The following is a 57,671-nucleotide window of genomic DNA, read 5'->3' as shown; positions in this document are numbered from 1 at the left end:
ACGATGCCAAAGACATGGCTCGGAACGACAACTAACAAGTCACGGCTTGCTTGAACGGCCTTTTCTAAATCCGATTCAATAATCAAGCTCTCTGGGAAATCGATTCCAGGTAGGAATTCATAGTTAGCACGGTCTGCTTCAAGGCGTGCCATGTGCTCTGGCTCATGGCCCCAAAGGATGATGTTCGCGCCGTTGCGAGCAAGGGAAATTGCTAAAGAAGTACCGTATGATCCCGCACCAATCACCGTCATTGCGATGTCTTTACCGTAAGCATTGTTGGTATTTGCTTGTGTCATGCTACCGCCTAATTATCTTTCTACTAGTAGAATCTAGTTCATAATCGCCAGATTTTACGATCTCTAGGGGCTAGGAACTAGGATCTTTCAGAAATAAAAAATGCACATTGCATCGCTAGTTGGACGCTTTGTGCATTTTCTTCAGGTATAGGACGTGAACTCATTCATTTGGAGTGCACGTCACTTACAAAGCGTGAATTACGCTTCAGCTTTAGCTTCACCTTGTTGAGCTTGCTGTTGTAGGTAGTTCATGAATAGCGCATCGAAGTTTACTGGCGCTAGGTTCAGTTGAGGGAACGTTCCTTTAACCACTAGGCTTGAGATGGTCTCACGAGCGTATGGGAATAGGATGTTAGGGCAGAATGCGCCTAGGCAGTGTGCCAGTTGACCCGCTTCCATTTTCTCAGCAGTGAAGATACCACCTTGTTGAACTTCACATAGGAATGCGGTGTCTTCTTCGTTCTTAACAGTAACCGTTAGACGTAAAATTACTTCGTAAACGCCTTCACCAAGCTCACGGCTTTGAGTGTCTAGGTCTAGTTTAACGTCTGGGTTCCACTCTTTTTGGAAGATTACTGGAGAGTTAGGCGCTTCGAAAGAAACGTCTTTTAGGAAGATGCGTTGAATTGCAAAGTTCTGTTGTGCGTCTTGTGGTGCTGCTTCAGCCATTTTTAAAATCCTTAATAAATATTTGTTGGGCCTAGAGCTATCTAAACCCAGAAAACTGGTTTGTCCTGAGACTAACTGAGCAAATCTTTATTGACTAGATGAAGTGCGTATTACGTGCAAAGCGTCACACCTTGGCGCTTCAACTGCTTTCTATTTGCTCAGTTTATATCAACGAGGCTGGCAAATTGTTTTACCGCAACCTTATTTCTTACCACGTACTAGAGGTAGGTTCGCTTCGTTCCATGCAATCAAACCATTTTTCAGTAGGTTTACGTTTTCGAAGCCTGCTTTCGCTAGTAGGTTTGCACTTTCTTGAGCGGTTTGCCCCGTTTTGCATACCACAATGATTGGGTCTGATTTACGATTTTCAAGGCTACCAACGTTACCTGCTTTGATGTCTGACGGCAAAATGTGAAGTGCGTCGGTGATATGACCTTGTTTGAACTCATCTTTAGAGCGGATATCCACTACAACGCCGTTTTCACGGTTGATAAGGTGGGTCAATTGGTTCACGTTGATTTCTTTGTATGCTGACGTCGCCGATTTCACGATGTTCATGATGAATGCGACAAGAAGACCTACCCATACTAAGGATAGAATCATGTTCTGTTGGAAAAATTCAATGTACTCTTGCATGTCCTGAGCTCTTACACTGTTGGCGGAAAAATAAAGCAGGAGTATAGCGAGGTTAATCGTCTTAGGCGAGAGGGTTAAAATTTTCTAACCTATAATTGAGATCTCATCGCTTGCGTTAAAGCTCTTTTGGAGTGGTTATTCCTGCAATCTTAGTATCGATGTTTCCTATCACTCTAATTGATGTAATTGACTTCACTTCTACGTTCAAAAGCGCAATATAGGTATCAACAAAAAGTTTTTCACCTAAGTATTTCGGTGGTTATACAAAGCATCTTGAAAGTGACTATGCTTGTGGAACACGTTTGCGGACAAAGTCGTATTGCTTGCTAAGTTGTAAGATAGCAACAATAAATCGCAAACATTATTTGATCTTAACCTACAGTTCTGGTTAAAAAGTGTAGTAAAATTACGCTAGTTTTGTTTCAAGGTTAGATGGGCAATGAAGCCCTACGCCGAAAGTTACTTAAATTTGATGAGGTCATCACTATGTCTGCTAAGAAGCCATTGGCTCTAGTTATCCTTGACGGTTACGGTTACCGTGAAGACACAGCAAGTAACGCAATTGCAAATGCTAAAACACCAGTTATGGATGCACTGATTGCGAACAACCCTAACACTCTAATCTCTGCTTCAGGTATGGACGTTGGTCTACCTGATGGTCAAATGGGTAACTCAGAAGTTGGTCACACCAACATCGGTGCAGGTCGCGTTGTATACCAAGATCTAACTCGTATTACTAAATCTATCGCTGACGGTGAATTTGCTGAGACAGCAGCACTAGTAGAAGCTATCGACTCTGCTGTAAAAGCTGAGAAAGCAGTACACATCATGGGTCTTATGTCTCCAGGTGGTGTTCACTCTCACGAAGATCACATCTACGCAGCCGTTGAAATGGCTGCCGCTCGTGGCGCTGAGAAAATCTACCTACACTGCTTCCTAGACGGCCGTGATACGCCACCACGTAGTGCAGAAAACTCACTACAACGTTTCCAAGACCTATTTGCGAAACTAGGTAAAGGTCGCGTTGCTTCTCTAGTGGGTCGTTATTACGCAATGGACCGTGACAACAACTGGGATCGCGTTCAAGTCGCTTACGATCTTCTTACTCAAGCGAAAGCAGAATTCACTGCTGAAACTGCGGTAGCTGGCCTAGAAGCGGCTTACGCTCGTGGTGAAAACGATGAGTTCGTTAAAGCAACGGCAATCAAAGTAGATGGTCAAGAAGACGCAATCATGCAAGATGGCGATGCAGTTATCTTCATGAACTACCGTGCTGACCGTGCACGCCAAATCACTCGTGCATTCGTTCCTGCATTTGATGGCTTTGAGCGTGCAGCATTCCCTGCAATTAACTTTGTGATGTTGACTCAATACGCGGCTGACATCCCTCTAGCTATCGCATTCCCACCAGCGTCTCTAGAAAACACTTACGGTGAGTGGCTATCTAAGCAAGGTCAAACTCAGCTACGTATCTCTGAAACAGAGAAATACGCACACGTTACATTCTTCTTCAACGGTGGTGTTGAGAACGAATTCGAAGGTGAAGAGCGTCAACTTGTTGCTTCTCCAAAAGTAGCAACTTATGACATGCAGCCAGAAATGAGCTCTCCAGAGCTAACAGAGAAGATGGTTGCTGCTATCAAGTCTGGTAAGTTCGATACTATCATCTGTAACTACCCGAACGCAGATATGGTTGGTCACACTGGCGTTTACGAAGCGGCTGAGCAAGCTATCGAAGCGCTAGATGAAAGCGTTGGTAAAGTGGTTGAAGCGATCAAAGAAGTTGGCGGTCAACTATTGATCACGGCAGACCACGGTAACGCAGAAATGATGATCGACCCTGAAACTGGCGGCATCCACACTGCTCACACTAACCTACCAGTACCTCTAATTTACGTAGGTGACAAAGCGGTTGAGTTCAAAGAAGGCGGTAAACTGTCTGACCTTGCACCAACAATGCTTTCTCTCGCGGGTCTAGAAATCCCTGCAGAAATGTCTGGTGAAGTGCTAGTTAAGTAATTAACTGACGATTCAGAATGATAAAAGCCCGAGTTCGACTCGGGCTTTTTTGTATCTGTCATTTTGTGTTTGGCAAGGCGGTGAGTTACCAAGGTCGATAGCCCCTCATTGAACCTGAGCTATTGCACTAGGATACCAGTGCCTATGACCGCCAGTGCAGCGCCAAACCAAGCGAATCGATTCGGACGTTTCTTGGTGTAAACCCACAACAATGGCAGCAACATGATCGGCGTTGTTGAAGAAAGCAGCGCCACCATCCCGACGTTACCCTCACGCAGGGCATATAGAATCAATGTCATACCCACTGCCATGGCCAAAAAGCCGTTTAATGCAGTGATGCCAAAAACCTTCCATGTGATGGTTTGCGTTGCGCGAGCCACTTTCGCGCCAATTAACCACAGTGCACAGTGCGCGACGAAAGCACTGATCATACGAATCGCGGAGGCGGCAACAGGGTCAACATTGGTTTGCATGACAGGTTTAGCGATGATGCCACCCAGAGCCTGGCACATAGCGGCGGTTAAACCGAGCCCGACACCAATCCAAACGTTGCCTTTGATCTCTTCTAGTGCGTTGCTGGCTTGCCCGCGTCGACCATAGAAAATTGCCATCACGACACCGCTGAAGACTAAGGCTGCACCAATCAACTCCGTACCAGTCATGCTTTCGCTAAATAGGAAGTAACCTAAGATAGCAGAGAAGACGGCGTGACAAGAGAATAGTAAGCCAGCTTGGCGTGGTCCCATGCGATTCAAACAGGCGAACAGAGCAGTATCGCCAATAAAAATACCAATCAAACCAGACGCCATCATCGGTGTAATGTGTTCTGTCGAGACACTGAGCCAACCTCCCGTTATCCATGCCATGCTAGAGAGAATAATTGCAGTACAACCCATACGCCAACGGCTATAAGCAAACGCACCGAGATGCTGCGCGGGAACAACAGAAATTAAGCTAGAAACAGCCCATAAGAAAGCGGCGCATAACGCCAGCCATTCATAACCCATGATTGCGAGACATCCTTGTAGAGCAGGGGAGATACTCTAATATGCATGAATTTATAAAGATCGAAAAGTGTCTATCAGTCCCAATAAAAAAGCAGCTCGTTGAGCTGCTTTCAGGATATGGCTTTAGACTTTAAAGCGACTGATGTTCTCACGCATGGTGTTAGCGGTATCGTACATCTGACGTGCGCTTTCGCTGCTCTTGAGTGATTGCTCGGCAATGGCGTCAGCATCGTCTTTGATACCTTGTGTATTGCGGCTAATGTCTTCGCTCACTGCACGTTGCTCTTCCGCTGCACTTGCAATTTGCATCGCCATGTCATTGATTTCCGTGATTGTGTTGGTGATGCTCGTTAGACTATCGTGCGCCTGCTGAGCATAATCAACGCTGGTATCTGCCAAACTGGTGCTGCTTTGCATGCTATGCACCGCCAGTTTAGTGTTGTTTTGCAACGTTTCAATCATGGTGCGAATTTCTTCTGTTGAACCATGCGTGCGTTGGCTAAGTACACGGACTTCATCTGCTACTACGGCAAAACCACGACCTTGCTCACCAGCTCGCGCGGCTTCAATCGCGGCGTTGAGTGCGAGTAAGTTTGTTTGCTCTGCGATACCTTGAATAGTCGACAAGATTTTGTTGATGCTTTGCGTATTGGCTTCGAGTTCAGAAATGACGTTCGCAGCATCACTCACTTGCTCTGCCAGTACCACGATCGCTTCACGGTTCTTCTGAATGACATTCTGTCCTTCAATACATGCCGATGCTGAGTGTTGTGAAGCACTTGCCGTCAGTTCTGCGTGGCTCGCAACTTCTGCCGCTGTAGCTGACATTTCGTGAATTGCTGTCGCAATTTGGTTGACATCATTTTGTTGATGTTCAACGCGCCCAACCGCCGTTGCGGATAACTCGTTTGTTTGGTTTGCTTGCTCTGAAAGCTGCTCGCTGTTTTCTACAATGTCTTTTAGCATGGCTTGCATTTGCGCTAAAAATTGATTCACGTGCGTTGCCAGTTCACCAATTTCATCCATACGTTCAATTTTAATGCGTTGAGTTAAATCCCCCTCACCTTGAGACAGTTCGGAAATAGCTTCAGATAACGTTTGAAGAGGGCTGAGTAAACGCGTGATGGTGTAAGTGCTGATCGTCGCGATAATCAAGTACATCACGATAGAAACCATCGCGGTAAAACTCATTTGTTCGGAAACCGAGGCAAATGCCATTTGTTTGTCTTGCACGATACCTAAAGACCAGTCGGTATTAGGGACTTTTGCAACGTAGATCAACTTATCGCCTTGATTTGGCCATGGAATGGTATCTAGCTTCGCATCATCCGCCAGATCCATCATTGTACTGTGAGTCAATGCAGAGTTGAGGTCTGTCAGTGGTTTTTGGCTCAAATTTTCATCTTTGTACGCAACAAGGTTGTTGTTTCCATCGACGAGAAATGCAAATCCATCGTTATCCATTTTAATATTCAACACTTCATTGATGATATCGGTAACGGTTAGATCGGCAGCCAGTACACCTTGTTTCCCTTGGTTAAAGGCTTTTGCAAAACTCACAACAACACTGCCATCAAAATCTTGATAAGGCTCAGTGATGATCAGGTTAGATTGCGACATCGCATCTTGGTACCAAGGGCGAGTGCGAGGATCATAATTGGATGGCCAAGATTCGCTCTTGTCGCCATAGATGATAGTGCCATCAGAGAACCCCGCATATACCGAGAGGAATTTACCTGCTCGTTTAGTTAATAGCATTTCTCTATCCGCATCGTCAGTGTTTGCGATCCGGTTTTCGCTGGCGAGCATCATGTCGCTGCGAATCGCAAGCCAGTCACTGATGTAATGACCTGTGGAGTAAGAAATGTTTTGGATTTCGCGGTTGAGCGTTGAGGACGTTTCTTCATGCAGTTGACTTATTGACACCCAAGCTTGAACACCACTAACAATGGCGATAATGATCGCAATCGCAATCTGTATTTTTAATTTTATTGTGTTTCTCATTGTCCTACCTTCATAAAACAGACAAGAAGTTTAATGTCACTATCAGTGACTCCAAGTGGTATGAGACGATTCAAGTACGAATACTGACATGAAAGGCTGTAAGTTATATATCGACACTCATTCGATATACTTGAGGTGATTAGTGCAAATAACGCTCAAAAATTTGTTGAATGAATATGGGAGCAGAATCTGGAGAGAATTAGTTTATAGATCAGATGGTAAAGAATTTCGTTGGAGAACCACTGAGGTGCTTGTCCACACCTCAGTGATCCGCCATCTAGAATAGTATGAGAACGGCACCGTAAACAATAAACAAACCAATTAAGCCGATAATTAAGCCGACCTTGGCCATGTCTTTACTTTCGATTAATCCAGTTGAGTAAGCCAGAGAGTTTGGTGGGGTAGAGACTGGTAAGATCATCCCTAGTGATGCGGAGAACGCGACGACAACGAGTAACCCTTGCAAACCTCCAATAGCGACAAGACTAGGCATCGAAGCACCAATGGCTGCTGCGATAGGCATCAATAAGTTCGCGGTTGCGGTATTGGACATAAAGTTCGCCATTAACCAACACACAACCGATAGGGCAACCACGACCGAAAATGGAGAAAGGGACTCGTAATCAATCGCATGAGCAAGGGCTTCCGCTAAACCGGTTTTATCCAGCGCAATACCAATCGCGATACCCCCGGCAACCAGCCATAGCACATCCCAGTTAATGAGCTTGAGTTCTTCTTTGCCCATGATGCCCGTTAGAGTAAAAACCGCGAGCGGAATGATCGCCACCACATACGTGTTCATGCCGTGTACCTTGGTTGTCATCCACAGCAGGATCGTCATCGCGAAGGTGATGTAAACCACAATCGCGCGCCAACTCTTTTCAAATTTACCATTCAAACGAAGTTTCATTTCTGGCTCATTAGAAGGAAAGAACTTTTGCAGCAAGAACCAAGCGATAGTCAACTGTACCATTACGAACGGTAAACCCATCATCATCCAAGATAGGAAGTCGATGCTGTTTTCTTCCGTTAAGTACTGCAGGGCAATTGCGTTAGGCGGCGTACCTATTGGGGTTGCGATCCCCCCCGTATTAGCAGCAATTGGAATACACAATACGAGGGCTTTAATGCCTAAGTCACCTTTTGGTGCTGACGCTACAATAGGGCCAAGGAGCGCCAACATCATGACCGTAGTTGCCGTATTCGACATAAACATGGAGAACACCGCGGTGATCAGCATTAAACCCAACATGATGAACTTTGGCTGAGTACCAAACGGTTTGAGTAGAACGCGGGCGAGATTGTTGTCGAGTTCGTATTTAGAAGCGGCAATCGCAAGAGCAAAGCCGCCCATGAAGAGAATGATGATAGGGGAGGAAAAAGCAGAGAAGATGTCTGTATAAGCAATCAACTCACCTAAATCGTGCCCCGCTGGTGGGTTACGAAATAGGTGTAAACCTTTGTCCGATATCATGATCAATTCAAGTGCGATAATCAGAATCGAAGTAGCGAAAACGGGGACGGGCTCAAGTACCCACAGCAGTGCAGCAAGAAGAAATATAGCCAGAAGACGATGTTGGATTAAGGTGAGATCGTCAATTGGAATCATATCGTTCGGCATCATCAAGACGCCCAGTGGAACTAATAAGCACACCAGTAATTTGCCCAGTGTGCCCGCACTCATCTTCGGCATCGATTGCCCCTTACACAATTCATTCCTGATGTTAGATTAAACGATTGTGTTTTTAGGGACTTAGAGATGGGTATGAGTTTAGATAAGAAAGGCGAAATTTCGAACAGAGTTTTGCTTTTCGTCAATAAAAAAGCCCCCGCGAGTGGAGGCTTTTAAATCAATGTTGGCAGTAAGCTTACTGCTTATGAGCGTAAGGGGTTCCCATCACTGTTGGCTTGCCGTTTTCCATACTCTCATCGAATATGATGGCATCTTTTACGAACAGGTTGATAACCGTTGAGCCAAGCTTGAAGCGGCCCATTTCCTCACCTTTCTTCAAGATAACGGCTTTGTCGCCTTCTGCCGGGTAATCCCATCTGTAGATAGTGTTACCGCGTGGTGGCGTGATAGTACCAGCCCATACTTGCTCTATACTGCCTACGATAGTAGCACCAACCAGTACTTGCGCCATTGGGCCAAATTCGGTATCGAAGATACATACTACGCGCTCGTTACGTGCAAATAAGTTTGGAACGTTTTCTGCCGTTAGCGGGTTAACCGAGAACAGGTCTCCTGGGACGTAAATCATCTGACGTAATGTGCCATCACATGGCATGTGCACGCGGTGGTAATCACGAGGAGATAGGTATAGCGTCGCGAAGGAGCCGTCTTGAAACTCTTCTGCGAGCTTCTTATCACCGCCAAGCAATTCTTGCGCAGAGAAGTGATGACCTTTAGCTTGGATTAGCTGGCCGTCTTCAATTGGGCCAAATTGGCTTACGCAAGCATCTGCAGGGTGAGTGATCACTGCTTCGTCTTCCGAGATTGGACGCACACCGTCTTTTAGTTCACGTACAAAGAACTCATTGAAGGTTCTGAAGTGCTTAGGGTCGGAGTGCTTCGCCTCATCCATGTTCACATTATATTGTTTGATAAACCAGCGAATGATTGCTGTTGTTAGACCGCCAGCCTTGGCTGAAGCTAGTTTGCCCACTAGACGAGTGAGGCCATGCTGTGGGATCCAGTACTGCAGTCCAACTTTAATCTTGTCCATTTTTAATTCCGATACTTCTGTTAGATTCTCGTTTTAGGGCGCGTGATGTTACTTAAATTCTATCTGCTTGTCAGTATTCGGTGACGAATTCTTACACAGTTGCAGCGCTAACACAGTTACAGATCGGCTTTCTTGTTACGAGAGTACTGACGATTTGCTTTATTTTCACTCATGCTTTCTAGAATGCGGTGGTAATTATCAAAGCGTACTTCACTGACTTCACCTTTTTCTACTGCTTCTCGCAATATACAGCCTGGATCATCATTGTGCTTACAGTCTCGGAACTTACAACCTCCCAGATATGGACGGAACTCCACAAAGGCTTTAGTCACTTCTTCCGCTTCTAAGTGCCAAAGACCAAACTCACGAACTCCAGGTGAGTCAATCAAATCGCCACCACTTGGTATATGGTATAGACGTGCCGCAGTGGTCGTGTGCTGACCTAAACCTGAGTTTTCAGAGATTTCACCTTCTTCTACCTCTTGCTCAAGTCCTGGCATGAGTGCGTTTACAAGGCTTGATTTACCGACACCGGACTGACCCACAAAAATGTTGATTCGGCCACGAAGTAGCGCTTCTAGTTCTGCAATACCTTCACCGCTTTGCTTACTAACAAAAAGAACCTTGTAGCCAATGCGTTGGTATTCAGCAAGCCACTCTTCATACATCGCACGATCTTCAGCTTCGAGTAGGTCAATTTTGTTTAGGACCAACAGCGGTGCAATGTTCAGTGTTTCTGATGCGACTAAATAGCGGTCAATGATGTTTAATGACAGCTCAGGTAGAACTGAGGAAACGATGACCATTTGATCTATGTTCGCCGCAACGGGTTTCAAGCCGTCGTAGTAGTCAGGGCGAGTCAGTACAGATGTGCGTGGCTCAACGGCCTCTACCACACCGGAAATACCAGCCATAGATTCAAGACCCTCGCGCCACAGTACGCGGTCTCCCGATACTAGGGACTCGATGCCACGGCGGAGGTTACAGCGTTGAACTTCACCTGTATCAAGGTCTTCAACGTCAGCGTGCTGGCCGAAGCGAGTGATCACTAAGCCCTGCTTGCTCGCGCCTAACATGTTCTCATCCCATTGGATTGAGTCTTCTTGCTTCTTTAAGCGTTTCTGTTGGTTGCTGCGTACGCGTCGCACCTGACCTTTGGTTAACTTTTTCTTTTTTGCCACAATTTTGTACTTAATGTGTGTTAACTCGAACGATTGAGTCCGATCTCGGCTCAAGCTTGTGAGTATCGTGTTTCAAGTATTTTCAGGTATAGTACCTCTTTTATCGATAAACAAATAGGCGGCGTAACCATGTCCTTTAGCGATCAAAACTTAATTTGGGTTGATTTAGAGATGACCGGGCTTGATCCTGAGACGCACAAAATCATCGAAATTGCTTCTATCGTTACTGATAGTGAGCTGAATATTTTGGCTGAAGGTCCAGTACTTGCAATACATCAGCCAGAAGATGAACTGGCAAAAATGGATGAGTGGTGTACGAATACACACACGGCAAGTGGTTTGGTTGAGCGAGTTCGAAATAGTGAAATTTCGGAGCACGATGCGGTAGCACAAACGATCGAATTTCTTGAAAGGTGGGTACCAAAAGGAGTATCCCCAATTTGTGGCAACAGCATCGGCCAAGATCGCCGTTTTTTGTATAAGCATATGCCTGAGTTAGAAGAGTACTTCCACTATCGCTACCTTGATGTAAGTACGCTAAAAGAATTGACTCGTCGTTGGCAACCTGAAGTGCTAAATGGTTTTTCGAAACAAGGCACGCATTTGGCCTTGGATGATATTCGCGAGTCGATTGCGGAACTTAAATACTATCGTGAGACGATTTTTAAGATCTAACTGTTAAGGCTGCGATCCAATTTGTTGTAATACATGGAGCTTTTGCTTGCTTTTTCATCGTTTGATAAAAAAATAAAGATTTTTTGAACGAAGGACTTGCATCACAAAAAAATGCTCTTATAATTCGCAGCCCTGAACAGCGTAAACGTTGTTGATGCGACACTAGCTCAGTTGGTAGAGCGCAACCTTGCCAAGGTTGAGGTCACGAGTTCGAACCTCGTGTGTCGCTCCAGTTTGAAGGTTTTCATCGTACCTAACGATGAATTACGGACGCGGGATGGAGCAGCTTGGTAGCTCGTCGGGCTCATAACCCGAAGGTCGTCGGTTCAAATCCGGCTCCCGCAACCAATTCTCTTATGAGAACATGCGACACTAGCTCAGTTGGTAGAGCGCAACCTTGCCAAGGTTGAGGTCACGAGTTCGAACCTCGTGTGTCGCTCCAAATAAATAGCTTTCATTGTGCTTAACAGTGACATCCGGACGCGGGATGGAGCAGCTTGGTAGCTCGTCGGGCTCATAACCCGAAGGTCGTTGGTTCAAATCCAGCTCCCGCAACCACATTTAGATAAATTGCTGATGCGATTTATCATGCGACACTAGCTCAGTTGGTAGAGCGCAACCTTGCCAAGGTTGAGGTCACGAGTTCGAACCTCGTGTGTCGCTCCAAATAAATAGCTTTCATTGTGCTTAACAGTGACATCCGGACGCGGGATGGAGCAGCTTGGTAGCTCGTCGGGCTCATAACCCGAAGGTCGTTGGTTCAAATCCAGCTCCCGCAACCACATTTAGATAAATTGCTGATGCGATTTATCATGCGACACTAGCTCAGTTGGTAGAGCGCAACCTTGCCAAGGTTGAGGTCACGAGTTCGAACCTCGTGTGTCGCTCCACTTTTTTCAAAGTGGAAAGCGATAGCCCTCATTGTGCTTAACAATGACATTTGCGACACTAGCTCAGTTGGTAGAGCGCAACCTTGCCAAGGTTGAGGTCACGAGTTCGAACCTCGTGTGTCGCTCCAATTTGATAGCCCTCATTGTGCTTAACAGTGACATTGCGACACTAGCTCAGTTGGTAGAGCGCAACCTTGCCAAGGTTGAGGTCACGAGTTCGAACCTCGTGTGTCGCTCCAACTTTATAGCTTTCATTGTGCTTAACAGTGAATTGCGACATTCGCTCATTTATAGAGCACAAAACTTATCAAAGTTGAGGTCATGCCTTTCTGTTATGGATAGGGATCCTCGAGTGTCGCTCCAGTTTCTGTTATCGTATTAATCGATAATACATGGACGCGGGATGGAGCAGCTTGGTAGCTCGTCGGGCTCATAACCCGAAGGTCGTCGGTTCAAATCCGGCTCCCGCAACCAACTTCAAAGAATAGTTTGGGTATTGATAAGTGTTATACCCTAAAACTGTTTATTGATGCGCCGCCTGATGAAGTGAGGCTGTCGCAGCCAATTCTCATTGCTCTTTTCCTAATGCTGAGAAGCATGAATCCCAAAAGTACAATAATAATCCGCATCTTTCGATGTCGGACGATTTCGTTTGTGTGTTGCGCATGATAAAACTCGTCTGATAGTGAATATTTTGATGTTCGGAGCGCTTTAAGCTATTCAATTAACAGAGTTATCCACATATCTTGTTCTGTGGATAAGTCAGTTGATAAAGTGTTCTCAGATTGGATTTTTGAAGTGGTAAAGAAAGATCCTTTCTTTATATTGAAGTTTAGCGTACATTATTTTTTCTCTTAAGTTATTGTTATATAGCAATAATGCTGCCTTTTGTTCGGATCGAATACGTTAAAATAGGATCATTATTTTGTTTTTTCTTGATCCTAGTCATTTCTTGAAGTTGTGTTTAACTTTTTTCTGTAACCCATTTTAACTAGGGTACTTTTCTTTTTTCCACATTGCGGAATTGAGAACAGCATCATGAATTGAATATGCGAAAAGTGTTTTCAATTTCTTGTATATAGGCTAAGTACTACGCGTCTCTCGCTAGACCCTTTTCAACGATTCGGATTAAACGTTTTTTCTTTATTTCGATAGGGTCAGATTGATTAAATGGCACTTGGTTGAGTTGCTGAGCTAGTGCCCATTCAACATGCTCATCAAGTAACTTACTTTCACCGCGCCTACTTTCTAGTGCTTCAATGTTTTTTTGGCTGTACTCTGCGTTCCCTAGTGCGATAGAAATATTACGCAGCCATTGTTCGTGCCCAATTCGACGGATGGCAGAACCTTCCATCTGTTTGAGGAAGGTTGCTTCATCCCAATTGAACATTGTGATTAAGTCTGGGTCTTCAAAACCCTCTCTGCGATGGAAGTCGTTCTGCTTGGTAATCTCAGCATCACGATTCCAAGGGCACACTAGCTGGCAATCGTCACAGCCATAAATGCGGTTACCCATTGGCTTACGGAATTCTTCTGGGATGACACCATCAAATTCAATGGTGAGGTAAGAGATACAACGTCGAGCATCCACGATTTTATCTTCGACGATGGCCTGCGTTGGGCATGAGGTGATGCAGGCTTTACATTTGTCACAGTGATCGACGCTAGGTTGGTCGACAGGCAGCGGTAAATCAATCAGTAGCTCTCCAAGAAAAAACCATGAACCACAGTCTTTATCTAAGATAAGCGAGTGTTTTCCCGTCCAGCCTAATCCTGCTTTTTGAGCTAATGGACGCTCAAGGATTGGAGCCGAATCGACAAATGGACGGTAGCCGTATTGACCGGCCTCTTGCTCAATGAGCTTGCCTAATTTATTGAGCTGTTTTCTTACCAACTTGTGGTAATCGCGGCCCAAGGCATAGCGACTGATGTATGCGTGGTTTTTGTTTGCTAGGTTAGAAGCAAATTTGGCCTCTGGTGGCAGGTAGTCCATTCGCACGCTGATAACACGAACCGTTCCCGGTAATAACTCCGCGGGTCTGGCGCGCATCATACCATGACGAGCCATCCAGTCCATTGAACCGTGGTAACCAGAGTCGAGCCAATTTTGTAGCGCGACCTCATGTTCACTAAGATCAACATCGCAGATGCCGACTTTTTGAAAGCCAAGCTCTTTTCCCCAAATTTTAATTTGTTGTGCGAGTTGTTCGTAGTTCATATTTTATCACCGAGATAAAGGGGGCCGGATCTTAACGGATCTTATTTGCAGGTGCTACCAGAAAGTCTAGTTTTGTTGTTTAGTATGGACTCATCCTAGGTTAGCTTAGGGGCAGTGAGTGACTTCTAAGTTGCTTGATATGGAACAGAGAGGCTGTATTGGGTTACTGGATCGCAAACGAGTCAATTCATTGTTGCTAAACCAAGCGTCTAGACTTGATTTTAGTATTGAGTTAATGAGTTGTGTTTTGGTCTATTTGATTACTTTTTTCGCATATATGACATTTGAGAGCTTGTCTCTCAAAACCAACACAGTTTACTATTCCTGTTCTTTTGATTTTTATATAGTCAACGATCAATAGTTAGAGAAGCAATAATGAGCACGAAACAATTTCACTTAAAAGATGAGCACGAAACGGTCGCATTAGGTACCGCATTGGCTCAGCTTTGTTCTCAACAAACCACGATTTATCTGCATGGCGATTTGGGTGCAGGTAAAACGACGTTTAGCCGTGGTTTTGTCCGTGCTCTTGGTCATCAAGGCAATGTTAAAAGTCCAACCTATACTTTAGTTGAGCCTTATCAGCTAGATAAGTGGCAAGTGTACCATTTTGATCTTTATCGTCTTGCGGATCCTGAAGAACTCGAATTTATGGGTATTCGAGATTACTTTACTGATGATGCAATTTGCTTGGTTGAATGGCCAGAAAAAGGGCATGGCCTGTTGCCACAACCTGATCTTGATGTGGATATTCGCTACCAGGGCGAGCAGCGTATAGCCGAATTAACGGCGAACAATGAATATGGTGTGCAGTTACTCAGTCAATTGGAGTTATGTTGAGTATTTCGAATTTTAGGTCAGTGGTGGCATTCGTCGCCACTTTTCTCCTTATCATCCCCAATTTAGCGTTTGCTAACGTTGTTAAAAACTTCCGAGTCTGGCCTTCACCTGATGAGACTCGTGTCGTTATCGATTTAAGCTCCGAAGCAGACTATTCTTATTTTTCGTTGTCGAGTCCTGATCGTTTGGTTGTGGATCTTAAAGACACATCAATGCAAGCTCAGTTGCCCGTTTCGGTGACCGATAGTCCGGTATTAAAGCGAGTTCGTAAGAGCTCACCACCAAACAAAAATACTTACCGTTTGGTATTTGAACTTAAAAAGGGTGTAAAGGCGGAGCTGTTTAAGCTTAGCCCAACACCAGGCGGCCGATATGGTCACCGTCTTGTGGTGGATTTGTCGCACGGCAATAATGCATCGAGCACCACCAAGCCGACGAAGCCGTCTACAACAAGTAAAGATATGAGCACGGTGCAACGTGGACAGGAAATTTTGATTGTTATCGATCCTGGTCATGGTGGTGAAGATCCTGGTTCAATCGGTCCATCGCGTCGTAAGTATGAAAAAGATGCCGTGTTAAGCATTTCTCGCAAGATCGCAGCGCAGCTTGATTCCGTTCCTGGGATCAAAACCAGAATGACGCGTAAAGGGGATTACTTTGTCAATCTTAACCGCCGAGTGGCGATAGCTCGAGAGAATGACGCCCACTTGTTGATTTCTATCCATGCGGACGCCTTTACCTCGCCACAACCGCGCGGAGGATCGGTGTTTGTGTTAAATACACGTAGGGCAAACACGGAGATTTCTCGTTGGGTAGAGAACCATGAGAAGCAATCGGAGTTGCTGGGTGGTTCAGGTACGGCATTTGTTAGTAATACCAGTGATCGTAACGTAAACCAAACGTTGTTGGATTTGCAGTTTAGCCATTCACAAAAAGAAGGCTACAAACTAGCAACGGAGATTTTAGGAGAGATGGGTAAAGTAGCGCGTTTGCACAACTCAAAACCGATAAACACCAGCCTAGCGGTGTTACGTTCTCCGCAGATCCCATCGGTTCTGGTTGAAACCGGCTTTATTTCAAATCCGACGGAAGAGAAGCTACTGTTCCAGCGTTCGCATCAAGACAAGTTGGCACGTTCGATTACCAAAGCGGTTGTGAAGTACCTGAAAGATAACCCGCCAGAAGGGACGGTATTTTCGTCGTCGGCAAAGCCAATCGTTCATACCGTGAAACGGGGTGAGTCGCTCTCTGTGATTGCACAAAAATACGGAACGTCAACCAAAGCGATCATGAGTGAGAACAAGCTAAAATCGAGTGGCTTAGCTGTTGGTCAGAAATTGAATATCCCTGGGGGCGCTGCCGCCGCGGTATCAATTCCGAACAAAGCAAACACGGTAGAAACAGAGACCATCACTCACACGGTTAAATCGGGTGAGTTCCTAGGTAAGATTGCTAGCCACTATAAAGTGAAGATTGCGGATATTCGCCGCGAGAACAATCTGAAATCAGATACGCTTCGAGTCGGTCAGAAACTCAAGATCACCGTTGCGGTGAAAGACAAGCCAATCCGTAAGCATAAAGTGGCGCGTGGAGAATACCTTGGTAAGATTGCCTCAAAATATGGTGTGAGCGTATCGAGTATCCGTAAGGCAAATAACTTACCTTCTGACGAGCTAGCCGTAGGACAAGAGCTAATTATCCCTAATAAGTAAGTGAGCTTATAACTCATCATGACCATTAAGATTTTGCCAGCTAGACTGGCAAACCAAATCGCGGCAGGAGAGGTGGTTGAAAGGCCTGCTTCTGTCGTGAAAGAGCTGGTAGAAAACAGTCTTGATTCGGGCGCAACACGTATCGACATTGATATCGAGAAAGGTGGCGCTAAGCTGATTCGCGTGCGCGATAATGGTAAAGGGATTGTGAAAGATGAGTTAGGCTTGGCGCTCAGTCGTCACGCAACATCGAAGATCCATACCCTGGATGACCTGGAAGCGATTATGAGCTTAGGCTTCCGTGGCGAAGCGCTGGCGAGTATCAGCTCGGTATCACGTTTGACGATGACTTCTCGACCCGCGACGCAAGATCAGGCGTGGAGCGCCTATTCTGAAGGGCGTGATATGCAAGTAAAGTTACAACCAAGCGCACACCCAATTGGTACCTCAGTTGAAGTGTTAGATCTGTTCTTCAACACACCTGCCCGTCGAAAATTCTTGCGCACTGAAAAAACAGAGTTCGCTCATATTGATGAGTTATTGAAACGTATTGCTTTGAGTCGTTTTGATGTCACGATCAATGTTCGTCACAACGGCAAAATGATCCGCCAATATCGTGCGGCAAAAAATCAGCTTCAGACTGAAAAGCGTATCGCTGCAGTGTGTGGCAATGGCTTTGTACGTAATATGCTACGTATTGAGTTGGAGCACCAAGGGCTCAAGTTGCATGGCTGGATTACGACACCGGAAGGAGCGAGGCAGCAGAGCGATCTACAATACTGCTATGTAAATGGCCGCATGATGCGTGACAAGCTGATCAATCATGCGATTCGTCAAAGCTATGAAACCAGCTTAAAACCGGATCAGTTTGCAGCGTATGTCTTGTTTATCGAGCTTGACCCACACCAAGTGGACGTGAACGTTCATCCAGCGAAGCATGAAGTACGCTTTCATCAAGCGCGACTGGTGCACGATTTTATTTATCAAGCACTGGCTGATGCCCTTGTGCAAAGCTCAGTGATTGATAAGCCACACGTCAACGAATCTGCGTTCCACCATGCTGAGTCAGTAGAGCCGTTTGAGACAATGGTTCCAACTCCTGAACCAGCCAGTGCACCGGAGCAAACAAGTTCACCAGTACCAGAGCGTGTCTATCAAGCGATAGATAACACACCAGCCTATCCGGGACGCTCGGACTACGAAGCGAAACCTTGCGATCGTCCTCTAAGTGATTCCTCAGTGCGGGAAGCGCGCGTGACGGACTCTTTCAAACGAACTGATTGGATAGAGTCCAAACCAGCGCCTAAACCGAACTCAAACAAAGAGCAGCGACATGCTGAGCCCGCACCAAGTAAACAAGAAGTGCGCGCTTATCATGAATTACTGCAAACACCAGATTTTGAATCGAAGCAGACACCATCGTTGACAGACATGGCTCCTCGCTCTGAGGCTCAGCCTTCACCTGTAATGGCATTAGGCAAAGCATTAGCCATCGTGGATGAACGGTTTGTCTTGATGAACAGCGATAGCGGTGCGGCTCTAGTGGCATTGCCAAGAGCGGAGTTTTACCGAACCCAAGGGCAGCTCACTCCGAGTGATGGGGCGTTGAAGGCTCAACCGCTATTGGTGCCATTATCGGTGAAGTTGGATTCTGGATTGATTAAGTTAGCCCAAGATTTCCAACAAGATTTTGCTCAGCTTGGTATCCAACTGAAAGCCAGAAATGACAAAGCCTTGATGGTGATGGGTATGCCAGCACCGTTACGTCAACAAAACTTACAAAACTTGATACCAGATCTGTTATCTTACGCGCAAACACGTATGAAGGAAGAGGTGGCAACAGCCCAGATGCTGCCGGATCTTATCGATTGGCTTGCTTTGCAGGTTACAACGGTTAAGAGCCACTATACTCTCTCTGAAGCCATTCAAATTATTGCGGAACTTGAACAGCTACGACATGGTCAATTGCCATTAGAAGATACAAAGTTTGTATCAGCTGTTGATTTCTCTGCCACGATTGCCAAATTAAAACCATGACAGACAAACTACCTTTGGCTCTTTTCTTAATGGGGCCAACCGCATCAGGTAAGACTGAGCTGGCGATACGCCTGCGTCAAAAATACCCAGTTGAGATCATCAGCGTGGACTCCGCGTTGATCTACAAAGGGATGGACATCGGCACCGCCAAGCCAGATGAGCGTGAGCTTAGTTTAGCGCCACATCGCCTTATCGATATCTTGGATCCGAGTGAGTCTTACTCTGCTGCAGATTTCCGTCGTGACGCGCTGCAGGCGATGAATGAGATTGTTGCTGAAGGAAAAATTCCGCTACTGGTTGGTGGTACGATGCTGTATTACAAGGCATTACTTGAAGGTTTATCACCTCTTCCAGCAGCAAACTCTGAAATTCGTCAGCAAATTGAGCAAGAGGCATTGACTAAAGGTTGGTCAGTGTTGCACGATGAACTAAAAGAGATTGATCCTGTATCAGCAGCGAGAATCCATCCTAACGATCCTCAGCGTTTGTCTAGGGCGTTAGAAGTTTTTCGTATTTCAGGTCAGACTCTGACTGAGTTGACTCAAACGAAAGGCGATAGCCTGCCGTTCCGAGTTAAACAGTTTGCAATAGCTCCCAAGGATAGGGCTGAACTTCACCGTCGAATTGAACTGCGTTTCGAGAAAATGATGGCTGCTGGTTTTGAAGATGAGATGAAAGTGCTTTATGCGCGTGATGATCTTCACCCAGATCTACCTTCTATTCGCTGCGTGGGTTACAGGCAGATGTGGGAGTATTTAGACGGGGAGTGTACACGAGACGAAGCGATTTTTCGTGGCGTATGTGCAACTCGTCAATTGGCCAAGCGACAAATCACCTGGTTACGCAGCTGGAATGATTTAACTTGGTTGGATAGCGGCAACATTGAACAGGCACTGGCAACCATGTCAGAAGCGATAGCATCTGATTGACATTGCTGTGTATAATGTGATCGTTTTGGCGTGAACGCACTCTCAAAGGATCGGTTGTTGGCGGTTTTTATATTATGCTGCTAATTAATTAGAGTGCTTTTTTGATTCGTTTAGCTCTGATGCAAAAAGAAGTGCCTTTTGCATTGCACCACTAGCTAAATAATTACAACTACAAATTAAATAAGGAAAATAAAATGGCTAAGGGGCAATCTCTACAAGACCCATTCCTAAATGCGCTACGTCGTGAGCGTATTCCGGTATCTATTTACCTGGTAAACGGTATTAAACTACAAGGTCAGATCGAATCATTCGATCAGTTCGTGATCCTGTTGAAAAACACGGTAAATCAAATGGTGTACAAGCACGCAATCTCTACCGTTGTTCCGGCTCGTCCAGTGAGCCATCACAGTGGTGATCGTCCTCAAAGTGATCGTCCACAAGAGAAATCTGAAGATTAATTCTTCATTTCGTATTTTTACAATAAGGAGTTGATTGCTTGTTTGACCGTTATGAATCCGGTGAGCGAGCCGTACTTGTTCATATCAACTTCACGCAAGAAGGTGAATGGGAAGATCTGGCTGAATTCGAAATGCTGGTGTCTTCTGCAGGGGTAGAGACGCTGCAAGTTGTCACTGGTAGCCGTCGCTCCCCTCACCCGAAATACTATGTCGGAGAGGGTAAGGCACAAGAAATTGCTACTGCGGTACAATTGACGGGTGCTGAAATAGTGATTTTTAATCACTCCCTCTCTCCTGCCCAAGAACGTAACCTCGAAAAACTGTGCCAATGTCGAGTTCTCGATCGCACTGGTCTTATCCTTGACATCTTTGCTCAGCGAGCACGAACACACGAAGGTAAGCTGCAAGTAGAGTTGGCTCAACTTCGACACATTTCTACTCGTTTAATTCGTGGTTGGACGCACCTTGAAAGGCAGAAAGGCGGTATTGGTCTACGAGGGCCGGGTGAAACTCAGTTAGAAACTGACCGCCGACTATTGCGTGACAGAATTAAAGCTATCCTTCGTCGTTTAGATAAAGTGGCAAAGCAGCGTGAACAGGGACGTCGTGCCCGAAATCGAGCTGAAATCCCAACGATTTCTCTCGTCGGTTACACCAACGCGGGTAAGTCGACACTTTTCAACTGTATTACGGAAGCTGGCGTTTACGCGGCAGATCAACTGTTTGCAACTCTTGACCCTACGTTACGTAAGATTGAGTTAGCCGATGTTGGGTCTGCAATTCTTGCTGATACCGTTGGATTTATCCGACATCTGCCTCACGATTTGGTTGCGGCCTTCAAAGCAACGTTGCAGGAAACGCAAGAAGCTGACATTTTGTTACATGTTGTTGATGCCAGTGATGAGCGTTTTCGTGAGAATATTCAAGCTGTTCATGAAGTTTTAGAAGAGATCGAGGCACATGAAGTGCCAACGCTCGTCGTCATGAACAAGATTGACAATCTAGAAGAGCAAAAACCACGTATAGATCGTGATGAGGAAGGCCTTCCTCGCACCGTTTGGGTTTCTGCTATGGAAGGGATAGGTATTGATCTCCTGTTTGATGCGCTGACAGAACGTTTAGCGTCGCAAATCGTTGAGTATCAGTTGAGAATTCCTCCACAGTATCAAGGACGATTCCGTAGTACATTCTTCCAAATGAAGTGTATTCAACGTGAGGAATATGACCAGGAAGGTAACTTGTTGATCGATATTCGAATGCAGCAAGTAGATTGGTCTAGACTTGAAAAAAGAGAAGGGGCAGTTTTAGTCGACTTTATAGTCACTTAAAGGACTGCTACAGTATAACGTCATATCAAATGATGGAGCTTTCTAATGGCGTGGAATGAGCCTGGAAATAACAACGGCAACAATGGCCGCGATAATGACCCTTGGGGTAATAATAATCGTGGTGGCCAGCGTCCTGGTGGCCGAGATCAAGGTCCGCCAGATTTAGATGAAGTGTTCAGCAAACTGAGTCAAAAGCTGGGTGGTAAGTTTGGTAAAAAAGGCGGCGGTAGTTCACCTATCGGCGGTGGCGGTAGTGCGATTGGCTTCGGCATCATTGCACTTATTGCGATTGCGGTGTGGTTCTTCGCTGGTTTTTACACCATCGGTGAAGCAGAGCGCGGTGTGGTTTTGCGTTTAGGAAAGTACGATCGTATCGTCGATCCCGGTCTGAACTGGCGTCCTCGCTTTATTGACGAAGTGACGGCTGTAAACGTGCAGGCGATTCGTTCGCTACGTGCATCTGGTCTAATGCTGACTAAAGATGAAAACGTAGTAACCGTCGCGATGGACGTTCAATACCGTGTTGCTGACCCATACAAATACCTATACCGCGTAACCAATGCTGATGACAGCTTGCGTCAAGCAACAGATTCGGCGTTACGTGCGGTCATTGGTGACTCACTAATGGATAGCATCTTAACCAGTGGCCGTCAGCAAATCCGTCAAACGACGCAAGAAACACTGAATCAAATCATTGATAGCTACGATATGGGCATCGTGATTGTTGACGTGAACTTCCAGTCTGCACGTCCGCCAGAGCAAGTAAAAGATGCGTTTGATGACGCTATCGCTGCACGTGAGGATGAAGAACGTTTCATCCGTGAAGCCGAAGCGTACAAGAACGAAATCTTGCCGAAGGCAACAGGTCGTGCTGAGCGTTTGAAGAAAGAAGCGCAAGGTTACAACGAGCGTGTAACCAACGAAGCTCTTGGTCAAGTGGCGCAGTTTGAAAAACTACTGCCTGAATACCAAGCGGCACCTGGCGTTACTCGTGACCGTCTGTACATTGATGCCATGGAAGAGGTTTATTCAAGCACTTCTAAAGTGCTCATTGACTCTGAATCGAGCGGCAATCTGCTTTACCTACCAATTGATAAGTTGACGGGGGAAGGTCAAACAGACACCAAACGTAAATCGAAGTCTTCTTCAGCGTACGATCATATTCAACTTGAGTCTGAACGCCCGAACCAAGACACTTCGAGTACGCAGTCTCGTTCAACAGATTCACGTCAAGGGAGATACTAAGAATGCGTAAGTTAATGATCCCTGTACTGGTCATCGCACTGGCATTAATGTTGATGTCACTATTCGTTATCCCTGAAGGTGAGCGTGGTATCGTGGTTCGATTTGGTCGTGTATTGAAAGACAATAACGATATCACTCGAATCTACGAGCCGGGTCTGCATTTCAAAATGCCACTATTTGACCGCGTTAAGCAGTTAGATGCGCGTATCCAAACCATGGATGGCCGTGCTGACCGTTTCGTAACTGCGGAGAAAAAAGACGTAATCATTGATACCTACGTGAAGTGGCGTATCGAAGATTTCGGACGTTACTACCTAGCGACAGGTGGCGGCAATACACTGACTGCTGAAGCGCTTTTGGAGCGTAAAGTGACGGACGTGCTTCGTTCAGAAATCGGTTCTCGTGACATCAAACAGATCGTGTCTGGTCCACGTAATACTGACGTATTGCCAGACGATCTAGATAGCGATGAACTGAATAGTGAAGCGGCACGTGAGGCATTGGAAATCGATGGTGAGCGTGATCTAATCATGTCTGAAGTGTTGAAAGACACGCGTGGAAGCGCAATGAAAGACTTGGGTGTTCGCATCGTTGACTTCCGTATGAAGAAGATCAACCTTCCAGATGAGATTAGTGAATCAATCTACCGTCGTATGCGTGCCGAGCGAGAGTCTGTAGCACGTAAGCATCGCTCTCAAGGCCGTGAGAAAGCCGAAGTTATCCGCGCACAAGCAGAGCTTGAAGTGGCAACGATTCTGGCAGAAGCGGATAAAACCGCTCGTGTAACACGCGGTGCAGCAGATGCAGAAGCGGCGAAGATTTACGCCGATGCGTACAGCAAAGATCCTGAATTCTTTAGCTTCTTACGTTCTTTGAAGGCTTATGAGAAATCGTTCAGCTCTAAGAGCGACATTCTTGTTCTGGATCCGAACAGCGAGTTCTTCCAGTACATGAACAATGCGCAAGGCGCTAAAGTCGAATAAGCGTGTCTTTAAATCAAAAAGGCTCCTGTTAGGAGCCTTTTTTGTATCGGCTGAGAACGTAGTAGTTGTTTCGGAGGTTAGCTCATCATGACCGCAATGATTGTTCCTGCAACCACAAGGCAACCTCCAATACGTCGAAGTTGGTTGTCTGGCTGTTCACTCAATTGTGCCACCATGTTACGCCAACCATTTGGCGCAATAAGTGGGCCAATCCCTTCCACGATCAATACTAGCCCAATCGCTAGCCAAATAGACTCTGACATAGTGAACCTTAGTCGATTTAAGAAAAGTAAATATTATCAGTGATATGGGGGATGTGACATGCGCAATGTCGGCGAAATTGCATTCTAGTACTGACTCTCTGAACAAAAAATGACTGCAAGAAGGGGGATTCGGTGCTAAAATCCTTTTTTAACTAGCAATCAGACTTGGAAAGATGGGAAATAACGTAGTCGTTCTAGGCACCCAATGGGGTGACGAAGGTAAAGGTAAAATCGTAGACCTTTTAACTGAAGATGCAAAATACGTGGTGCGCTACCAAGGCGGTCACAATGCAGGTCACACACTTGTAATTGACGGTGAAAAAACCGTTCTTCACTTAATTCCATCAGGTATCCTTCGCGATAACGTAAAATGCGTTATCGGTAACGGTGTTGTACTATCACCTGAAGCTCTAATTAAAGAAATGAAACCTCTTGAAGAGCGCGGTATTCCTGTTCGCGAACGTCTTTTCATTTCTGAAGCATGCCCTCTCATTCTTCCTTATCACGTTGCGCTAGACCAAGCGCGTGAAATTGCACGTGGTAAAAAAGCGATTGGTACGACTGGCCGTGGTATCGGTCCTGCGTACGAAGATAAAGTTGCTCGTCGTGGTCTACGCGTTGGCGACCTATTCGATATGGAAGCATTCGCTGAGAAACTAAAAGAAGTGATGGAATACCATAACTTCGCTCTAGTGAACTACTACAAAGCAGACGCAGTAAGCTACGAAGAAGTACTTGAGCAAGCGAAAGGCTACGCTGAACTACTTACTTCTATGGTTATGGACGTAACTGACGAACTAGACGCAGCACGTAAGCGCGGTGACAAGATCATGTTCGAAGGTGCACAAGGTACTCTGCTAGATATCGACCACGGTACTTACCCGTACGTAACTTCTTCTAACACAACCGCTGGTGGTGTTGCTGCCGGTTCTGGTTTTGGTCCTCGTCACCTAGGTTACATCCTTGGTATCGCGAAAGCTTACTGTACTCGCGTTGGTGCAGGTCCATTCCCAACTGAGCTATACGATGGTTTAGACAAGCAAGATCCAGTAGGTAAGCACCTTGGTACTGTTGGCCATGAGTTTGGTGCAACAACGGGTCGTCTACGTCGTACAGGTTGGTTCGATGCTGTTGCGATGCGTCGTGCAATCCAAATTAACTCTGTTACTGGTTTCTGTCTAACTAAACTAGACGTACTAGATGGTCTAGAAGAGCTAAAAATCTGTACTGGTTACAAGATGGAAGATGGTTCTGTACTAGAAGTTTCGCCAATGGCAGCTGATGAGTACGAAAAAGTAACGCCAATCTACGAAACGATGCCTGGTTGGTCTGAGAACACATTCGGTGCTAAATCTCTAGATGCGCTTCCACAAGCCGCTCTAGATTACATCAAACGTATCGAAGAGCTAACTGGCGTGCCAGTAGACATTATCTCAACAGGCCCAGACCGTAACGAAACTATCATTAAAGTTCACCCATTTGGTGCTTAATCGATACTCGGTAGAGATTGTAAAAGCCGACTTTAAAGTCGGCTTTTTTGTCTCTGTGAGTTAGCTTCATTCGTGGGGAAAATAGACTCGATGTGGCAAGCTGTTGCCGTTAAGCTTAGGAAAGAGGCAAAATTTGCCTAAAGATTAACAGCCTTTTGCCGATAAGGTTATCAAGCAGAGGAGATCCTTCGCCGATCTTTGGTTTCTTCGATACCTTAAAGAGTACATTTATGAAGTTACGGGCAGTGGCTGCTTCACTGTTATTGATGCTAAGTGCAACCTCGGTTGAAGCTAATATTGCCGATGTGGGTGCGCCAGTTCCTATCTACACCGAAGCAGAGTTGATTACGCTTATTGAACAGAATAAGCACTTACAACGCGTGCGCGCTGATAACTGCCAGTTGGTGGAAGACATCGTAGCACGTGCGACGCGCATTAATTTGCCGTCTTATGAATTCCTTTACGGTGATATGCTGGCGTGGGGCGTCTGTGTAGAGCAAGACGTTGAACTCGGCCTTTACTACATGGAAAATGCCGCGCACCAAGGCTTGCCAGCAGCATTAGAGCAGCTTGGGCGTTACTATTCTCGTGGTACGTTAGTTCAACAAGACAAGGAACGTGCAATCCCTTACCTGCGTGAAGCCGCAGCGATGGGCAATCTAAATGCGCGTATTCATCTTGCTGAGTTATTGCTGCGTGATTACGGCAGTCCGATTGATTACGAAGATGCTTACCGTTGGTTGTATAACTCGGTAACGGCGGATAAGAGACAGCATAAACGTATCGCGGTACTAAGAAATGGCTTAGAGCAGCGAATGCCGCAAAACATCATCGCACGCGCAAAACGACGTGATACCTTCTGGTAAGCAGTTCGGTTAAAAACGCTGATAACTTCATACAACAAAGCCCACATGATGTGGGCTTTGTTGTTTTCAAGACAGCACCAATAGTTATACGACTTTGTGTGGACCAAAACACTCGTAATGGAATTGCCCTTGAGGGACGCCTAACTCAAGCAACTGCTTCGCGACATGCTGCATAAAGCCGACAGGACCGCAGAAGTACACCTGCACGTTGTCTTGCTTCAGCGCCACTTCTATCTCGTTTAGATTCACCAAGCCAGTGAAGTGAAAGTCTTCACCGATCTTGTCTTCTGCGGTTGGCTGGTTGTACCAAATCAGCGAGTTCATGTTGTCTTTTGCACTCACTAGTTGGTTTACGTGCTGTTTAAATGCGTGCTGCTGACCGTTTTCTGCCGCGTGTACCCAAGTCACGGGCGCTTGATGCTCAGCAAGGCTCTCGAGCATCGATAGAGTTGGAGTTACCCCCACACCTGCCGAAACCAAAACAACTGGAGTCGTCGCGTCTACATCCATAAAGAAATCACCCGCAGGTGCCGCAAGTTGTACTTTATCGCCGATGTTTAGCTCATCATGCAGGAAATTCGATACTTTACCGCCTTGTTCACGTTTTACCGAGATACGGTAAGTGTTCTTTTGAGCCGCAGAAGATAGGCTGTATTGGCGAATCTCTTGGCTGTCGAACTTATCACTGTTGATGTAGATACCGAGGTATTGACCCGGTTTGTATTCAGAAACCACTTCACCATCGGTTGGTTTGAAAACAAAGCTACAGATGCTTTCACTCTCAAGTTGCTTGCCCACCAACTCAAACTCACGCAGACCACGCCAACCACCTTGAAGTGCGGCGTTTTCTTGGTAGATTTGCTCTTCACGTTGAATGAATACGTTCGCGAGCACACCGTATGCTTCTGCCCATGCATCAATCACTTCCTGACCAGGAGAGAACAATTCATCAATGGTAGCAAGCAGGTGTTTACCGACGATTTGGTACTGATCTTCAGTAATTAAAAAGCTGGTGTGTTTATGAGCGATTTTTTCTACCGCGCCTAGCAGTGCAGGCAGGTTATCGATGTTAGTCGCGTAGGCGCAGATGGCATTAAATAGCGCTTCTCGTTGGTCACCATTGCGCTGATTGCTCATGTTGAAAATATCTTTCAACTCAGGGTTATGGGTGAACATTCTATCGTAAAAGTGTGCGGTGAGTTTTGGGCCAGTTTCTGCAAGAAGTGGCGCCGTTGCTTTCACTATTTCAATAGTTTGATTGCTGAGCATAATGTCTTCCCATCTAAAGTTATATTTATAATGCATGTTTAAAGTTGTATCTCAAATGTATCTTTTAATCAAGAAAAGATTTAAACTCATTAATTAAAGAGGATCGCAACATGCAGTTAACCAGTTTCACCGACTACGCGCTAAGAACCTTGATTTACTTGGCTTCACTGCCAAAAGATGAGTTGACGAATATTACTGAAGTAACCGACTTATTTGGGGTGTCACGTAACCACATGGTTAAAGTGATCAACCGTTTAGGTCAGCTCGGCTATGTTCATACTGTGCGTGGAAAGAACGGTGGAATTCGTTTGATGAAGCCAGCAGCAGACATTACCGTTGGCGGTGTGGTGCGTGATCTAGAGCCATTAGATTTGGTCAATTGTGGTGTTGAGTTTTGCCATATTACGCCAGCTTGTCGTTTGAAAGATAAGTTGGCGAAAGCGAAAATGGCGTTTCTTGCTGAGTTGGATACTTGCACTATCGAAGAGCTGCTTAGTGACAATGCCGAGCTGCTGATCTTGCTTACTCGTCCTTAGCCTTATTTTCGAGTCTTAAATCTTTTCTTGAACATTCTTTTTTCAAAGCAATTCTGTAGCTTATCCTGAGACTCGGATATACTAGCTCTATACCTTCCTTGCTAGATAGGCACGCCTATGTCAGACAATATTCCAAACGATCCGTTCGCAGATCGTGAGTCCAAGAATTACGAAAACCCAATCCCAAGCAGAGAGTTCATCATTGAGTTTCTTGAACAAGCTGGCGTACCAATGAATCGTAATGATTTGTTTGAAGCGCTGAAACTTGAAGGTGAAGAACAATACGAAGGCTTGCGCCGTAGACTGCGTGCAATGGAGCGTGATGGTCAGCTCGTGTTTACGCGTCGTCAGTGCTATGCGCTACCAGCAAAGCTCGAAATGGTGAAAGGTTATGTGATTGGCCACAAAGATGGTCACGGTTGGGTTCGTCCAGAAGGCAGTGTCGGCAAGGATGATGACATTGTGCTGCCGCATCACCAAATGAAGAACATTATCCATGGTGACTTTGTGTTGGTTCAGCCAACCGATAACAGCAAGCGTGGTCGTCGTGAAGGTCGCTTAGTGCGTGTATTGGAAGAGCGTAATACTCAGATTGTTGGTCGCTTCTTCCTGGAATATGGCTACTCATACGTTGTACCGGATGATTCTCGCATTAGCCAAGATATTCTGATCCCAAATGAGCACAAATCTGGAGCTCGTATGGGTAATGTGGTTGTGATTGAAGTGACCGACCGTGGCTCTCGTTCGCGCGGAATGATGGGTAAAGTGGTTGAAGTACTTGGCGAAAATATGGCGCCGGGTATGGAAACTCAAGTCGCAATTCGTACCCATCAAATTCCACACGAGTGGCCAGAAGCGGTCGACAAGCAGATCGTTAACTTAGGCGAGGAAGTGCCAGAAGAAGCCAAAGTTGGCCGTGTTGACTTGCGTGAATTGCCGCTTGTTACCATCGATGGTGAAGACGCTCGTGATTTCGATGATGCGGTTTACTGTGAGAAGAAGAAGGGCGGCGGTTGGCGCTTATGGGTAGCCATTGCTGATGTCAGTTACTACGTGCGACCAGACACTGCGCTTGATAAAGAAGCGATTAACCGTGGTAACTCAGTGTATTTCCCTTCACAAGTTGTACCTATGTTGCCAGAGGTATTATCGAACGGCCTGTGTTCACTCAATCCACAAGTGGATCGCTTATGTATGGTTTGTGAAATGACCATCTCCGAAACAGGGAAGCTATCGGGGTACAAGCATTACGAAGCAGTGATGAACTCGCACGCTCGTCTGACTTACAACAAAGTGGGGGCGATCCTAGAGGGTGATGAAGAGCTACGCATGCGTTATCACGCGCAAGTGCCACACCTTGAGGAATTGCACGCCATGTACAAAGTACTAAAAGACGCGCGTGATAACCGTGGTGCGATTGAATTTGAAACGGTGGAAGCGAAGTTCATCTTTAATGCTGATCGTAAGATTGAAAGCATCGAACCTGTGATTCGTAACGACGCACACAAGATCATTGAAGAGTGTATGATCATGGCCAACGTGGCTTCGGCATCGCTGGTGGAAAAAGCTAAAGAGCCGGCGCTATATCGCATTCACGAATCTCCGGGTGAATTGCGTTTGCAAGGCTTCCGTGATTTTCTTGGCGAACTGGGTCTAAACTTAGGCGGTGGTTTAGAACCTTCGCCAACGGATTACGCGGACTTGGTGAAACAAATTGCTGAGCGTCAGGATAAAGAGCTGATCCAAACCATGCTACTGCGTTCGATGAAGCAGGCGATTTATAGCGCAGATAATGCCGGTCACTTCGGTTTGGCATTAAAGCGTTATGCGCACTTTACGTCGCCAATTCGTCGTTACCCAGACTTGCTGCTGCATCGCGCAATTAAATACTTGATTGCGAAAGAAGAAGGCCGCAATCAAGACCGTTGGACGCCAACTGGTGGGTATCACTACTCGTTTGACGACATGGACTTCTACGGTGAACAATGTTCGATGACCGAGCGCAGAGCTGATGATGCGACGCGTGAAGTGGCGGATTGGTTGAAGTGTGAATACATGCAAGACCACGTCGGTGATGAGCTTGATGGTGTGATTGCCAACGTGACCAGTTTTGGTTTCTTTGTGCGCCTGACGGAATTGCATATTGATGGTTTGGTGCACATTTCAACGCTAGCGAACGACTACTATCAATTTGATCCTATCGGTCAAAGGCTTATCGGTGAAAGCTTCGGTAACATCTACCGCTTAGGTGATGCAGTGAAAGTCAAAGTGCTTGCTGTTAATCTAAATGACAAGCAAATTGACTTTGAATTAGTCGAAACAAGTCGTAAGCTACGCGGCGAAGGTAAGACTGCGAAGAAACGCGCAGCAGAAGCCAAGCGTAAAGCAAAAGAGAAAAAACGTGCTGCTACGAAAGGCGGCACTCGTGCGACACCAGTGATTGAGCCAACCAAGCGACCAGAGCTAAGTGAAACCTCTGGCAAACGCGATGGCCAAAAACTCGGTGAAACTGAGGCGGACAAAAAGCCTAAGGTGAAGAAAGCACGTAAGAAAAAGCCACACAGTAAGCCGAAGAAAACTCAGCGTACCAAGAGTGACGCACAGTAGGCGAAATAGCCAACCTCATTGCGAGGTTGGCTAGAAAGTGACCATAAAAACAGGTTAAACAATGAGTAACGAATTTATTTACGGCATTCACGCAGTGAAGGCGGTATTGGAACGCGAACCAGAGCGTTTTATCGAAGCATATGTTCTAAAAGGCCGTCAAGACGATCGCCTAATGCCTATTCTGAATGATTTGCAGGTATGTGGTGTTTCTATTCAGCAGATGACGCGTAAAACACTGGACGACAAAGCGTATGGCGCAAACCACCAAGGTATCATCGCGCGCGTGAAACCAGCAAAACAGCTAAATGAAAACGATATTGATGACATTCTCGCGCAGCACGAGTCCCCGTTATTGTTGGTACTGGATGGTGTGACAGATCCGCATAACCTAGGTGCTTGTCTACGTAATGCTGATGCCGCAGGCGTGGCGGCAATTATCGTACCGAAAGACCGTTCTGCACCAATGAACGCGACAGTAAGCAAAGTGGCGTGTGGCGCAGCAGAAGTGGTGCCATTGATCCGAGTGACTAACTTGGCTCGTACTATGCGTACCCTACAAGAACAAGGTATCTGGTTTGTGGGTACCGCAGGTGAAGCGACACACGATATCTACCAAGCGAAGCTGACAGGTCCTCTTGCTATCGTGATGGGGGCTGAAGGTGACGGCATGCGTCGCCTTACTCGCGAAACCTGTGACGATCTGATTAAGATCCCAATGGCTGGCAGCGTATCAAGTTTGAACGTATCGGTCGCATCAGGCATCTGTTTGTTTGAAGCGGTTCGTCAGCGTCTTGCTGTAAAGTAAATTTAAACAAGCACTTACTACAAAGTCAGTCACAATGATAAAGATGCAAAGGATGGGGGCCCATCCTTTGTTGTTTTCGGCTACTTATAAAAATTCTCAGGGAAGTTATGACTCAACAAAATATTAAATTCATCGCTTTTGATTTGGATGGCACTTTACTTGATAGCGTGCCTGATTTGGCCGTTGCAGCTGATCAAGCGGTGCAAGCACTTGGTTTTCCTTCGGTATCTGAAGAGCAAGTCCGTGACTACGTCGGTAACGGTGCGGACGTATTGATTGGTCGTTCATTGAGCCAAAGCCTGACCATCAACCCAGAGTTAAGTGACGAACTATGTGCTCAGGCTCGTGTATTGTTTGATGATTTCTACGCGCAGAGCGGTCATAAGCTTAGCCATCTTTATCCAACGGTCAAAGAAACGTTGGAAGAGCTGCATAACGCTGGATTTGTGATGGCGCTAGTCACCAACAAACCGTCCAAGTTTGTGCCAGAGATTCTGGAGAAACACGACATTGCCAAATACTTTGTCGATGTACTTGGTGGCGATGCATTTTTTGAGAAAAAGCCTAACCCAGTTGCACTCAACTGGCTGATGGAAAAACATCAGATCCTGCCAAGTGAAATGCTGATGGTTGGGGATTCGAAAAATGATATTCTAGCGGCGAAGAATGCAGGTTGTGCCTCATTTGGTTTAACTTACGGTTACAACCATGGTGAGCCAATTTCAGCGTCGAATCCCGATTTTGTTGCTAGCAGTTTGGGTGAATTATTGGATGTAATAGCGGTTTCTGTATAACCGCGACAAAAGATCTTCCAAAATACTCGCTAATGAGTACACTGAGTGAACCGTGCGCTAAGAGCCGCACGGTTTTTCATTTATTTAGATTAAGAAGTCAAAGGAATCATTCTAATGAGCAAACCCATCGTATTGAGTGGTGTTCAACCTTCAGGTGAACTAAGTATCGGCAATTACTTGGGTGCTCTACGTCAATGGCAGCAGATGCAAGACGATTATGATTGCCAATACTGTGTGGTAGACCTTCACGCGATTACGGTTCGTCAGGACCCTAAAGCACTGCATGAAGCGACACTAGACGCACTGGCGATCTGTCTGGCAGTTGGTGTTGACCCGAAGAAGAGCACGCTATTTGTTCAGTCACACGTACCAGAGCATGCTCAACTTGGTTGGCTTCTTAACTGTTACACCCAGATGGGTGAGTTGGGTCGTATGACTCAGTTTAAAGACAAATCAGCACGTTATTCGAGTGACAGCTCAAGCCAATTTGGCGACGTAAATGTTGGTCTGTTTGACTACCCAGTACTCATGGCTGCGGATATCCTGCTTTATGGTGCGCACCAAGTGCCAGTCGGTAGCGACCAGAAGCAGCACCTAGAGCTAGCGCGTGATATCGCTAACCGCTTTAACAATATCTACTCGCCAGATCAGCCAATCTTCCAAGTGCCAGAGCCTTACATTCCGACGGTAAATGCGCGCGTAATGAGTCTTCAAGACGCAACGAAGAAGATGTCTAAGTCAGATGATAACCGTAAGAACGTTATCACGCTGCTTGAAGAGCCTAAGTCGATCATCAAGAAGATCAACAAAGCGCAAACCGATACAGAAACGCCACCGCGTATCGCTCACGACTGGGAAAGCAAAGCAGGTATCTCGAACCTAATGGGGCTTTATTCTGCGGCGACAGGCATGAGCTTTGAAGAGATTGAAGCGAAATACCAAGGTGTTGAAATGTACGGTCCATTCAAGAAAGACGTAGGTGAAGCATTAGTCGCAATGCTAGAGCCTATCCAAGCAGAATACCGTCGTATTCGTGAAGACCGCGCATTCATGAATGAAGTGATGAAGCAAGGTGCAGAGAAAGCATCCGCTCGCGCTGCCGAAACATTGAAGAAAGCGTATGAAGCCGTCGGCTTTGTTGCTCGCCCATAATCGAGCTTAGAGCTTTATTATTTTTAGCCCTCGCATCTAGCGAGGGCTTTTCGTATCAGAGCAAATTTATTCAGCAAAAACTTGCCTTTCTTGCTTGGTATAGCAAAATACCGCCCTTGATTGCCACGAAAGTGGTGATTCATCACTTAAGCATTGCCAAAACGGATTGGAGCCACCGACACTTTATGTTGTTGATCATCGATAACTACGACTCTTTTACCTACAACCTTTACCAATACTTCTGCGAGCTTGGTGCAGACGTAAAGGTGGTGCGTAACGATGAAATCGACATTCAAGGTATTGAGGCGCTCAACCCCACTCATTTGGTGATCTCTCCAGGACCATGTACCCCTAACGAAGCGGGTATCTCTCTACAAGCCATTGAACACTTTGCTGGCAAGCTGCCTATCTTGGGCGTTTGTCTTGGTCATCAGGCGATTGCGCAGGTGTTTGGTGGCGAAGTGGTACGTGCACGACAAGTGATGCACGGTAAGACCTCACCGATTCGTCACAACGGTCGCAGTGTGTTTAAAAATCTTAATAACCCACTGACGGTAACCCGCTACCACTCTCTCGTGGTGAAAAGCGGCACGTTACCTGATGTGTTTGAATTGACCGCTTGGACTGAACTACCTGACGGATCCATGGATGAAATCATGGGTTATCAGCATAAAACCCTGCCAATTTACGCGGTACAGTTTCATCCTGAGTCAATTAAGACAGAACAAGGCCACGAACTACTCGCAAACTTTCTCGCGCGTAAAACGATCTGATCCCGATCACTTTTTTTAACAAATTCTTCATCTATTTCACTTTGGAAGTGGAATGCAAAACTATGCGTTCTATCTAATTGGCGAGAATTATTCATTGCTTGTCCCTCCTGTTAATTCAAGTAATCGTTGCCTTTTATAAAAAAACGCTTCTCAATCCCGAATTCTTGGTGCATAAATACTCATAGATAGTGATTAGTGGTGGTTGTGCTGGGATGCGAAAAGAATAAATCACTATTGAAATGGTTAATTAAATGTAAATACAATGCCCTGATGGCTTAAATGCAAAACATTATTTGCTAGCAAAGAATGCTGGTTAAATTCGCTTATCTGCTAGGCATGCGGTATCAAGAAGGAATGTGCAATGACAACGGAAAACAAAGTAGAGCGCGGTTTATTCGATGAGGTAATGGTACCTTGCTATAACCCGATGGAAATGATCCCTGTTAAAGGTAAAGGTTCACGAATTTGGGATCAGGAAGGCAATGAATACATCGACTTTGCTGGTGGTATTGCCGTGAGCTGTCTTGGTCATTGTCACCCTGCAATGGTGAATGCATTAACCGAGCAGGGCAACAAGCTTTGGCACCTTAGCAACGTAATGACCAATGAGCCAGCACTCCGCTTAGCAAAAAAACTGACTGAAGTCAGTTTCGCAGAGCGCGTATTCTTTGCCAACTCTGGTGCAGAAGCGAACGAAGCTGCATTAAAGCTTGCTCGTCGTTACGCCGCAGACGTTCATGGTGCTGAGAAATCTGAAATCATCGCATTCAAACAAGGTTTCCACGGTCGTACTTTCTTTACCGTGACGGTCGGTGGCCAAGCGGCTTACTCTGACGGTTTTGGTCCTAAGCCTGGTGACGTCACGCACCTGCCGTACAACGATATCGAAGCGCTGCAAGCACACATCTCTGATCGCACTTGTGCGGTGATGATGGAGCCGCTTCAAGGTGAGGGCGGTATCATTCCACCAACGCCTGAGTTCGCCCAAGCGGTTCGTGAACTGTGTGACAAACACAACGCACTGTTGATTTTTGATGAAGTACAAACCGGTAACGGTCGTACTGGTCACTTCTACGCGTACCAAGGTCTAGGGATCACGCCAGATATCCTAAGCACCGCGAAATCACTCGGTGGTGGTTTTCCTATCGGCGCAATGTTAACCACAGCAAAACTGGCTGAACACTTAAAAGTGGGCACTCACGGTTCGACTTACGGTGGTAACCCATTAGCGTGTGCGGTTGCAGAAGCTGTGGTTGATGAAGTCAGCAAGCCAGAGACCTTAGCGGGCGTACTAGAGCGTGAAGCGATGTTCCGCGAAGGTCTAGAGAAGATCAACGCGAAGTACAACCTTTTCTCTGAAGTGCGTGGTAAAGGTTTGCTGCTTGGTGCGGCGCTGAATGAAGAGTGGCAAGGCCGTGCACGTGACGTACTGGTTGCCGCTGGTAAACAAGGTCTCATGGTATTGGTTGCGGGTGCCAATGTCGTACGTTTCACACCATCACTCGTTATCACACAACAAGAAATCGAAGAAGGCTTGGCAAAATTGGACAAAGCGATTGCGACGTTAGTGTAAACGCGATCCCGGTTTTATTGCCAACGCAACCCCCATCAAGGACCTCTGATGGGGGAATTGTTCCTACAATTTAGTTAGGATTTTCTTGCATCTGGAGGGAGTATTGATGCTAGTAGTTCGCCCTATTGCAATGTCGGATTATGACGCGCTGCACACCTGTGCGGTTGAGTCAGGCCATGGATTTACATCTCTACCGGTTAACGAAGAACTGTTAACCAATCGAATCAAACACTCAGAATACAGTTTTGCTAAACCAGACGTGAAAGAAGCTGGTGATGAAGGCTACCTGATGGTGGGCTTTGACTCTGAAACGGGTGAAGTCGCAGGTACCACTGGCATCGAAGCTTCAATTGGCTGGGATGTGCCTTTTTACTCTTACCACATCAGTAAAGTGGTGCACTCATCGCCAAAACTTGGGGTAAACAATGTGGTTAAGCTGCTGACGTTTGGTAACAACTACACGGGCAACAGTGAAATCTGTACCTTGTTCCTACGTGAAACATTCCGTGGAGGGTTGAATGGTCGCTTGATGTCGAAGTGTCGATTTTTGATGATGGCTGAGCACCCAGAACGTTTCTCAGACACTATTTTTGCTGAGATGCGCGGTGTATCAGACGAGAACGGTAACTCACCATTTTGGCAGTGGCTACAAGAGCATTTCTTTTCAATTGACTTCACGCTTGCTGATTATCTAACCGGTATCGGCAAGAAAGGTTTTATCGCTGACTTGATGCCGAAGTTGCCAATCTACATCAACCTGTTGAGCCCAGAAGCGCAAGCCGTAATTGGTCAAGTGCATGACAACACGCGCCCGGCGTTGAAACTGCTAGAGAATGAAGGTTTCACCAACCGGGGTTATGTCGACATTTTCGATGGTGGTCCTTCAGTGGAATGTGACTTACGCAATATTGAATCGGTACGCCACTCATTCCGCGCTAAAGTCAAAATTTCTGAACATACCAGCACGCAAGACTTCTTGATGTGTAATTCATCATTCGAGAATTTCCGTGCCGCGGCAGCAAAAGCGGCTTATGACGCAGAAACACAAAGCGTGGTGCTCGCGCCAGAATTGGCGAATGCACTTTTGGTTGGTGAAGGGGATTTTGTTCGCCTTCTTCCGCAGTAACTGACGACAGAATTTAAGGATAGAAACAATGACACATTGGATTGCAGGTGAATGGGTACAAGGTCAGGGTGAAGCATTTACGTCTTTGTCGCCGTACAACCAAGAAGTGATCTGGCAGGGCAAAGGCGCGACGGCAGAGCAAGTGAACCAAGCGGTTGCTGCGGCGCGCGAGGCGTTTGTTGACTGGAAGAAGCGTCCATTTGCAGAGCGTGAAGCGATCGTGTTGGCTTTTGCTGAGAAAGTGAAAGAGAACAGCGAAAAAATTGCCGAAGTGATTGCTAAAGAAACCGGTAAGCCGATTTGGGAAACTCGTACTGAAGCGGCGGCAATGGCAGGTAAAATTGCGATTTCTATCCGTGCTTACCACGACCGCACTGGTGAAGCGACACGTGAAGCCGCAGGCAACCAAATTGTATTGCGTCACCGCCCATTGGGTGTAATGGCGGTATTCGGCCCTTATAACTTCCCAGGTCATCTGCCAAATGGTCACATCGTGCCAGCACTACTTGCGGGTAACACAGTGGTATTCAAGCCGTCTGAGCAAACGCCATGGACGGGTGAATTAGCCATGAAACTGTGGGAAGAAGTGGGTCTACCGAAAGGTGTGATTAACCTAGTCCAAGGTGCGAAAGAAACCGGCATTGCGCTAGCGGACGCGAAAGGCATTGATGGCGTGCTGTTCACGGGTAGTGCAAACACAGGTCATGTTCTGCATCGTCAATTTGCAGGTCAGCCGGACAAGATGCTGGCGCTAGAAATGGGTGGCAATAACCCGATGGTTATTTCGGGTAACTACGGCGACCTAGATGCAACGGTTTACACCATCATCCAGTCAGCCTTCATCAGCGCAGGTCAACGTTGTACCTGCGCTCGTCGTCTGTACATTCCGTTTGGAGATAAGGGTGATGCAGTGATTGCTAAGTTGGTGGAAGCGACACGTAACATTCGCGTTGACCAACCATTTGCTGAGCCTGCGCCATTCATGGGACCACAAATTTCGGTCGCGGCAGCCAAGTTTATTCTGGATGCACAAGCTAACCTGCAAGCTCTTGGTGGCGAAAGCTTAATTGAAGCGAAAGCGGGCGAAGCGGCGTTTGTTTCTCCGGGCATCATCGATGTGACGAACATTGCTGAACTGCCAGATGAAGAGTACTTCGGTCCACTTCTGCAAGTAGTGCGCTACGAAGGGCTAGAGAAAGCGGTAGAGCTAGCGAACGATACGCGCTTTGGTCTTTCTGCGGGTCTGGTTTCAACTGACGACCAAGAGTGGGAATACTTCGTTGACCACATTCGTGCAGGTATCGTGAATCGCAACCGTCAGCTGACGGGAGCCAGTGGTGATGCACCGTTTGGTGGTCCGGGGGCGTCAGGTAACCTACGCCCAAGTGCTTACTACGCAGCAGACTACTGTGCGTACCCAATGGCATCAGTGGAAGGTCGCGAGACGGTCTTGCCTGCAACATTGAGCCCAGGTGTCAGCCTGTAATCGAGAAATACGAAGCGGTAACAAAGTATCACCGCTTCTATCTGCCAGAGCTATTTACCAAGTTAGGATTCCGGTAAAGCGCGCTGGCAAACGCCAAAGGCGAGCTCAAGACTCCCCAACGCGTGTTGACTGACTGGCATTAATGCCTCACATACCGTCACAGGTTGATGACCGCGTGTTCGTGATTCTGGACAGCCTTGGGGCTGTGAACGAGCGGTCAACTTCCTCTTATCTCTAACTCTACATTTCATAACAAGGAGTCGTTATGACGCCCGATGTGTTATTTGAATCGCTATGGCAAGACTACATTCAACGTCTTTGCCCTTCTGCTGCTAAAGTCCATCAACTTCTACAAGAAGATGAGCCTTTGATTAATGACCATATTGCGCTACGTACGTTTAATGTCGCTCCCCTCGGTATTGAAACGTTGGCGAAACCATTTTTGACAGTGGGTTATAAAGCCTGTGGTGACTACGTATTTGAAAGCAAAAAGCTGGTGGCAAAACACTTTGAGCACCCAGATCCAAAGCAACCAAAAGTGTTTATCAGTGAGTTGAAGGTCGATGAATGTTCGCCAGAGCTGCAAGACATCGTTCATAAACTGGTCGAGCAGGTTGATGCTTCAAAGCTGATTGGCAGCGGCTTCTTGTATGGTGGACGTTTGTGGGAGATTAGTTACGCTGATTTCCAAACGTTGGCGAACGAGAGTGAGTATGCCTCTTGGCTTGCTGCACATGGTTACGGCGCAAATCACTTTACCGTGAGCGTAAACCAACTTAACCAACACCAAGAAGTGAAGCAAGTAAACGACCACCTACGCACAGCAGGCTTCACCATCAACGAAAACGGCGGCGAAGTAAAAGGTACGCCACAGGTGTTGCTAGAGCAATCTTCGACCATGGCCGATAAAGTGCCAGTGGCCTTTACGGAAGGTGTTGAAGTGATTCCTGGAGGCTTTTACGAGTTTGCTAAGCGCTACGCAATGGATAACGGTGACTTGTACTCAGGATTTGTTGCCGCATCGGCAGATAAGATCTTTGAGAGCACAAACGGAAAAAAATAGAGGGCGCTAATCCAGTGTTTTTCTAAAACAAAAAAGCCACCAATGTTTCTATTGGTGGCTTTGAATTTTTTAAACGTTAATCGGAATTAACGAGTCCCGTAAACAACGATAGTTTTGCCGTGTGCAGAAATTAGGTTCTGCTCTTCTAGCATCTTCAAGATTCGGCCTACTGTCTCACGAGAACAGCCAACGATTTGACCGATTTCTTGACGAGTGATCTTGATTTGCATTCCGTCTGGGTGCGTCATTGCATCTGGCTGCTTAGCAAGGTTCAGAAGAGTCTGAGCGATACGACCAGTTACGTCTAGGAACGCTAGGTCACCCACTTTCTGGCTAGTAACTTGAAGGCGACGAGCCATTTGCGCAGAAAGGCGCATTAGGATGTCAGGGTTTACTTGAATAAGTTGACGGAATTTCTTGAACGAAATTTCAGCCACTTCACAAGGAGATTTAGCACGAACCCATGCGGTACGCTCTTGGTCTTCTTCGAATAGACCTAGTTCACCAATGAAGTCACCTTGGTTTAGGTAAGAAAGGATCATCTCCTTACCTTCTTCGTCTTTGATAAGAACCGCAACAGAACCTTTAACGATGTAGTACAACGTTTCAGCTTTCTCACCCGCGTGAATTAGCGTGCTCTTTGAAGGGTATTTATGAATATGACAGTGTGAAAGAAACCACTCTAGTGTTGGGTCGGTTTGAGGTTTACCTAGAACCATAATATATCACTTCCTCTGCAGGGTACGCTTGCGCTATCCGTATTTTAGCTAAGCCCGAATTAGCTTACTAGAATAAGAATACTTTTCTATACTGCAAGCTCTCTTGTGTTTCGGTTAGAAATAGTATCCTTTTTCGAAAACGATTTCTTGATTTTAATCGTGCCATGGTGGAGATTTTGTAAGCAAAAATGTGCACATGATCACGGTATGAAAAGTAAACACTTTATTCGCGAGGTTTTTAACCAATTTTACCCGTTTCGATGAGCTGTTGCAGAATCGGCCTGACGATGAGCTCCATGGCAAAGCTCATCTTACCGCCGGGTACGACAATGGTGTTGTGGCGTGACATAAATGAGCCGTCAATCATAGCGAGTAGATAAGGAAAATCGACATTTTTAATGCCACGAAGGCGAATAACAACAAAGCTTTCATCCAGACTTGGTATGCCTTTGGCGTTAAGTGGGTTTGACGTATCCACGGTCGGGACACGTTGAAAGTTGATGTGGGTACGAGAAAACTGTGGTGTAATGTAGTTAAGATAGTCGTCCATTGAGCGCACGATTGAATCCATCACGGCTTCACGAGAGTGACCTCGGTCGCGCGTATCGCGTACGAACTTTTGAATCCACTCTAAGTTCACGATCGGCACCATGCCAATCAGAAAATCAACATGCTGAGCCACATCGACATCACCATCGACCACGCCGCCGTGTAATCCTTCATAGAACAGCACGTCACTGTTTTCAGGTAAACCTTGCCACGGGGTAAAGGTGCCTGGCATTTGGTTATAAGGTACGGCTTCATCAAAGGTGTGCAGATAGCGGCGTACACTACCAGTGCCATCCTGGCCAAATTGACGGAAAAAGGCTTCCAGTCCAGGGAAGTTATTAGCTTGAGGGCCAAAGTAACTGATGTGTCTGCCTTGATCACGCGCTTTACGAATTTCTACATCCATCTCTGGGCGAGTAAAGCGGTGGAAGCTGTCCCCCTCAACCCATGCGGGCTTGACGTTCATCATATTGAACATCTTACGGAAGGCTTCAGATGTGGTCGTAGTACCGGCACCGGATGAACCAGTAACTGCAATGATTGGGTGTTTCGCTGACATGACAAACCTTGTCGAAAAATTACTTACCCAGCTGAATCTTAGGTAAACAAGTCCATTATTCGTTGGCAATGTGCAGCGAAGTGGCGCTGCACGGTTGATAATCCACTATAGCATGTAACAAGCGCTTGTCATGGAGTGAAATACGGTAAAATGTGCGGCAATTAAAATTTTTGTTTTAACTGAATATCAACGGTTTCATGCAGTTCAGAAAACACGATGACCGCCTCTCCTTTCTCCAGCTGTGATTTAACTTGATCGATTTTGTCTTGCAGGGAAATTTCTACCGTGCCGTAGTCAGTGCCTTCTCGTAGCACAAACTCACGGATCAAGTTTTCTAGCGTTTCTGGCGCAATGTCTTGCCAAGGAATGATCATAAATACCTCAAACGTTTATGACGAATGGTTAGTTTACAGAGTTTGCTGTGCGGATACAGAAGAAAGATGATTCGCCGCGATACTCTCATAATAGGCGGGCAGCACTTCTTCAAGCCAGAATTTAGGTTTTAATGCTGTGCCAGTGAGAAAGCCTACGTGACCACCGTGCTCATACAGGCGGTAATCAATGTTATCGGGCAGAACAAACTTAGGGATCACCGCATCGGTCATGAACGGATCGTCTTTGGCATGAATGATCAGTGTCGGTAAAGCGATCTGCTGAAGCTTGCTTAATCCCGAACATTGCTCATAGTAGTCCTGTGCGTCTCTGAACCCATGTAATGGTGCGGTGATCAGATCATCAAACTCATATAAGCGAGTCACGCGTTTGATCGAACGATAAGAGAGGGCCAGTTCTCCATGGATCAAGTCGTGCTTTTGCAGCGCATTACGCTTAAGTGATGAAAGCAAGTAGCGTTTGTAGACCTTAGAGAAGCCTTGCTCAATACGATTGGCGCACGCAGCCAAGTCCAGTGGCGCAGACACAATGGCCGCGGCACTCAAAATAGGGTCGCCTTTATACTGCGCCAAGTAGTTTGCTAACATATTGCCACCAAGAGAGATACCGACCGCGACTTTAGGGTTATTAGGAAACCGTTGGTTAAGATACTCGAGGAAGTGACGCGCGTCAGTGACCTCACCAGAGTGATAGGCTCGGGCTTTCTTGTTCGGTTTGCCGCTGCAACCGCGAAAGTGCATCATCACCGATAGCCATCCGGACTGTGAGAAAGCATGCATCAAGCCATTGGCGTAAGGACTGTAAAAGCAGCCCTCAAGACCATGAAAGAGGACGAAGATGGGTTTGTTATTGGCATGATGGTTTGCTTCAGACCAAGCTAAATCCAGAAAATCCCCATCAGGGGTATCTAAGGTTTGCCAAACAGGCGTAAACAGTGCTTTTTTACGAATAAATCGTGGTAACAGGGTTTGGAGGTGCGGGTTCTTGATCCCGGCGGCTGCAAAAAATTGTGTCATACCTAACTGCTCTTCCGTGTACTTTCAGAGTTTGCTGAAAGACTTATTAATATAATCCTTTATAGCTTTAGTATAGATATTTTACTGAGTTATGGATGCTGAATGTTCGGTACTGGAGCTGAGAACGCATGTTGGAGGTGCTCACCGCCAAGCTGACGACAGTATCTTTGAGTCAGTGGTTCACCGTCATTTTTGATGAGTTTTAGAGAGTTAATGCAATCAACCAGATCCGATTGTTGCTGTTTTTCGAGTTGCAGTTCGAACTGTAGGGCTTCGCGGTACAGGGCATCGTTAACTTGAGACTTAAGGTGGCGACGTAGTTCGCGAAAAGAGTGGAGCATGGCTTCGCTGCGGCCTAGGCAGTTTTGCACTTGCGGCCAATCTTGCTCCAGGAAGATGACCTGCTGCTCATCGAGCCATCTGAGCAGCAGCAGTAGATTCACATTACCGTGATAGTTGTTTTGCAATGACAAGCACGCTTCTTTCACTTCTCGCACACCATAAAATTGCAGACTGAAGTGCCAAAGGTGTTCTAGGGTTAGTGTGTATTCTGCGTGCTTGGTTGTCATTGATTAAACTCTAGCTCCATCTGCTCTAGTGTTTCTTGAGCAGTCATCCATTCCATCTCGGCTTCTTCAAGTTCGGCTTTGCTCGAGGCTTGAAGTGCTAACACTTGGTTAAGTTTAGCCTTATTTTCGGCTTCATACAGAGAGTTATCTGCCAATTGCTCTTCTGCGTTTGCCAGAGCTTCGCCTAACTTATCCATTTTATTTTCTAACTGTGTCAGCGTTTTGCGAATTGGCGCTGTTTGTTTACGAAACTCAGCGTCGCGTCGCTTTTGCTCTTTTTTCGCCGCCGCGCTATTCACGTTGTCTTTCGCAGGTTGTGCTGCTTGCGCTTCTTTACGCTCAGCTTTCTGCTGTTCTGTCAGCCACTTGTAGTAATCGTTCAGGTCACCATCGAAAGGGGCGACTTGGCGATCGTGGACAAGGTAAAGATCATCGGTGGTCGCGCGTAATAAGTAGCGGTCATGCGAAACGATCACCATGGCACCTTCAAAGGTTTGTAGCGCCATGGTCAGAGCTTGGCGCATGTCCAGATCTAAGTGGTTGGTTGGTTCGTCGAGTAGTAATAGGTTTGGTTTTTGCCACACGATCAACGCCAGTACTAAACGGGCTTTTTCACCGCCAGAGAAGGGGGCCACTTTCTCTAGTGCTTTATCACCTTGGAACCCAAAGCTACCCAAATAGTTACGTAGCTCCAGTTCATTTTTATCAGGTGCAATCTGCATCATGTGTTGCAGCGGCGTTTCTTCTGGGTGCAGCGTTTCTAACTGATGCTGAGCAAAGTAACCAATCTTCACGCCTTGTGAATAAGTCAGATCGCCACCTTGTGTCTTTAATTCGCCAGAAAGCAGTTTGATTAGGGTTGATTTACCCGCACCATTGCGGCCAAGTAGGCCGATGCGACTGCCAGGAACAAGGTTCAAGCGAATCTTCTCTAAGATCAGGTTATCGCCGTAACCTGCGGAGACCTCGTCCATCATCATTATTGGGTTCGGCAGGGCAGCTGGCTCACGGAACTCAAAGTTAAATGGGTTATCGAACTGCGCTGGCAACACTTTTTCCATGCGCTCTAAGGCTTTGATACGACTCTGTGCTTGACGTGCTTTTGATGCTTTATAGCGGAAGCGATCAATATAGCTTTGCATGTGTGACATCTGCTTCTGCTGCTTCTCAAACATGGCTTGTTGCAGAATCATTTTTTGTGCACGTTGGTTTTCAAATGAAGAGTAGTTACCGGTGTACTCATTCATTTGTTGGTTTTCAATGTGAATAATACGACCCACGATAGGGTCTAAAAAATCACGGTCGTGTGAGATCAAGAGCAGCGTGCCCGGGTAATTTTGCAGCCAGCGTTCTAGCCACATTACCGCATCCAAGTCTAAGTGGTTGGTTGGTTCATCGAGAAGCAATAGATCAGAGCGACATAACAGCGCTTGAGCCAAGTTCAGGCGCATGCGCCACCCCCCAGAGAACTGGGTTAAGTTCCAACTCATTTGCGCTTGGCTAAAACCCAAACCATCGAGAAGTTCAGCGGCTCGCGCACGAATACTGTAACCACCGATGGTTTCAATCTTACCGTGGATTTCAGCAACCAATGTGCCGTTATCGGCCTCTTCGGCCTTTTGCAGCTGCGCTTCTAGGCCACGATATTCACGGTCACCATCAATGACGTACTCCAACGCACTGCGTTCAAGCGCAGGGGTTTCCTGTGCAACCCAAGCCAACTCCCAATGTTGCGGTTGGCTGAACGAGCCTGCATCGATCGACAATTCACCTTTTAGCAAGGCAAATAGTGTGGATTTACCGCAGCCATTTTTGCCCACGAGGCCAACTTTATCGCCTGGTTGTATGGTCGCAGAGGCTTGCTCAAGCAATGGTTTGCCGCCACGCAGTAACTGGATATCAGAGAAGGTAATCATAGAGTTCTACTTCGTTTCGCGCGGTGAGCGCATCTTAGTCATTGGTCTCGCGGTGAATAGTAGGGGTATTGGGCAGAAATGTCGATTATTGGTCATGAATTGCATTGTGCAGGACAAAAAAGTATAACAAACTGATAACGATTATTTTCCCTAATAATTCAATGCAAGGACGACTATTTGGCTGCTGAACCATCGACACCGAAATCATCACAACCAAAGGTTCTGGTGATTTACGCTCATCCGGAGCCACAAAATTCCATAGCCAATCAAGTGATGATAAAAAAAATTCAATCACTTGGTCATGTTACGGTGCACGATATTTATGCTGCATATCCTGATTTTTTTATTGATGTGAATTACGAACACACCTTGTTGATGGAGCATGATGTGATCGTTTTCCATCATCCACTCTATATGTACTCCTGCCCTGCATTATTGAAAGAATGGTTGGATCGTGTATTGGGTAAAGGGTTCGCATTTGGTGATGGCTGCGCACTTGAGGGGAAATACTGGCGCAGTGTCATCACCACAGGAGGTAAAGAAGAGGCTTTCAGTTCTCTGGGGTACAACAAATACCCGTTGGCACAGATATTACAGCCTTTTGAGTTAACTGCCGCGTTATGTCAGATGCACTGGATGGAACCAATGGTGCTTTATTGGTCGCGCAATGTATCCGATATTGAACGCTACCAACATGCAGAGCAATACCGCCAATGGTTGATGAATCCGTTGCAAGCGTTTATCGGCTCACAAGGAGGTGCGCATGGCGATGACCAGTGAGTTTTTACAAAGCAGCGTGATCTTCCTATCGGCAGCAGTGATTGCCGTACCTATTGCCCAGCGTTTAGGGCTAGGGTCGGTACTTGGTTACCTTATTGCGGGAGTCATGATCGGGCCTTGGGGGTTTGGTTTAATTCGCGATGTGGATGCTATTTTGCATTTCGCCGAGTTGGGTGTGGTCTTGCTGTTGTTCTTAATTGGATTAGAGCTTAATCCGAAGAAACTCTGGCAAATGCGCGGACCGATTTTAGGGCTAGGTGGAGCCCAAGTCATTGTTACGTCAGGGGTGATCGCCAGTCTTGTCAGTCTATTTGGCGTAAGTATACAAGTCAGCGTAGTGATTGGAATGGGATTGGCGCTCTCTTCTACCGCAATTGCGCTTCGCGTGATTCAAGAACAAGGTCTGACGGGCACTGAAACCGGTCAGTCTGGCTTTGCGGTGTTGTTATTTCAAGACATTGCGGTGATCCCTATGTTGGCGATGTTACCGTTGCTTTCTGGTGGGCAATCGAGTGGCGACTGGTTAGACGCCTTTTGGGTGATTGGCAGTGTAATTGGCTTGTTGGTTGGCGGCCACTTTTTACTGCGCCCTTTATTCCGTTTTGTGGTCATGAGCGGTGTGCGGGAACTGTTTACGGTAGCGGCGTTGTTAGTGGTGCTGGGTATTTCAGTCACGATGCAAAAACTGGGCTTGTCGATGGCGCTAGGTACTTTTTTGGCGGGTGTACTGCTTGCCGAGAGTGAATATCGCCACGAATTGGAAATCGCGATTGAACCGTTCAAAGGTTTGTTACTTGGGTTGTTCTTTATTGCCGTCGGTATGGCGGTCAACTTAGGCTTACTGGCTTTGCAACCGATCGCTATTTTAAGTGCGGTGGTGGCTTTGGTGATGGTCAAAGGATTGGTGCTCTACCTCTTGTCACGCATGGCTCGGATTCGCGCTAAAGCCCGCAGTCGTATGTCGGCCATATTGAGTCAGGGTGGGGAATTTGCTTTCGTCATTTTTACAGCGGCGAGCCAAGAAGGCATTTTGACCAAAGAACAGGTGGCGTTTTTGTTGGTGGTGGTGAGTTTGTCGATGGTGACAACGCCATTGTTGTTGATGGGGCAGAAGCGATGGTTTGCGCACACGCTCAATCAAGAAGAAGAGCAAAGTGTACAAAGTGGAGTCGTGGATCGTCGTCCGCGTGTCATCATTGCTGGTTTTGGTCGCTTTGGTCAGATTGTTGGTCGATTGATGTATGCCAATAAGATTAAAGTAACGGTTTTGGAAAGTGATGCGAGTCAGATTCATCTACTGAGAAAGTACGGCTACAAAGTGTTTTATGGTGACGCGACACATATTGATCTACTGCGTGCAGCCGGAGCCGATAAAGCAGAAGCGTTGGTGATTTGTACTGACTCACCGGATGAAGTGATGGCGATTGTTGATATTTGTCGAGACCATTTTCCCAACCTTAAACTTCTGGCGCGGGCGCGTAGTCGTGTAGAAGCGTATCAGTTGATGAGCCATGGCGTGGAAAATTACTCACGTGAAATGTTTTTAGGCGCATTAGATCTAGGCCGTCAGGCACTTGTCGAGCTTGGGATGCATCCTTATCAGGCAAAGCGAGCAGAGGCACATTTTCGTAAACTCGATAATGCTATGCTCAAGGACTTATTACCTCAGCACAATGAGGATAAGGAATTGGCGCAAAGGTCGAAAGAAGCACGTAAAGAATTAGAAGAAATTTTTGGTCGTGAAATGGAAAGCGATCATCAGTCTCCCAATCATTGGAAGTAGTACTCATGGCTAACACTCTGAAATAAGGATAGAAAGTGAAAGCGAAAAAGCGTTTTATTGCGGGAGCAAGTTGTCCGCAGTGCAGCCAGCAAGATACATTGCGCTGGTGGATTGAGCACAATATTGAATTGGTCGAGTGTGTAGATTGTGATTTTACTGAGCAACGTAAACCACAATCTGTAGAGAAAAATAAACACTCTGAACAGGAAATGATCGGTATTTTTAAGCCTGAGTAATTGAAGTTCGCTGATTGATCCCCATAATATCGTCATCCATGTTTACTTAACCTGAGCTGGTTAAGTCGTTTAATCTCTCTGGAGTTAGTATGAAAATTGAAAAGAACGTAGTCGTAAGCCTTGCGTACAAAGTAATGCTTGAAGAAGGTGTAGTTGTCGATGAGTCAACGGTTGACGCGCCTCTTGATTACCTTCACGGTCACAACAACCTGATCACAGGTCTTGAGAACGAACTAGAAGGCAAAGTAGCAGGCGACAAGTTCACTGCAACAGTAACTCCTGAAGACGCATACGGCGAGCATGACGACGCACTAGTTCAACGCGTTCCTGCTGAAGTTTTCCAGGGTGTTGACCAAATCGAAGTGGGCATGCGCTTCCTAGCGGATACTGACCAAGGTCCAATCCCTGTAGAAGTAACCGAAGTTGACGGTGACGAAGTGGTTGTTGATGGTAACCACATGCTTGCTGGTCAAACACTAACGTTTGAAGTTGAAGTTGTCGCGGTACGTGAAGCAACAGCAGAAGAGATCGAACACGGTCATATCCATCAAGGTGGCGGTTGTTGCGGTGGCCACGACCACGATCACGATCACGAAGGCGGCTGCTGTGGTGGCGAAGAGAAAGGCGACGATCACGAATGTTGTGGCGGCGGCAGTTGCGGTTCTCACTAATCGCACGCTCTGACTAGATAACGTTATCTAGATTCAAAATTGAAAAGCGCAAGTTGAGGTTTCAACTTGCGCTTTTTGTTTATCTGAGGTGTGATCAAAGAACCGAGTGACAGTTGGGCAACGTGATGAGTAAACCATTTTCTATCGCCATTCATGGTGGCGCGGGCACGATTTTGCGAGAGCAGATGAGTGCACAGCTAAAACAATCGATCTTGGCGGATTTAGCGGCGGCGGTAAAAGCAGGACACCAAATTCTCGATAGGGGTGGTGAAGCACTTGATGCTGTCATCGCTGCCGTCAAAGCGCTGGAAGACTCCCCTAACTTTAACGCTGGCAAGGGCTCTGTGCTAACACATAATGAAATGGTTGAGATGGATGCCTCCGTGATGGATGGCAGAAATCAAGCCGCGGGTGCTGTTGCAGGAGTCAGGCACATTAAGAACCCGATAGAGCTCGCTCGTGATGTGATGCAAAAAAGTAATCATGTTTTGCTTGTGGGCGAAGGGGCCGAGAAGTTCGCTTTCGAACAAGGCCATCAATACACCGAGCAAGACTACTTCTTTACTGACCATCGTTATGAGCAACTGTTGTCGATGCGTGAAAAAGGGTTGTTTGCGTTGTCTGAATCACGTTACCCCGATGATCATAAGCACGGTACTGTGGGAGCGGTCGCTTTGGATCAGCATGGTAATTTGGCTGCAGCGACCAGCACCGGCGGCGTGACTAACAAAAAATACGGCCGAGTGGGCGATTCCGCATTGATTGGCTGTGGGACCGTCGCAGAAAATGGTGTGGTCGCTGTTTCCACTACCGGTGTTGGCGAATTTTTTATCCGTAAGCGCGTAGCGGAAGATGTCGCTGCGCGTATGCGTTACCTCAAAGAAGACGTACACACCGCCAGTGAGCACATTATTCAAGGTGAACTAAAAGCGATGGGCGGCGAAGGTGGCTTAATCGCGATTGATGCGCAAGGAGAGTTGCACTTCGCGATGAACAGCTCAGGTATGTACAGAGCAGGGATCAATACCCAAGGAGAATTGAGCGTTAAGATCTACGCTGAAGAGTAATCTTCTTACTGGGTAAAAATGACAAAGCCCAGAAGGCAATTCTGGGCTTTGTTTTCTCTTTCACGCATTCATTTAGTAATGCGGCGGTGGCGGCTCTTTCGCGGGATCGGCCATGTTCGACGAGTCCATATTTTTCACTTTACCTACCACGTATTTCATCTGATCTTGCATTTTAGTGAGCTGCAGTTGCTGCTGTGATAATGCGCTGTTCAGATCTTCAATAGTCTGTTCTTGGAATGCGACCTGACACTCTAGGTCATTAATGCGCGCTTCCAATTGCTGAATGATTTTTTCTGTCATGATCCGTTCTCTCGCTGCCAAGCTTGGGCAATACCCGCAGAAGTGGCAGTAATTACACGTTGCTTAGAATCAAAAGCTGCATCATACACGACCGCGCGAGGAGGGCGAGTATCTTTTTTCGGCTCGACTTCAAATCTGTCTATGCGTTTACCCGTTTGAGTATCCCAGACCATCACGCGGCCAGAAGGAGTGCCTGTCACCAGCAAGCTGCCGTCATCGGAGAATCGCGCGGTGGAAAAAATCAGCTGACGCGACCAACTACTTAGCTGGGTGACTTCTTCTCCGGTTTCTAAATCCCAGATTATGGCTTGGTTGCCACCGTCTGATGTCATCGCTAATTTACCATCACGTTGAAGTGCAACCCTGACCACTCGCTGATCATGTTCAAAGGTGCGTAATGCCAGGCCCGTTTCGGTGTCCCATAAATACGCGTTATAGTCATTCCCACCCGTCAGTGCAAACTTGCCATTTGGCGAAATTGCCACGGAATTGACTTTTTCTCTATGGGCAAGAAACTCCATCCGACGGCCGGTGACTAAGTTGACGTGAATCGCTTTACCATTGGAAAGTCCAAGTAGTACTTCTTCACCGTTACTGGTGATATCGACATCGCGGATCAGAGCGTCTGAGATAGACCATAGCCCCTCAGCTTGCGTCCATCCGAGATCCCACACCGCGAAGTTCATTTGACTTGCGGTCACGGCATAGCGCCCGTTGTCGGAAATGCGAATGTGGGAAACCACATTCGCATCTTGATCAAGTTCTCCCAGCTTAGCGAGTTGCTTATTCTGTTCCAAATCCCAAAGCATCAAGTGGTGCTCTGTGGAATACAATAAGGCAAACCGGCCATCTCGACTGAGCGCAAAGCTGGTGGAACCTTGAAGCTCGAGAGGCCATCGTTGAACATCATGATCGGTAAAAAAGCATCCATTTAACGTAGTGATTACAACTAAATATAGGAATAAATGAGAAATTCTTTGCATCACATCTAATAATCCAGTTTGTGTCTTAAGACATATAGCTAGTATATTGATATATATATTGTCTTCACTAGTCTCAATAGAAGATTTGTGCACAACAACCAATGGCGTCGCCATTATTTGGAGAATTCAATGAAATCAGTTTTAAAAGTGTCGCTACTTGCCGCAACAGTAATGCTCGCGGTAGGTTGTCAAAAAGAAGAAACAAAACCAGAAGCAGCTCCTCAAGCTGAGCAAGTTCAAGCAGAAACCGGTAAAGCGGTTCACTTTAAAACCGACGATGACAAAGCAGCGTATGCGATTGGCGTTTCATTTGCTAACTACCTAAGCGCTAGCATCGAAAAACCAAGCGAAATCGGTATCAACCTAAACAAAGACCTAGTTCTTAAAGGTATCGAAGATGTATTTAATGGTAACGCTGCTATGAACGAAGAGGAAACTCGTGCGGCTTTAGAGTCTCTCGACGAGCGTGTAGCGGAAACCATGCAAAAGCAAGCGGCAGAGCAAGCGGCTGAAGCGAAGAAAGCGGGCGATGACTTCCGTGCTGAATTTGCAAAGCAAGAAGGCGTCGTGAAGACGGACTCTGGTTTACTTTATGAAGTCATCACGCCAGCTGAAGGTGAAAAGCCAAAAGACACAGATACCGTTCAAGTGCATTACAAAGGTACTCTAATTGATGGTACTCAGTTTGACAGCTCTTACGATCGTGGCGAACCAGCAACGTTCCCACTAAATCGCGTAATCCCTGGTTGGACTGAAGGTGTTCAGTTAATGCCTGTAGGTTCTAAGTTCAAATTCGTTATCCCGCCAGAGCTAGCATACGGTGATCAAGACACAGCAAGCATCCCAGCTAACTCAACGCTGGTATTCGAAGTGGAACTGCTAAACGTTGAGAATGGCAATGAAGCTCAATAAGCTCTTGCTGCGCTAACCTAATGAAAAAAGGTCCTTTTTATGGGCCTTTTTTGTTCTAGGTCACTAGTTAGTGAGTTTGCTAGGCTGTGTTTCAAAATTTCTGATAAACTTACACCAATTTGTTGATTTTTCGCTCGAAGACTTATGACCACTACAGAAACAATAAATGCGGAGATGTTGCTCGAAATGGAATCTGTCAACGTGATGCCATTTTCTGAGCATGATAAAATCATCTTGAGATCTTATGAAGCCGTCGTCGATGGTATCGCCAGTCTGATCGGCCCATTTTGTGAAATCGTTCTTCACTCTCTGGAAGACCTCAATACCTCTGCAATTAAAATCGCCAATGGTGAAAATACGGGCCGTCAGGTCGGTTCGCCTATCACCGACTTGGCGCTAAAAATGCTTAAAGATATTGAAGGCTCTGAGCGCAACTTTTCTCGTTCGTACTTCACTCGAGCCAAAGGCGGCGTATTGATGAAGTCGATTACGGTTGCCATTCGTAACGGTGAGAACCGCGTGATTGGCCTGCTTTGTATCAACGTCAACCTCGACGCTCCTTTCTCTCAAGTGTTGCAATCCTTTATGCCAACACAAGAAGCGAAAGAAGCGGCGTCATCGGTAAACTTTGCAAGTGATGTAGAAGAGCTGGTTGACCAAACGGTTGAGCGCACCATTGAAGAGATTAACGCAGACAAATCGGTATCAAATAACACCAAAAACCGTCAGATCGTGATGGAGCTTTACGACAAAGGTATCTTCGATATTAAAGACGCCATCAACCGTGTCGCAGATCGCCTGAATATCTCTAAGCACACGGTTTACCTCTACATTCGTCAGCGTAAGACCGAGGACGAATAAGCGTGAATGGATTAACTTACACGCTGGTGGTCAACGGGCCTGTTTATGGTCGTCAATCGGCACGCAGTGCTTATCAATTCGCTCAAGCGGTAATTAAGCAAGGGCACTCATTAGTCAGCGTGTTCTTTTACCAAGACGGTGTTACCAATGGTACAGCATTGAGTGTACCAGCCAACGATGAGTTTGATCTGAGCAAAGCTTGGCAAACTTTGGCGAAGGAACATAACGTTCGCCTTGAAACTTGTGTTGCGGCGGCATTGCGCCGTGGCATCATCAGTGAAGGTGAAGCAAATCAGCATAGTCTTGTGCAACACAACTTATCGGATGCGTTCGAGCAGGCTGGATTAGGGAGCTTAGCTGAAGCCATGTTAACCCAAGACAGAGTGGTGCAGTTTTGAGTCAGTTAACCTATCTATTTCGTCAGGCCCCTCATGGCAGTGCTTCTGGACGTGAGGGTATTGATGCATTGCTTGCAGCATCCGCATACTGTGAAGACATCACTGTACTATTTGTTGGCGATGGTGTTTACCAGTTACTGCTTGGGCAGGATCCCAGTGCTATACTCAGTAAAGACTATGCACCAATGCTCAAATTATTTGATTTATACGATATTGAACAAGTTTTCGTATGTTCAGATTCGCTCGCAAAGCGAGGTTTAGCTCAAGCTGACTTGGTCATTGAAGCCAAAGCATTAAATGCCGAGCAGCTTAAAGACAAACTTCAACAAGCTGGCAAGTTACTGTCATTCTGAGGAAGCCATGTTACATATCATCAAATCCGTCGCTGCATTAGACGATGCAATGGCACTGTATAGTGAGCAAGATGATGTCCTGCTCATTGAAGATGCGGTATACGCAGCCAACCCCCAGCATAATGCTTTCAGCAAAGTAAAAGGCCCATCGGTATTTGCTTTGCAAAGTGATATTGACGCACGAGGAATGGCGAATCGTATTAGTCATTCTGTCAGGTTAATAAGCTACGAAGGCTTTGTTGAATTGACGGTAAAACAAGAAAAATCGCTTACTTGGGATTAACCCTATTTTCCTGTCGATAATACTTTACGGATAAATTGCCCCAATTGAACAAAAAAGATCCGTATATTTCTTGACACACATCTCACTGCTGCATAGAATTTTGCGTCCCTAACTACCCAATGGTTTTAGGGCTAGATTTTTCACAAAGCTTACTTTCAAGTAAATCAGGAGCTAGTTAATGGCAACTATTAACCAGTTGGTACGTAAGCCACGTGCAAAGCAAGTTGTTAAAAGCAACGTGCCTGCACTAGAAGCGTGCCCACAAAAACGTGGTGTATGTACTCGTGTTTACACTACTACACCTAAAAAACCTAACTCAGCACTTCGTAAAGTTTGTCGTGTACGTCTGACAAACGGCTTCGAAGTAACATCGTACATCGGCGGTGAAGGTCACAACCTTCAAGAGCACAGTGTTGTACTAATCCGTGGCGGTCGTGTAAAAGACCTTCCGGGTGTACGTTACCACACTGTTCGCGGTGCACTTGACTGTGCTGGCGTTAACGACCGTAAACAAGGTCGTTCTAAGTACGGTGTGAAGCGTCCTAAGTCTTAATGCCCTTCTTTCTGTAAAGAAGCGTTAAGTAAGGCCAAACACTAAAATTAAATTTTAATTTTTTGAAGAAACTGCAAAGTTTTGGATAACCTGAAGAATAAGACAACGGAGAAATTCCATGCCACGTCGTCGCGTCATTGGTCAGCGTAAGATCCTTCCAGATCCAAAGTTCAAATCTGAACTGCTGGCAAAATTCGTTAACATCCTAATGGTTGACGGTAAAAAATCTACTGCAGAAAAAATCGTTTACACTGCACTAGATGCTATGGCTGAGAAATCTGGTAAAGATCACTTAGCTGTATTTGAAGAAGCTCTTGAAAATGTTCGCCCAGCGGTAGAAGTTAAATCTCGCCGTGTAGGTGGTTCAACTTACCAAGTTCCTGTAGAAGTACGTCCGGTTCGCCGTAACGCACTTGCTATGCGTTGGTTGGTTGAAGCTGCGCGTAAGCGTGGTGAAAAATCTATGGCTCAACGCCTAGCTGCTGAAATGCTAGACGCGTCTGAGAACAAAGGTACTGCGGTTAAGAAACGTGAAGACGTTCACCGCATGGCTGACGCAAACAAAGCGTTCGCACATTACCGTTGGTAATACCTTTTCAGTGCTGCAAGGTTCCTTGCAGCACTTCTTTAGTTCCTATGCGCATGCTAGGAACTATTGCTATATCTAGGGGATAGCTTTCTCGACATAGCAATAGTCCCTAAGTCTCTAAGTATAAGAGGATTCAACCGTGGCTCGCAAAACTCCTATTGAGCGCTACCGTAATATCGGTATCTGTGCTCACGTTGATGCAGGTAAAACAACTACCACTGAACGTATTCTGTTCTACACTGGTCTTTCTCATAAAATCGGTGAAGTTCACGACGGTGCTGCAACCATGGACTGGATGGAGCAGGAGCAAGAACGTGGTATCACTATCACTTCAGCTGCGACTACTACTTTCTGGCGTGGTATGGAAGCACAATTCCAAGATCACCGCGTAAACATCATTGATACTCCTGGACACGTTGACTTCACAATCGAAGTAGAGCGTTCTCTTCGTGTACTTGATGGTGCAGTGGTTGTGTTCTGTGGCTCATCAGGTGTTGAACCTCAGTCTGAAACAGTATGGCGTCAAGCTGACAAATACCACGTTCCTCGTTTGGTATTTGTGAATAAGATGGACCGTACTGGTGCTGACTTCCTACGCGTTGTGGACCAAATTAAGACCCGTCTTGGTGCGAATCCTGTTCCAATCCAACTTAACGTTGGTGCAGAAGAAGAATTCCAAGGTGTTATCGACCTTATCAAGATGAAAATGGTCAACTGGAACGAAGCCGATCAAGGCATGTCTTTTACTTACGAAGACATTCCAGCTGACATGCAAGAACTTGCTGAAGAATGGCGCAACAACCTAGTTGAAGCAGCAGCGGAAGCTAGTGAAGAGCTAATGGATAAGTACCTTGAAGAAGGTGAGCTAACAGAGGTTGAAATCAAACAAGCTCTGCGTGCACGTACACTAAATAATGAAATCGTACTAGCAACTTGTGGTAGTGCGTTTAAGAACAAAGGTGTACAAGCAGTACTAGACGCTGTAATCGAATACTTACCATCGCCAGTTGATGTACCTGCAATTAAAGGTATCGACGAGAATGAAAATGAAGTTGAGCGTCATGCTGACGACAACGAACCGTTTTCTGCGCTAGCGTTTAAGATCGCAACCGACCCGTTCGTAGGCACACTAACTTTCATGCGCGTTTACTCTGGCGTTGTAAACACGGGCGACTCTGTTTATAACTCTGTAAAAGAGAAGCGTGAACGCTTTGGCCGTATTGTACAAATGCATGCTAACAAGCGTGATGAGGTGAAAGAAATCCGTGCGGGTGATATCGCCGCTGCAATCGGTCTGAAAGACGTAACGACGGGTGACACCCTATGTGACCAGAACCACAAAGTGATTCTAGAGCGTATGGAGTTCCCAGAACCCGTTATTCAGATCGCAGTAGAACCTCGCTCAAAGGCTGATCAAGATAAGATGGGTGTTGCTCTAGGTAAACTAGCGGCAGAAGATCCATCTTTCCGCGTGGAAACGGACGACGAAACAGGTCAAACCCTGATTTCTGGTATGGGTGAGCTTCACCTAGATATCATCGTTGACCGTATGAAGCGTGAATTCAGCGTTGATTGTAACGTTGGTAAACCTCAAGTTGCTTACCGTGAAACCATTCGTGGTACTGCGGAAGTGGAAGGCAAGTTCGTTCGTCAATCTGGCGGTCGCGGTCAGTACGGTCACGTATGGATCAAACTTGAGCCTTCTGAATTGGGTGAAGGTTTTGTCTTTGTTGACGAGATCGTGGGTGGTGCGGTTCCTAAAGAGTACATTAGCTCGGTAGCGAAAGGTATCGAAGAGCAAATGAACAGTGGTGTTCTAGCGGGTTACCCAGTACTAGATATTAAAGCAACGCTGTTCGATGGTTCTTACCACGATGTTGATTCAAGCGAAATGGCATTTAAGATTGCTGGCTCAATGGCCTTTAGAAAAGGTGCTCTTGAAGCAAACCCAGTGATTCTTGAACCAATGATGAAAGTTGAAGTAACCACTCCTGAAGATTGGATGGGTGATGTGGTTGGTGACCTTAACCGTCGCCGCGGCATGATCGAAGGTATGGACGAGGGCGTGGCCGGTCTTAAGATCATCCGTGCTCAAGTACCACTTTCTGAAATGTTTGGTTATGCAACTGATCTACGTTCAGCAACTCAAGGCCGCGCGTCTTACTCTATGGAGTTCCATGAGTATGCTGAAGTGCCGAAAACATTTGCTGAAGCAATCATGGCTGAACGTGGTTACTAATTTGACGATTGGTCCACAAAAAGTTTAAGACTTTTTGCGTGATCAGGCCGTCCAAATATTGCGCTAACGAGCGTTGGCGCATAAAATAACAATTTCTGGCGCGTTGAGATCAATAATGATCCCAGCGAATCATAACTAGGAAGGAACACGATTGTGTCTAAAGAAAAATTTGAACGCGTAAAACCGCACGTAAACGTTGGTACTATCGGCCACGTTGACCACGGTAAAACAACTCTAACTGCAGCTATCTGTACTACACTTGCAAAAGTATACGGCGGTGCTGCTC

Annotated in this window: 55 protein-coding genes and 10 tRNA genes (1 of these 65 running past the window's edge); 46 read left to right on the top strand and 19 right to left on the bottom strand. The window is 46.4% G+C overall.

The window, feature by feature from the left end; genetic code table 11:
• The 3 genes from gpsA to AK965_RS13290 all read right to left on the bottom strand — a co-directional run.
• A protein-coding gene (gpsA, locus tag AK965_RS13300; protein WP_099080058.1) for an NAD(P)H-dependent glycerol-3-phosphate dehydrogenase crosses the window boundary here: on the bottom strand, window positions 1-296 show its start. The gene continues 742 nt to the left of window position 1, outside the view; 296 of the gene's 1,038 nt are visible here — the first part of the coding sequence; it begins with the start codon at window positions 294-296; its stop codon lies off the left edge, out of view.
• A gap of 198 nt (window positions 297-494) precedes the next feature.
• Entirely contained in the window at window positions 495-965 is a 471-nt protein-coding gene (gene secB / locus AK965_RS13295; protein WP_099080057.1) for a protein-export chaperone SecB, read from the bottom strand.
• A 201-nt stretch (window positions 966-1,166) separates the two neighbouring features.
• Entirely contained in the window at window positions 1,167-1,601 is a 435-nt protein-coding gene (locus AK965_RS13290) for a rhodanese-like domain-containing protein (RefSeq protein WP_099080056.1), read from the bottom strand.
• Window positions 1,602-2,087: 486 nt separating this feature from the next.
• Between AK965_RS13290 and gpmM the strand changes: the two genes are divergently transcribed.
• Entirely contained in the window at window positions 2,088-3,620 is a 1,533-nt protein-coding gene (gpmM, locus tag AK965_RS13285) for a 2,3-bisphosphoglycerate-independent phosphoglycerate mutase (RefSeq protein WP_099080101.1), read from the top strand.
• Window positions 3,621-3,739: 119 nt separating this feature from the next.
• Here gpmM and AK965_RS13280 read toward each other — a convergent pair whose 3' ends face one another.
• The 5 genes from AK965_RS13280 to rsgA form a co-directional block, all read right to left on the bottom strand.
• Window positions 3,740-4,627 (bottom strand): DMT family transporter, encoded by an 888-nt coding sequence (locus AK965_RS13280; protein WP_099080055.1) that lies wholly within the window; start codon window positions 4,625-4,627, stop codon window positions 3,740-3,742.
• Window positions 4,628-4,750: 123 nt separating this feature from the next.
• Window positions 4,751-6,631, bottom strand: a complete 1,881-nt coding sequence (locus AK965_RS13275) for a methyl-accepting chemotaxis protein (protein WP_099080054.1) — start codon at window positions 6,629-6,631, stop codon at window positions 4,751-4,753.
• Window positions 6,632-6,908: 277 nt separating this feature from the next.
• Window positions 6,909-8,324, bottom strand: a complete 1,416-nt coding sequence (locus tag AK965_RS13270) for a DASS family sodium-coupled anion symporter (protein ID WP_099080053.1) — start codon at window positions 8,322-8,324, stop codon at window positions 6,909-6,911.
• A 175-nt stretch (window positions 8,325-8,499) separates the two neighbouring features.
• A complete protein-coding gene (gene asd, locus AK965_RS13265) occupies window positions 8,500-9,357 on the bottom strand; it encodes an archaetidylserine decarboxylase (RefSeq protein ID WP_099080052.1) in 858 nt (285 codons plus the stop codon).
• 116 nt (window positions 9,358-9,473) lie between these two features.
• Complete coding sequence (gene rsgA / locus AK965_RS13260) at window positions 9,474-10,538, bottom strand: small ribosomal subunit biogenesis GTPase RsgA (protein WP_099080051.1); 1,065 nt, start codon at window positions 10,536-10,538, stop codon at window positions 9,474-9,476.
• A gap of 129 nt (window positions 10,539-10,667) precedes the next feature.
• Here rsgA and orn point away from each other — a divergent pair, with 129 nt between their 5' ends.
• The 11 genes from orn to AK965_RS13205 all read left to right on the top strand — a co-directional run bounded on the left by orn (window position 10,668) and on the right by AK965_RS13205 (window position 12,577).
• The gene (gene orn / locus AK965_RS13255; RefSeq protein WP_099080050.1) at window positions 10,668-11,213 is read left to right on the top strand and encodes an oligoribonuclease; all 546 of its coding nucleotides are present in this window, start codon (window positions 10,668-10,670) and stop codon (window positions 11,211-11,213) included.
• A 156-nt stretch (window positions 11,214-11,369) separates the two neighbouring features.
• Window positions 11,370-11,445: transfer RNA gene (locus AK965_RS13250), tRNA-Gly, on the top strand.
• Window positions 11,446-11,484: 39 nt separating this feature from the next.
• Window positions 11,485-11,561 (top strand) — tRNA-Met (locus tag AK965_RS13245).
• Between the two features lie 18 nt (window positions 11,562-11,579).
• Window positions 11,580-11,655: transfer RNA gene (locus AK965_RS13240), tRNA-Gly, on the top strand.
• A gap of 39 nt (window positions 11,656-11,694) precedes the next feature.
• Window positions 11,695-11,771 (top strand) — tRNA-Met (locus AK965_RS13235).
• 32 nt (window positions 11,772-11,803) lie between these two features.
• Window positions 11,804-11,879: transfer RNA gene (locus tag AK965_RS13230), tRNA-Gly, on the top strand.
• Window positions 11,880-11,918: 39 nt separating this feature from the next.
• Window positions 11,919-11,995 (top strand) — tRNA-Met (locus AK965_RS13225).
• A gap of 32 nt (window positions 11,996-12,027) precedes the next feature.
• A tRNA-Gly gene (locus tag AK965_RS13220) sits at window positions 12,028-12,103 on the top strand.
• 52 nt (window positions 12,104-12,155) lie between these two features.
• Window positions 12,156-12,231 (top strand) — tRNA-Gly (locus tag AK965_RS13215).
• A gap of 35 nt (window positions 12,232-12,266) precedes the next feature.
• Window positions 12,267-12,342 (top strand) — tRNA-Gly (locus tag AK965_RS13210).
• Window positions 12,343-12,500: 158 nt separating this feature from the next.
• A tRNA-Met gene (locus AK965_RS13205) sits at window positions 12,501-12,577 on the top strand.
• A 616-nt stretch (window positions 12,578-13,193) separates the two neighbouring features.
• Here the strand turns inward: AK965_RS13205 and queG are convergent.
• The gene (gene queG / locus AK965_RS13200) at window positions 13,194-14,321 is read right to left on the bottom strand and encodes a tRNA epoxyqueuosine(34) reductase QueG (protein WP_099080049.1); all 1,128 of its coding nucleotides are present in this window, start codon (window positions 14,319-14,321) and stop codon (window positions 13,194-13,196) included.
• 375 nt (window positions 14,322-14,696) lie between these two features.
• Between queG and tsaE the strand changes: the two genes are divergently transcribed.
• The 8 genes from tsaE (at window position 14,697) to hflC (ending at window position 23,853) form a co-directional block, all read left to right on the top strand.
• Entirely contained in the window at window positions 14,697-15,161 is a 465-nt protein-coding gene (gene tsaE, locus AK965_RS13195) for a tRNA (adenosine(37)-N6)-threonylcarbamoyltransferase complex ATPase subunit type 1 TsaE (protein ID WP_099080048.1), read from the top strand.
• Window positions 15,155-16,873 carry an N-acetylmuramoyl-L-alanine amidase gene (locus AK965_RS13190; protein WP_099080047.1) on the top strand — a complete coding sequence of 573 codons (1,719 nt, stop codon included), beginning with the start codon at window positions 15,155-15,157 and terminating at the stop codon, window positions 16,871-16,873. Before tsaE ends, AK965_RS13190 begins: the two co-directional genes overlap by 7 nt.
• Before the next feature lie 18 nt (window positions 16,874-16,891).
• Window positions 16,892-18,910, top strand: coding sequence for a DNA mismatch repair endonuclease MutL (mutL, locus tag AK965_RS13185; protein ID WP_099080046.1), 2,019 nt, complete (start codon window positions 16,892-16,894; stop codon window positions 18,908-18,910).
• Window positions 18,907-19,839: a tRNA (adenosine(37)-N6)-dimethylallyltransferase MiaA gene (gene miaA, locus AK965_RS13180; protein ID WP_099080045.1), complete on the top strand. Its 933-nt coding sequence runs from the start codon at window positions 18,907-18,909 to the stop codon at window positions 19,837-19,839. The genes mutL and miaA overlap by 4 nt, the downstream gene beginning before the upstream one ends.
• A gap of 194 nt (window positions 19,840-20,033) precedes the next feature.
• Window positions 20,034-20,297 (top strand): RNA chaperone Hfq, encoded by a 264-nt coding sequence (hfq, locus tag AK965_RS13175; protein WP_099080044.1) that lies wholly within the window; start codon window positions 20,034-20,036, stop codon window positions 20,295-20,297.
• Window positions 20,298-20,335: 38 nt separating this feature from the next.
• Window positions 20,336-21,625 (top strand): ribosome rescue GTPase HflX, encoded by a 1,290-nt coding sequence (gene hflX / locus AK965_RS13170; RefSeq protein ID WP_099080043.1) that lies wholly within the window; start codon window positions 20,336-20,338, stop codon window positions 21,623-21,625.
• Window positions 21,626-21,670: 45 nt separating this feature from the next.
• Entirely contained in the window at window positions 21,671-22,870 is a 1,200-nt protein-coding gene (gene hflK, locus AK965_RS13165) for an FtsH protease activity modulator HflK (RefSeq protein ID WP_099080042.1), read from the top strand.
• Window positions 22,871-22,872: 2 nt separating this feature from the next.
• Entirely contained in the window at window positions 22,873-23,853 is a 981-nt protein-coding gene (gene hflC, locus AK965_RS13160; RefSeq protein ID WP_099080041.1) for a protease modulator HflC, read from the top strand.
• Between the two features lie 77 nt (window positions 23,854-23,930).
• On the opposite strand, the gene AK965_RS13155 is transcribed toward hflC, so the two are convergent.
• The gene (locus AK965_RS13155; RefSeq protein ID WP_099080040.1) at window positions 23,931-24,116 is read right to left on the bottom strand and encodes a DUF2065 domain-containing protein; all 186 of its coding nucleotides are present in this window, start codon (window positions 24,114-24,116) and stop codon (window positions 23,931-23,933) included.
• A 173-nt stretch (window positions 24,117-24,289) separates the two neighbouring features.
• Here AK965_RS13155 and AK965_RS13150 point away from each other — a divergent pair, with 173 nt between their 5' ends.
• Both AK965_RS13150 and AK965_RS13140 read left to right on the top strand, forming a co-directional pair.
• Window positions 24,290-25,606 (top strand): adenylosuccinate synthase, encoded by a 1,317-nt coding sequence (locus AK965_RS13150; protein WP_099080039.1) that lies wholly within the window; start codon window positions 24,290-24,292, stop codon window positions 25,604-25,606.
• Window positions 25,607-25,836: 230 nt separating this feature from the next.
• Window positions 25,837-26,472: a tetratricopeptide repeat protein gene (locus tag AK965_RS13140; RefSeq protein WP_099080038.1), complete on the top strand. Its 636-nt coding sequence runs from the start codon at window positions 25,837-25,839 to the stop codon at window positions 26,470-26,472.
• 84 nt (window positions 26,473-26,556) lie between these two features.
• Here AK965_RS13140 and hmpA read toward each other — a convergent pair whose 3' ends face one another.
• Window positions 26,557-27,741 (bottom strand): NO-inducible flavohemoprotein, encoded by a 1,185-nt coding sequence (gene hmpA / locus AK965_RS13135; protein ID WP_099080037.1) that lies wholly within the window; start codon window positions 27,739-27,741, stop codon window positions 26,557-26,559.
• Between the two features lie 110 nt (window positions 27,742-27,851).
• Here hmpA and nsrR point away from each other — a divergent pair, with 110 nt between their 5' ends.
• The 10 genes from nsrR to AK965_RS13085 all read left to right on the top strand — a co-directional run bounded on the left by nsrR (window position 27,852) and on the right by AK965_RS13085 (window position 39,656).
• A complete protein-coding gene (gene nsrR / locus AK965_RS13130) occupies window positions 27,852-28,277 on the top strand; it encodes a nitric oxide-sensing transcriptional repressor NsrR (RefSeq protein WP_099080036.1) in 426 nt (141 codons plus the stop codon).
• Window positions 28,278-28,394: 117 nt separating this feature from the next.
• Window positions 28,395-30,884, top strand: a complete 2,490-nt coding sequence (gene rnr / locus AK965_RS13125) for a ribonuclease R (RefSeq protein WP_099080035.1) — start codon at window positions 28,395-28,397, stop codon at window positions 30,882-30,884.
• 61 nt (window positions 30,885-30,945) lie between these two features.
• Window positions 30,946-31,689, top strand: a complete 744-nt coding sequence (rlmB, locus tag AK965_RS13120; protein WP_099080034.1) for a 23S rRNA (guanosine(2251)-2'-O)-methyltransferase RlmB — start codon at window positions 30,946-30,948, stop codon at window positions 31,687-31,689.
• Between the two features lie 107 nt (window positions 31,690-31,796).
• On the top strand, window positions 31,797-32,483 hold the full coding sequence (locus tag AK965_RS13115) for a phosphoglycolate phosphatase (protein WP_099080033.1): 687 nt from the start codon (window positions 31,797-31,799) through the stop codon (window positions 32,481-32,483).
• 114 nt (window positions 32,484-32,597) lie between these two features.
• Window positions 32,598-33,635, top strand: coding sequence for a tryptophan--tRNA ligase (gene trpS, locus AK965_RS13110; RefSeq protein WP_099080032.1), 1,038 nt, complete (start codon window positions 32,598-32,600; stop codon window positions 33,633-33,635).
• Window positions 33,636-33,820: 185 nt separating this feature from the next.
• Window positions 33,821-34,408, top strand: coding sequence for an aminodeoxychorismate/anthranilate synthase component II (locus tag AK965_RS13105; protein ID WP_099080031.1), 588 nt, complete (start codon window positions 33,821-33,823; stop codon window positions 34,406-34,408).
• Window positions 34,409-34,769: 361 nt separating this feature from the next.
• On the top strand, window positions 34,770-35,981 hold the full coding sequence (locus AK965_RS13100) for an aspartate aminotransferase family protein (RefSeq protein ID WP_099080030.1): 1,212 nt from the start codon (window positions 34,770-34,772) through the stop codon (window positions 35,979-35,981).
• Between the two features lie 106 nt (window positions 35,982-36,087).
• Window positions 36,088-37,107, top strand: a complete 1,020-nt coding sequence (gene astA, locus AK965_RS13095; RefSeq protein ID WP_099080029.1) for an arginine N-succinyltransferase — start codon at window positions 36,088-36,090, stop codon at window positions 37,105-37,107.
• Between the two features lie 28 nt (window positions 37,108-37,135).
• Window positions 37,136-38,593 carry a succinylglutamate-semialdehyde dehydrogenase gene (gene astD / locus AK965_RS13090; RefSeq protein WP_099080028.1) on the top strand — a complete coding sequence of 486 codons (1,458 nt, stop codon included), beginning with the start codon at window positions 37,136-37,138 and terminating at the stop codon, window positions 38,591-38,593.
• A 265-nt stretch (window positions 38,594-38,858) separates the two neighbouring features.
• Window positions 38,859-39,656, top strand: a complete 798-nt coding sequence (locus AK965_RS13085; RefSeq protein ID WP_099080027.1) for a DUF1338 domain-containing protein — start codon at window positions 38,859-38,861, stop codon at window positions 39,654-39,656.
• A gap of 86 nt (window positions 39,657-39,742) precedes the next feature.
• On the opposite strand, the gene crp is transcribed toward AK965_RS13085, so the two are convergent.
• The 6 genes from crp to AK965_RS13055 all read right to left on the bottom strand — a co-directional run bounded on the left by crp (window position 39,743) and on the right by AK965_RS13055 (window position 45,377).
• The gene (gene crp / locus AK965_RS13080) at window positions 39,743-40,375 is read right to left on the bottom strand and encodes a cAMP-activated global transcriptional regulator CRP (protein WP_005381432.1); all 633 of its coding nucleotides are present in this window, start codon (window positions 40,373-40,375) and stop codon (window positions 39,743-39,745) included.
• Window positions 40,376-40,613: 238 nt separating this feature from the next.
• Window positions 40,614-41,483 carry a phosphoribulokinase gene (locus AK965_RS13075; protein WP_099080026.1) on the bottom strand — a complete coding sequence of 290 codons (870 nt, stop codon included), beginning with the start codon at window positions 41,481-41,483 and terminating at the stop codon, window positions 40,614-40,616.
• A 161-nt stretch (window positions 41,484-41,644) separates the two neighbouring features.
• On the bottom strand, window positions 41,645-41,857 hold the full coding sequence (locus AK965_RS13070) for a YheU family protein (protein ID WP_099080025.1): 213 nt from the start codon (window positions 41,855-41,857) through the stop codon (window positions 41,645-41,647).
• Between the two features lie 33 nt (window positions 41,858-41,890).
• A complete protein-coding gene (locus tag AK965_RS13065; RefSeq protein ID WP_099080024.1) occupies window positions 41,891-42,892 on the bottom strand; it encodes a hydrolase in 1,002 nt (333 codons plus the stop codon).
• A gap of 89 nt (window positions 42,893-42,981) precedes the next feature.
• The gene (locus tag AK965_RS13060) at window positions 42,982-43,461 is read right to left on the bottom strand and encodes a TIGR02444 family protein (RefSeq protein WP_099080023.1); all 480 of its coding nucleotides are present in this window, start codon (window positions 43,459-43,461) and stop codon (window positions 42,982-42,984) included.
• On the bottom strand, window positions 43,458-45,377 hold the full coding sequence (locus tag AK965_RS13055) for an ABC transporter ATP-binding protein (RefSeq protein WP_099080022.1): 1,920 nt from the start codon (window positions 45,375-45,377) through the stop codon (window positions 43,458-43,460). The genes AK965_RS13060 and AK965_RS13055 overlap by 4 nt, the downstream gene beginning before the upstream one ends.
• Window positions 45,378-45,554: 177 nt before the next feature.
• Between AK965_RS13055 and kefG the strand changes: the two genes are divergently transcribed.
• The 5 genes from kefG (at window position 45,555) to AK965_RS13030 (ending at window position 49,914) form a co-directional block, all read left to right on the top strand.
• Window positions 45,555-46,157 carry a glutathione-regulated potassium-efflux system ancillary protein KefG gene (kefG, locus tag AK965_RS13050; protein WP_099080021.1) on the top strand — a complete coding sequence of 201 codons (603 nt, stop codon included), beginning with the start codon at window positions 45,555-45,557 and terminating at the stop codon, window positions 46,155-46,157.
• Entirely contained in the window at window positions 46,141-47,940 is a 1,800-nt protein-coding gene (gene kefB / locus AK965_RS13045; RefSeq protein ID WP_099080020.1) for a glutathione-regulated potassium-efflux system protein KefB, read from the top strand. Before kefG ends, kefB begins: the two co-directional genes overlap by 17 nt.
• A 35-nt stretch (window positions 47,941-47,975) precedes the next feature.
• The gene (locus AK965_RS13040) at window positions 47,976-48,176 is read left to right on the top strand and encodes a YheV family putative zinc ribbon protein (protein ID WP_099080019.1); all 201 of its coding nucleotides are present in this window, start codon (window positions 47,976-47,978) and stop codon (window positions 48,174-48,176) included.
• An 89-nt stretch (window positions 48,177-48,265) separates the two neighbouring features.
• Entirely contained in the window at window positions 48,266-48,847 is a 582-nt protein-coding gene (gene slyD, locus AK965_RS13035; protein WP_099080018.1) for a peptidylprolyl isomerase, read from the top strand.
• A gap of 125 nt (window positions 48,848-48,972) precedes the next feature.
• Window positions 48,973-49,914, top strand: coding sequence for an isoaspartyl peptidase/L-asparaginase family protein (locus tag AK965_RS13030; protein WP_099080017.1), 942 nt, complete (start codon window positions 48,973-48,975; stop codon window positions 49,912-49,914).
• Window positions 49,915-49,986: 72 nt separating this feature from the next.
• On the opposite strand, the gene AK965_RS13025 is transcribed toward AK965_RS13030, so the two are convergent.
• The gene (locus tag AK965_RS13025) at window positions 49,987-50,214 is read right to left on the bottom strand and encodes a SlyX family protein (protein ID WP_099080016.1); all 228 of its coding nucleotides are present in this window, start codon (window positions 50,212-50,214) and stop codon (window positions 49,987-49,989) included.
• The gene (locus tag AK965_RS13020) at window positions 50,211-51,197 is read right to left on the bottom strand and encodes a WD40 repeat domain-containing protein (protein WP_099080099.1); all 987 of its coding nucleotides are present in this window, start codon (window positions 51,195-51,197) and stop codon (window positions 50,211-50,213) included. The genes AK965_RS13025 and AK965_RS13020 overlap by 4 nt, the downstream gene beginning before the upstream one ends.
• Window positions 51,198-51,326: 129 nt before the next feature.
• Between AK965_RS13020 and fkpA the strand changes: the two genes are divergently transcribed.
• From fkpA to AK965_RS12975, 9 genes are all read left to right on the top strand, one after another.
• Complete coding sequence (gene fkpA, locus AK965_RS13015) at window positions 51,327-52,109, top strand: FKBP-type peptidyl-prolyl cis-trans isomerase (protein WP_099080015.1); 783 nt, start codon at window positions 51,327-51,329, stop codon at window positions 52,107-52,109.
• A gap of 144 nt (window positions 52,110-52,253) precedes the next feature.
• A complete protein-coding gene (locus tag AK965_RS13010; protein ID WP_038871970.1) occupies window positions 52,254-52,970 on the top strand; it encodes a transcriptional regulator in 717 nt (238 codons plus the stop codon).
• A gap of 2 nt (window positions 52,971-52,972) precedes the next feature.
• Window positions 52,973-53,368, top strand: a complete 396-nt coding sequence (gene tusD, locus AK965_RS13005) for a sulfurtransferase complex subunit TusD (protein WP_099080014.1) — start codon at window positions 52,973-52,975, stop codon at window positions 53,366-53,368.
• The gene (tusC, locus tag AK965_RS13000; RefSeq protein ID WP_099080013.1) at window positions 53,365-53,721 is read left to right on the top strand and encodes a sulfurtransferase complex subunit TusC; all 357 of its coding nucleotides are present in this window, start codon (window positions 53,365-53,367) and stop codon (window positions 53,719-53,721) included. The genes tusD and tusC overlap by 4 nt, the downstream gene beginning before the upstream one ends.
• Before the next feature lie 7 nt (window positions 53,722-53,728).
• On the top strand, window positions 53,729-54,004 hold the full coding sequence (gene tusB / locus AK965_RS12995; RefSeq protein ID WP_099080012.1) for a sulfurtransferase complex subunit TusB: 276 nt from the start codon (window positions 53,729-53,731) through the stop codon (window positions 54,002-54,004).
• Between the two features lie 178 nt (window positions 54,005-54,182).
• Window positions 54,183-54,557, top strand: a complete 375-nt coding sequence (gene rpsL / locus AK965_RS12990) for a 30S ribosomal protein S12 (RefSeq protein WP_004399892.1) — start codon at window positions 54,183-54,185, stop codon at window positions 54,555-54,557.
• A gap of 118 nt (window positions 54,558-54,675) precedes the next feature.
• Window positions 54,676-55,146 (top strand): 30S ribosomal protein S7, encoded by a 471-nt coding sequence (gene rpsG, locus AK965_RS12985; RefSeq protein ID WP_004415829.1) that lies wholly within the window; start codon window positions 54,676-54,678, stop codon window positions 55,144-55,146.
• 139 nt (window positions 55,147-55,285) lie between these two features.
• On the top strand, window positions 55,286-57,385 hold the full coding sequence (gene fusA, locus AK965_RS12980; protein ID WP_099080011.1) for an elongation factor G: 2,100 nt from the start codon (window positions 55,286-55,288) through the stop codon (window positions 57,383-57,385).
• A 153-nt stretch (window positions 57,386-57,538) separates the two neighbouring features.
• A partial coding sequence (locus AK965_RS12975; RefSeq protein WP_249263060.1) for a GTP-binding protein occupies window positions 57,539-57,671 on the top strand: 133 nt, incomplete at its 3' end.

The sequence above is a fragment of the Vibrio sp. PID17_43 genome (assembly GCF_002608565.1).
GTDB lineage: Bacteria > Pseudomonadota > Gammaproteobacteria > Enterobacterales > Vibrionaceae > Vibrio.
Note: the sequence above shows the minus strand (reverse complement) of the source record. Positions and strands in the feature narration are given on the sequence as shown.

Excerpts from the sequence above, each read along its gene's own strand:
- AK965_RS13150 (WP_099080039.1), top strand. The coding sequence starts at position 24,290 with ATGGGAAATAACGTAGTCGTTCTAGGCACCCAATGGGGTGACGAAGGT.
- rpsG (WP_004415829.1), top strand. The coding sequence starts at position 54,676 with ATGCCACGTCGTCGCGTCATTGGTCAGCGTAAGATCCTTCCAGATCCA.
- rpsL (WP_004399892.1), top strand. The coding sequence starts at position 54,183 with ATGGCAACTATTAACCAGTTGGTACGTAAGCCACGTGCAAAGCAAGTT.
- tsaE (WP_099080048.1), top strand. The coding sequence starts at position 14,697 with ATGAGCACGAAACAATTTCACTTAAAAGATGAGCACGAAACGGTCGCA.
- hmpA (WP_099080037.1), bottom strand. The coding sequence starts at position 27,741 with ATGCTCAGCAATCAAACTATTGAAATAGTGAAAGCAACGGCGCCACTT.
- AK965_RS13155 (WP_099080040.1), bottom strand. The coding sequence starts at position 24,116 with ATGTCAGAGTCTATTTGGCTAGCGATTGGGCTAGTATTGATCGTGGAA.
- orn (WP_099080050.1), top strand. The coding sequence starts at position 10,668 with ATGTCCTTTAGCGATCAAAACTTAATTTGGGTTGATTTAGAGATGACC.
- secB (WP_099080057.1), bottom strand. The coding sequence starts at position 965 with ATGGCTGAAGCAGCACCACAAGACGCACAACAGAACTTTGCAATTCAA.
- trpS (WP_099080032.1), top strand. The coding sequence starts at position 32,598 with ATGAGCAAACCCATCGTATTGAGTGGTGTTCAACCTTCAGGTGAACTA.
- tusB (WP_099080012.1), top strand. The coding sequence starts at position 53,729 with ATGTTACATATCATCAAATCCGTCGCTGCATTAGACGATGCAATGGCA.
- AK965_RS13140 (WP_099080038.1), top strand. The coding sequence starts at position 25,837 with ATGAAGTTACGGGCAGTGGCTGCTTCACTGTTATTGATGCTAAGTGCA.
- AK965_RS13105 (WP_099080031.1), top strand. The coding sequence starts at position 33,821 with ATGTTGTTGATCATCGATAACTACGACTCTTTTACCTACAACCTTTAC.
- AK965_RS13030 (WP_099080017.1), top strand. The coding sequence starts at position 48,973 with ATGAGTAAACCATTTTCTATCGCCATTCATGGTGGCGCGGGCACGATT.
- kefB (WP_099080020.1), top strand. The coding sequence starts at position 46,141 with ATGGCGATGACCAGTGAGTTTTTACAAAGCAGCGTGATCTTCCTATCG.
- asd (WP_099080052.1), bottom strand. The coding sequence starts at position 9,357 with ATGGACAAGATTAAAGTTGGACTGCAGTACTGGATCCCACAGCATGGC.
- AK965_RS13020 (WP_099080099.1), bottom strand. The coding sequence starts at position 51,197 with ATGCAAAGAATTTCTCATTTATTCCTATATTTAGTTGTAATCACTACG.
- AK965_RS13060 (WP_099080023.1), bottom strand. The coding sequence starts at position 43,461 with ATGACAACCAAGCACGCAGAATACACACTAACCCTAGAACACCTTTGG.
- rlmB (WP_099080034.1), top strand. The coding sequence starts at position 30,946 with ATGAGTAACGAATTTATTTACGGCATTCACGCAGTGAAGGCGGTATTG.
- AK965_RS13275 (WP_099080054.1), bottom strand. The coding sequence starts at position 6,631 with ATGAGAAACACAATAAAATTAAAAATACAGATTGCGATTGCGATCATT.
- AK965_RS13270 (WP_099080053.1), bottom strand. The coding sequence starts at position 8,324 with ATGCCGAAGATGAGTGCGGGCACACTGGGCAAATTACTGGTGTGCTTA.
- astA (WP_099080029.1), top strand. The coding sequence starts at position 36,088 with ATGCTAGTAGTTCGCCCTATTGCAATGTCGGATTATGACGCGCTGCAC.
- AK965_RS13280 (WP_099080055.1), bottom strand. The coding sequence starts at position 4,627 with ATGGGTTATGAATGGCTGGCGTTATGCGCCGCTTTCTTATGGGCTGTT.
- crp (WP_005381432.1), bottom strand. The coding sequence starts at position 40,375 with ATGGTTCTAGGTAAACCTCAAACCGACCCAACACTAGAGTGGTTTCTT.
- AK965_RS13100 (WP_099080030.1), top strand. The coding sequence starts at position 34,770 with ATGACAACGGAAAACAAAGTAGAGCGCGGTTTATTCGATGAGGTAATG.
- AK965_RS13075 (WP_099080026.1), bottom strand. The coding sequence starts at position 41,483 with ATGTCAGCGAAACACCCAATCATTGCAGTTACTGGTTCATCCGGTGCC.
- mutL (WP_099080046.1), top strand. The coding sequence starts at position 16,892 with ATGACCATTAAGATTTTGCCAGCTAGACTGGCAAACCAAATCGCGGCA.
- hflC (WP_099080041.1), top strand. The coding sequence starts at position 22,873 with ATGCGTAAGTTAATGATCCCTGTACTGGTCATCGCACTGGCATTAATG.
- fkpA (WP_099080015.1), top strand. The coding sequence starts at position 51,327 with ATGAAATCAGTTTTAAAAGTGTCGCTACTTGCCGCAACAGTAATGCTC.
- AK965_RS13190 (WP_099080047.1), top strand. The coding sequence starts at position 15,155 with ATGTTGAGTATTTCGAATTTTAGGTCAGTGGTGGCATTCGTCGCCACT.
- queG (WP_099080049.1), bottom strand. The coding sequence starts at position 14,321 with ATGAACTACGAACAACTCGCACAACAAATTAAAATTTGGGGAAAAGAG.
- hflK (WP_099080042.1), top strand. The coding sequence starts at position 21,671 with ATGGCGTGGAATGAGCCTGGAAATAACAACGGCAACAATGGCCGCGAT.
- slyD (WP_099080018.1), top strand. The coding sequence starts at position 48,266 with ATGAAAATTGAAAAGAACGTAGTCGTAAGCCTTGCGTACAAAGTAATG.
- AK965_RS13085 (WP_099080027.1), top strand. The coding sequence starts at position 38,859 with ATGACGCCCGATGTGTTATTTGAATCGCTATGGCAAGACTACATTCAA.
- AK965_RS13115 (WP_099080033.1), top strand. The coding sequence starts at position 31,797 with ATGACTCAACAAAATATTAAATTCATCGCTTTTGATTTGGATGGCACT.
- astD (WP_099080028.1), top strand. The coding sequence starts at position 37,136 with ATGACACATTGGATTGCAGGTGAATGGGTACAAGGTCAGGGTGAAGCA.
- AK965_RS13065 (WP_099080024.1), bottom strand. The coding sequence starts at position 42,892 with ATGACACAATTTTTTGCAGCCGCCGGGATCAAGAACCCGCACCTCCAA.
- nsrR (WP_099080036.1), top strand. The coding sequence starts at position 27,852 with ATGCAGTTAACCAGTTTCACCGACTACGCGCTAAGAACCTTGATTTAC.
- gpmM (WP_099080101.1), top strand. The coding sequence starts at position 2,088 with ATGTCTGCTAAGAAGCCATTGGCTCTAGTTATCCTTGACGGTTACGGT.
- AK965_RS13290 (WP_099080056.1), bottom strand. The coding sequence starts at position 1,601 with ATGCAAGAGTACATTGAATTTTTCCAACAGAACATGATTCTATCCTTA.
- rnr (WP_099080035.1), top strand. The coding sequence starts at position 28,395 with ATGTCAGACAATATTCCAAACGATCCGTTCGCAGATCGTGAGTCCAAG.
- AK965_RS13010 (WP_038871970.1), top strand. The coding sequence starts at position 52,254 with ATGACCACTACAGAAACAATAAATGCGGAGATGTTGCTCGAAATGGAA.
- AK965_RS13070 (WP_099080025.1), bottom strand. The coding sequence starts at position 41,857 with ATGATCATTCCTTGGCAAGACATTGCGCCAGAAACGCTAGAAAACTTG.
- AK965_RS13025 (WP_099080016.1), bottom strand. The coding sequence starts at position 50,214 with ATGACAGAAAAAATCATTCAGCAATTGGAAGCGCGCATTAATGACCTA.
- AK965_RS13055 (WP_099080022.1), bottom strand. The coding sequence starts at position 45,377 with ATGATTACCTTCTCTGATATCCAGTTACTGCGTGGCGGCAAACCATTG.
- miaA (WP_099080045.1), top strand. The coding sequence starts at position 18,907 with ATGACAGACAAACTACCTTTGGCTCTTTTCTTAATGGGGCCAACCGCA.
- hfq (WP_099080044.1), top strand. The coding sequence starts at position 20,034 with ATGGCTAAGGGGCAATCTCTACAAGACCCATTCCTAAATGCGCTACGT.